This window comes from Acidimicrobiales bacterium, assembly GCA_035316325.1.
In the GTDB taxonomy this organism is placed as follows: domain Bacteria; phylum Actinomycetota; class Acidimicrobiia; order Acidimicrobiales; family VFJN01; genus DASXTK01.
This window is the reverse complement of the sequence record DATHJB010000185.1, coordinates 1-50919: the sequence shown is the minus strand read 5'-3', so window position 1 is coordinate 50919 and position 50919 is coordinate 1. Positions and strand designations below refer to the sequence as shown.

General features: G+C 69.1%; 87 protein-coding genes and 1 tRNA gene. 75 read left to right on the top strand and 13 right to left on the bottom strand.

Annotated elements, in window-relative coordinates:
• Window positions 1-52: 52 nt before the first annotated feature.
• The 26 genes from VK611_25255 to VK611_25130 all read left to right on the top strand — a co-directional run bounded on the left by VK611_25255 (window position 53) and on the right by VK611_25130 (window position 21964).
• Window positions 53-466, top strand: coding sequence for a hypothetical protein (locus tag VK611_25255; GenBank protein HMG44666.1), 414 nt, complete (start codon window positions 53-55; stop codon window positions 464-466).
• Window positions 467-527: 61 nt separating this feature from the next.
• Window positions 528-2204, top strand: a complete 1677-nt coding sequence (locus VK611_25250) for a hypothetical protein (protein ID HMG44665.1) — start codon at window positions 528-530, stop codon at window positions 2202-2204.
• 16 nt (window positions 2205-2220) lie between these two features.
• Window positions 2221-3738, top strand: a complete 1518-nt coding sequence (locus VK611_25245; GenBank protein HMG44664.1) for a phage portal protein — start codon at window positions 2221-2223, stop codon at window positions 3736-3738.
• Window positions 3738-4526, top strand: a complete 789-nt coding sequence (locus tag VK611_25240) for a hypothetical protein (protein HMG44663.1) — start codon at window positions 3738-3740, stop codon at window positions 4524-4526. The genes VK611_25245 and VK611_25240 overlap by 1 nt, the downstream gene beginning before the upstream one ends.
• The gene (locus tag VK611_25235; GenBank protein ID HMG44662.1) at window positions 4519-5115 is read left to right on the top strand and encodes a hypothetical protein; all 597 of its coding nucleotides are present in this window, start codon (window positions 4519-4521) and stop codon (window positions 5113-5115) included. Before VK611_25240 ends, VK611_25235 begins: the two co-directional genes overlap by 8 nt.
• Window positions 5116-5165: 50 nt before the next feature.
• Complete coding sequence (locus VK611_25230; GenBank protein HMG44661.1) at window positions 5166-6044, top strand: P22 phage major capsid protein family protein; 879 nt, start codon at window positions 5166-5168, stop codon at window positions 6042-6044.
• Between the two features lie 7 nt (window positions 6045-6051).
• Window positions 6052-6717 carry a hypothetical protein gene (locus tag VK611_25225; protein ID HMG44660.1) on the top strand — a complete coding sequence of 222 codons (666 nt, stop codon included), beginning with the start codon at window positions 6052-6054 and terminating at the stop codon, window positions 6715-6717.
• Window positions 6714-7340 carry a hypothetical protein gene (locus VK611_25220; protein ID HMG44659.1) on the top strand — a complete coding sequence of 209 codons (627 nt, stop codon included), beginning with the start codon at window positions 6714-6716 and terminating at the stop codon, window positions 7338-7340. Before VK611_25225 ends, VK611_25220 begins: the two co-directional genes overlap by 4 nt.
• 20 nt (window positions 7341-7360) lie before the next feature.
• Entirely contained in the window at window positions 7361-8431 is a 1071-nt protein-coding gene (locus VK611_25215; GenBank protein HMG44658.1) for a hypothetical protein, read from the top strand.
• Window positions 8432-8435: 4 nt separating this feature from the next.
• Window positions 8436-8861, top strand: a complete 426-nt coding sequence (locus VK611_25210) for a hypothetical protein (GenBank protein HMG44657.1) — start codon at window positions 8436-8438, stop codon at window positions 8859-8861.
• Window positions 8858-9208 (top strand): head-tail adaptor protein, encoded by a 351-nt coding sequence (locus VK611_25205; GenBank protein ID HMG44656.1) that lies wholly within the window; start codon window positions 8858-8860, stop codon window positions 9206-9208. Before VK611_25210 ends, VK611_25205 begins: the two co-directional genes overlap by 4 nt.
• A 41-nt stretch (window positions 9209-9249) precedes the next feature.
• Window positions 9250-9576, top strand: coding sequence for an HK97-gp10 family putative phage morphogenesis protein (locus VK611_25200; GenBank protein ID HMG44655.1), 327 nt, complete (start codon window positions 9250-9252; stop codon window positions 9574-9576).
• Window positions 9573-9995: a DUF3168 domain-containing protein gene (locus tag VK611_25195; protein HMG44654.1), complete on the top strand. Its 423-nt coding sequence runs from the start codon at window positions 9573-9575 to the stop codon at window positions 9993-9995. The genes VK611_25200 and VK611_25195 overlap by 4 nt, the downstream gene beginning before the upstream one ends.
• 15 nt (window positions 9996-10010) lie before the next feature.
• Window positions 10011-10436, top strand: a complete 426-nt coding sequence (locus tag VK611_25190) for a phage tail tube protein (protein HMG44653.1) — start codon at window positions 10011-10013, stop codon at window positions 10434-10436.
• Entirely contained in the window at window positions 10433-10807 is a 375-nt protein-coding gene (locus VK611_25185) for a hypothetical protein (GenBank protein ID HMG44652.1), read from the top strand. The genes VK611_25190 and VK611_25185 overlap by 4 nt, the downstream gene beginning before the upstream one ends.
• A gap of 279 nt (window positions 10808-11086) precedes the next feature.
• Window positions 11087-11518, top strand: a complete 432-nt coding sequence (locus VK611_25180) for a hypothetical protein (protein HMG44651.1) — start codon at window positions 11087-11089, stop codon at window positions 11516-11518.
• Entirely contained in the window at window positions 11499-14132 is a 2634-nt protein-coding gene (locus VK611_25175; GenBank protein HMG44650.1) for a phage tail tape measure protein, read from the top strand. The genes VK611_25180 and VK611_25175 overlap by 20 nt, the downstream gene beginning before the upstream one ends.
• Window positions 14129-15034: a phage tail protein gene (locus VK611_25170; protein HMG44649.1), complete on the top strand. Its 906-nt coding sequence runs from the start codon at window positions 14129-14131 to the stop codon at window positions 15032-15034. The genes VK611_25175 and VK611_25170 overlap by 4 nt, the downstream gene beginning before the upstream one ends.
• A complete protein-coding gene (locus VK611_25165; GenBank protein HMG44648.1) occupies window positions 15031-17499 on the top strand; it encodes a hypothetical protein in 2469 nt (822 codons plus the stop codon). Before VK611_25170 ends, VK611_25165 begins: the two co-directional genes overlap by 4 nt.
• A gap of 27 nt (window positions 17500-17526) precedes the next feature.
• Entirely contained in the window at window positions 17527-17928 is a 402-nt protein-coding gene (locus tag VK611_25160; protein HMG44647.1) for a hypothetical protein, read from the top strand.
• 4 nt (window positions 17929-17932) lie between these two features.
• On the top strand, window positions 17933-19345 hold the full coding sequence (locus VK611_25155; GenBank protein HMG44646.1) for a hypothetical protein: 1413 nt from the start codon (window positions 17933-17935) through the stop codon (window positions 19343-19345).
• A complete protein-coding gene (locus tag VK611_25150) occupies window positions 19342-19635 on the top strand; it encodes a hypothetical protein (GenBank protein HMG44645.1) in 294 nt (97 codons plus the stop codon). Before VK611_25155 ends, VK611_25150 begins: the two co-directional genes overlap by 4 nt.
• An 11-nt stretch (window positions 19636-19646) precedes the next feature.
• On the top strand, window positions 19647-20447 hold the full coding sequence (locus tag VK611_25145; protein HMG44644.1) for an N-acetylmuramoyl-L-alanine amidase: 801 nt from the start codon (window positions 19647-19649) through the stop codon (window positions 20445-20447).
• Window positions 20448-20785: 338 nt separating this feature from the next.
• A complete protein-coding gene (locus VK611_25140) occupies window positions 20786-21235 on the top strand; it encodes a hypothetical protein (GenBank protein HMG44643.1) in 450 nt (149 codons plus the stop codon).
• Between the two features lie 216 nt (window positions 21236-21451).
• Window positions 21452-21799, top strand: coding sequence for a hypothetical protein (locus VK611_25135; protein ID HMG44642.1), 348 nt, complete (start codon window positions 21452-21454; stop codon window positions 21797-21799).
• A gap of 90 nt (window positions 21800-21889) precedes the next feature.
• Window positions 21890-21964 (top strand) — tRNA-Met (locus VK611_25130).
• A 211-nt stretch (window positions 21965-22175) separates the two neighbouring features.
• Here VK611_25130 and VK611_25125 read toward each other — a convergent pair.
• The 6 genes from VK611_25125 to VK611_25100 all read right to left on the bottom strand — a co-directional run bounded on the left by VK611_25125 (window position 22176) and on the right by VK611_25100 (window position 24839).
• Entirely contained in the window at window positions 22176-22955 is a 780-nt protein-coding gene (locus tag VK611_25125) for a type II toxin-antitoxin system HicB family antitoxin (GenBank protein ID HMG44641.1), read from the bottom strand.
• A 268-nt stretch (window positions 22956-23223) separates the two neighbouring features.
• Complete coding sequence (locus tag VK611_25120) at window positions 23224-23568, bottom strand: hypothetical protein (GenBank protein ID HMG44640.1); 345 nt, start codon at window positions 23566-23568, stop codon at window positions 23224-23226.
• A gap of 11 nt (window positions 23569-23579) precedes the next feature.
• Window positions 23580-23783, bottom strand: a complete 204-nt coding sequence (locus tag VK611_25115) for a hypothetical protein (GenBank protein HMG44639.1) — start codon at window positions 23781-23783, stop codon at window positions 23580-23582.
• A 256-nt stretch (window positions 23784-24039) separates the two neighbouring features.
• On the bottom strand, window positions 24040-24183 hold the full coding sequence (locus tag VK611_25110) for a hypothetical protein (protein HMG44638.1): 144 nt from the start codon (window positions 24181-24183) through the stop codon (window positions 24040-24042).
• A gap of 228 nt (window positions 24184-24411) precedes the next feature.
• Complete coding sequence (locus VK611_25105; GenBank protein ID HMG44637.1) at window positions 24412-24639, bottom strand: hypothetical protein; 228 nt, start codon at window positions 24637-24639, stop codon at window positions 24412-24414.
• A complete protein-coding gene (locus VK611_25100) occupies window positions 24636-24839 on the bottom strand; it encodes a hypothetical protein (protein ID HMG44636.1) in 204 nt (67 codons plus the stop codon). The genes VK611_25105 and VK611_25100 overlap by 4 nt, the downstream gene beginning before the upstream one ends.
• A 132-nt stretch (window positions 24840-24971) precedes the next feature.
• Here VK611_25100 and VK611_25095 point away from each other — a divergent pair, with 132 nt between their 5' ends.
• Complete coding sequence (locus tag VK611_25095) at window positions 24972-26510, top strand: recombinase family protein (GenBank protein HMG44635.1); 1539 nt, start codon at window positions 24972-24974, stop codon at window positions 26508-26510.
• 11 nt (window positions 26511-26521) lie between these two features.
• Here VK611_25095 and VK611_25090 read toward each other — a convergent pair whose 3' ends face one another.
• From VK611_25090 to VK611_25075, 4 genes are all read right to left on the bottom strand, one after another.
• The gene (locus VK611_25090) at window positions 26522-27142 is read right to left on the bottom strand and encodes a tyrosine-type recombinase/integrase (GenBank protein HMG44634.1); all 621 of its coding nucleotides are present in this window, start codon (window positions 27140-27142) and stop codon (window positions 26522-26524) included.
• Between the two features lie 98 nt (window positions 27143-27240).
• Window positions 27241-27726 carry a hypothetical protein gene (locus VK611_25085; GenBank protein ID HMG44633.1) on the bottom strand — a complete coding sequence of 162 codons (486 nt, stop codon included), beginning with the start codon at window positions 27724-27726 and terminating at the stop codon, window positions 27241-27243.
• Window positions 27726-28139 (bottom strand): DUF6283 family protein, encoded by a 414-nt coding sequence (locus tag VK611_25080; protein HMG44632.1) that lies wholly within the window; start codon window positions 28137-28139, stop codon window positions 27726-27728. The genes VK611_25085 and VK611_25080 overlap by 1 nt, the downstream gene beginning before the upstream one ends.
• A complete protein-coding gene (locus VK611_25075) occupies window positions 28136-28288 on the bottom strand; it encodes a hypothetical protein (GenBank protein HMG44631.1) in 153 nt (50 codons plus the stop codon). The genes VK611_25080 and VK611_25075 overlap by 4 nt, the downstream gene beginning before the upstream one ends.
• A 134-nt stretch (window positions 28289-28422) precedes the next feature.
• On the opposite strand from VK611_25075, the gene VK611_25070 reads away from it, so the two are divergent.
• The 6 genes from VK611_25070 to VK611_25045 all read left to right on the top strand — a co-directional run bounded on the left by VK611_25070 (window position 28423) and on the right by VK611_25045 (window position 32360).
• Window positions 28423-28638: a hypothetical protein gene (locus tag VK611_25070; GenBank protein HMG44630.1), complete on the top strand. Its 216-nt coding sequence runs from the start codon at window positions 28423-28425 to the stop codon at window positions 28636-28638.
• Window positions 28638-28775 carry a hypothetical protein gene (locus VK611_25065; GenBank protein ID HMG44629.1) on the top strand — a complete coding sequence of 46 codons (138 nt, stop codon included), beginning with the start codon at window positions 28638-28640 and terminating at the stop codon, window positions 28773-28775. The genes VK611_25070 and VK611_25065 overlap by 1 nt, the downstream gene beginning before the upstream one ends.
• A complete protein-coding gene (locus VK611_25060; GenBank protein ID HMG44628.1) occupies window positions 28772-29608 on the top strand; it encodes a DUF2637 domain-containing protein in 837 nt (278 codons plus the stop codon). The genes VK611_25065 and VK611_25060 overlap by 4 nt, the downstream gene beginning before the upstream one ends.
• A gap of 32 nt (window positions 29609-29640) precedes the next feature.
• Window positions 29641-31833 carry an FtsK/SpoIIIE domain-containing protein gene (locus VK611_25055; protein HMG44627.1) on the top strand — a complete coding sequence of 731 codons (2193 nt, stop codon included), beginning with the start codon at window positions 29641-29643 and terminating at the stop codon, window positions 31831-31833.
• Between the two features lie 165 nt (window positions 31834-31998).
• Window positions 31999-32217, top strand: coding sequence for a hypothetical protein (locus tag VK611_25050; GenBank protein HMG44626.1), 219 nt, complete (start codon window positions 31999-32001; stop codon window positions 32215-32217).
• On the top strand, window positions 32217-32360 hold the full coding sequence (locus VK611_25045) for a hypothetical protein (protein HMG44625.1): 144 nt from the start codon (window positions 32217-32219) through the stop codon (window positions 32358-32360). The genes VK611_25050 and VK611_25045 overlap by 1 nt, the downstream gene beginning before the upstream one ends.
• Here the strand turns inward: VK611_25045 and VK611_25040 are convergent.
• Window positions 32357-32527 carry a hypothetical protein gene (locus VK611_25040; GenBank protein ID HMG44624.1) on the bottom strand — a complete coding sequence of 57 codons (171 nt, stop codon included), beginning with the start codon at window positions 32525-32527 and terminating at the stop codon, window positions 32357-32359. The two genes, VK611_25045 and VK611_25040, sit on opposite strands and share 4 nt — an antisense overlap.
• Before the next feature lie 215 nt (window positions 32528-32742).
• Here VK611_25040 and VK611_25035 point away from each other — a divergent pair, with 215 nt between their 5' ends.
• The 4 genes from VK611_25035 to VK611_25020 are packed head-to-tail and all read left to right on the top strand — an operon-like array spanning window position 32743 to window position 33525.
• Window positions 32743-32913, top strand: coding sequence for a hypothetical protein (locus VK611_25035; GenBank protein ID HMG44623.1), 171 nt, complete (start codon window positions 32743-32745; stop codon window positions 32911-32913).
• Window positions 32910-33056, top strand: coding sequence for a hypothetical protein (locus VK611_25030; GenBank protein ID HMG44622.1), 147 nt, complete (start codon window positions 32910-32912; stop codon window positions 33054-33056). Before VK611_25035 ends, VK611_25030 begins: the two co-directional genes overlap by 4 nt.
• On the top strand, window positions 33053-33286 hold the full coding sequence (locus VK611_25025) for a hypothetical protein (GenBank protein ID HMG44621.1): 234 nt from the start codon (window positions 33053-33055) through the stop codon (window positions 33284-33286). The genes VK611_25030 and VK611_25025 overlap by 4 nt, the downstream gene beginning before the upstream one ends.
• The gene (locus tag VK611_25020) at window positions 33283-33525 is read left to right on the top strand and encodes a hypothetical protein (GenBank protein HMG44620.1); all 243 of its coding nucleotides are present in this window, start codon (window positions 33283-33285) and stop codon (window positions 33523-33525) included. Before VK611_25025 ends, VK611_25020 begins: the two co-directional genes overlap by 4 nt.
• A gap of 336 nt (window positions 33526-33861) precedes the next feature.
• On the opposite strand, the gene VK611_25015 is transcribed toward VK611_25020, so the two are convergent.
• Window positions 33862-34215 (bottom strand): helix-turn-helix transcriptional regulator, encoded by a 354-nt coding sequence (locus tag VK611_25015; protein HMG44619.1) that lies wholly within the window; start codon window positions 34213-34215, stop codon window positions 33862-33864.
• A gap of 98 nt (window positions 34216-34313) precedes the next feature.
• Here VK611_25015 and VK611_25010 point away from each other — a divergent pair, with 98 nt between their 5' ends.
• The 31 genes from VK611_25010 to VK611_24860 all read left to right on the top strand — a co-directional run bounded on the left by VK611_25010 (window position 34314) and on the right by VK611_24860 (window position 46254).
• On the top strand, window positions 34314-34526 hold the full coding sequence (locus VK611_25010) for a helix-turn-helix transcriptional regulator (GenBank protein ID HMG44618.1): 213 nt from the start codon (window positions 34314-34316) through the stop codon (window positions 34524-34526).
• Window positions 34523-34927 (top strand): hypothetical protein, encoded by a 405-nt coding sequence (locus VK611_25005; GenBank protein HMG44617.1) that lies wholly within the window; start codon window positions 34523-34525, stop codon window positions 34925-34927. The genes VK611_25010 and VK611_25005 overlap by 4 nt, the downstream gene beginning before the upstream one ends.
• Window positions 34927-35076, top strand: a complete 150-nt coding sequence (locus tag VK611_25000) for a hypothetical protein (GenBank protein ID HMG44616.1) — start codon at window positions 34927-34929, stop codon at window positions 35074-35076. Before VK611_25005 ends, VK611_25000 begins: the two co-directional genes overlap by 1 nt.
• On the top strand, window positions 35076-35279 hold the full coding sequence (locus VK611_24995; GenBank protein ID HMG44615.1) for a DUF397 domain-containing protein: 204 nt from the start codon (window positions 35076-35078) through the stop codon (window positions 35277-35279). Before VK611_25000 ends, VK611_24995 begins: the two co-directional genes overlap by 1 nt.
• Complete coding sequence (locus VK611_24990; GenBank protein HMG44614.1) at window positions 35266-35418, top strand: hypothetical protein; 153 nt, start codon at window positions 35266-35268, stop codon at window positions 35416-35418. The genes VK611_24995 and VK611_24990 overlap by 14 nt, the downstream gene beginning before the upstream one ends.
• Window positions 35415-35696, top strand: a complete 282-nt coding sequence (locus tag VK611_24985; protein HMG44613.1) for a hypothetical protein — start codon at window positions 35415-35417, stop codon at window positions 35694-35696. The genes VK611_24990 and VK611_24985 overlap by 4 nt, the downstream gene beginning before the upstream one ends.
• Window positions 35693-36067 (top strand): hypothetical protein, encoded by a 375-nt coding sequence (locus tag VK611_24980; GenBank protein ID HMG44612.1) that lies wholly within the window; start codon window positions 35693-35695, stop codon window positions 36065-36067. The genes VK611_24985 and VK611_24980 overlap by 4 nt, the downstream gene beginning before the upstream one ends.
• Window positions 36068-36852: 785 nt before the next feature.
• A complete protein-coding gene (locus VK611_24975; protein HMG44611.1) occupies window positions 36853-37179 on the top strand; it encodes a hypothetical protein in 327 nt (108 codons plus the stop codon).
• 106 nt (window positions 37180-37285) lie between these two features.
• Window positions 37286-37594, top strand: a complete 309-nt coding sequence (locus VK611_24970) for a hypothetical protein (GenBank protein ID HMG44610.1) — start codon at window positions 37286-37288, stop codon at window positions 37592-37594.
• Window positions 37591-37977, top strand: a complete 387-nt coding sequence (locus tag VK611_24965; protein ID HMG44609.1) for a hypothetical protein — start codon at window positions 37591-37593, stop codon at window positions 37975-37977. The genes VK611_24970 and VK611_24965 overlap by 4 nt, the downstream gene beginning before the upstream one ends.
• Entirely contained in the window at window positions 37974-38231 is a 258-nt protein-coding gene (locus VK611_24960; protein ID HMG44608.1) for a hypothetical protein, read from the top strand. Before VK611_24965 ends, VK611_24960 begins: the two co-directional genes overlap by 4 nt.
• Window positions 38228-38449, top strand: a complete 222-nt coding sequence (locus tag VK611_24955) for a hypothetical protein (GenBank protein HMG44607.1) — start codon at window positions 38228-38230, stop codon at window positions 38447-38449. The genes VK611_24960 and VK611_24955 overlap by 4 nt, the downstream gene beginning before the upstream one ends.
• Before the next feature lie 160 nt (window positions 38450-38609).
• On the top strand, window positions 38610-39368 hold the full coding sequence (locus VK611_24950; GenBank protein HMG44606.1) for an ERF family protein: 759 nt from the start codon (window positions 38610-38612) through the stop codon (window positions 39366-39368).
• Window positions 39365-39586 (top strand): hypothetical protein, encoded by a 222-nt coding sequence (locus VK611_24945; protein ID HMG44605.1) that lies wholly within the window; start codon window positions 39365-39367, stop codon window positions 39584-39586. The genes VK611_24950 and VK611_24945 overlap by 4 nt, the downstream gene beginning before the upstream one ends.
• Window positions 39583-39831: a hypothetical protein gene (locus VK611_24940; protein ID HMG44604.1), complete on the top strand. Its 249-nt coding sequence runs from the start codon at window positions 39583-39585 to the stop codon at window positions 39829-39831. The genes VK611_24945 and VK611_24940 overlap by 4 nt, the downstream gene beginning before the upstream one ends.
• A 20-nt stretch (window positions 39832-39851) precedes the next feature.
• The gene (locus VK611_24935) at window positions 39852-40337 is read left to right on the top strand and encodes a hypothetical protein (protein HMG44603.1); all 486 of its coding nucleotides are present in this window, start codon (window positions 39852-39854) and stop codon (window positions 40335-40337) included.
• Window positions 40334-40876, top strand: coding sequence for a VUT family protein (locus VK611_24930; protein ID HMG44602.1), 543 nt, complete (start codon window positions 40334-40336; stop codon window positions 40874-40876). The genes VK611_24935 and VK611_24930 overlap by 4 nt, the downstream gene beginning before the upstream one ends.
• A gap of 4 nt (window positions 40877-40880) precedes the next feature.
• The gene (locus tag VK611_24925; GenBank protein ID HMG44601.1) at window positions 40881-41444 is read left to right on the top strand and encodes a hypothetical protein; all 564 of its coding nucleotides are present in this window, start codon (window positions 40881-40883) and stop codon (window positions 41442-41444) included.
• The gene (locus VK611_24920; GenBank protein HMG44600.1) at window positions 41441-41716 is read left to right on the top strand and encodes a hypothetical protein; all 276 of its coding nucleotides are present in this window, start codon (window positions 41441-41443) and stop codon (window positions 41714-41716) included. The genes VK611_24925 and VK611_24920 overlap by 4 nt, the downstream gene beginning before the upstream one ends.
• On the top strand, window positions 41716-41886 hold the full coding sequence (locus VK611_24915; protein HMG44599.1) for a hypothetical protein: 171 nt from the start codon (window positions 41716-41718) through the stop codon (window positions 41884-41886). Before VK611_24920 ends, VK611_24915 begins: the two co-directional genes overlap by 1 nt.
• 41 nt (window positions 41887-41927) lie before the next feature.
• Entirely contained in the window at window positions 41928-42266 is a 339-nt protein-coding gene (locus VK611_24910; protein HMG44598.1) for a hypothetical protein, read from the top strand.
• Window positions 42267-42327: 61 nt separating this feature from the next.
• Window positions 42328-42693: a hypothetical protein gene (locus VK611_24905; protein HMG44597.1), complete on the top strand. Its 366-nt coding sequence runs from the start codon at window positions 42328-42330 to the stop codon at window positions 42691-42693.
• Window positions 42690-43145: a hypothetical protein gene (locus tag VK611_24900; GenBank protein HMG44596.1), complete on the top strand. Its 456-nt coding sequence runs from the start codon at window positions 42690-42692 to the stop codon at window positions 43143-43145. Before VK611_24905 ends, VK611_24900 begins: the two co-directional genes overlap by 4 nt.
• Before the next feature lie 187 nt (window positions 43146-43332).
• The gene (locus VK611_24895; protein ID HMG44595.1) at window positions 43333-43725 is read left to right on the top strand and encodes a hypothetical protein; all 393 of its coding nucleotides are present in this window, start codon (window positions 43333-43335) and stop codon (window positions 43723-43725) included.
• Window positions 43722-43958, top strand: coding sequence for a helix-turn-helix transcriptional regulator (locus tag VK611_24890; GenBank protein ID HMG44594.1), 237 nt, complete (start codon window positions 43722-43724; stop codon window positions 43956-43958). Before VK611_24895 ends, VK611_24890 begins: the two co-directional genes overlap by 4 nt.
• Window positions 43955-44227 carry a hypothetical protein gene (locus VK611_24885; GenBank protein HMG44593.1) on the top strand — a complete coding sequence of 91 codons (273 nt, stop codon included), beginning with the start codon at window positions 43955-43957 and terminating at the stop codon, window positions 44225-44227. The genes VK611_24890 and VK611_24885 overlap by 4 nt, the downstream gene beginning before the upstream one ends.
• Window positions 44220-44573: a hypothetical protein gene (locus VK611_24880; protein HMG44592.1), complete on the top strand. Its 354-nt coding sequence runs from the start codon at window positions 44220-44222 to the stop codon at window positions 44571-44573. The genes VK611_24885 and VK611_24880 overlap by 8 nt, the downstream gene beginning before the upstream one ends.
• A 399-nt stretch (window positions 44574-44972) precedes the next feature.
• Window positions 44973-45197 carry a hypothetical protein gene (locus tag VK611_24875; protein ID HMG44591.1) on the top strand — a complete coding sequence of 75 codons (225 nt, stop codon included), beginning with the start codon at window positions 44973-44975 and terminating at the stop codon, window positions 45195-45197.
• A complete protein-coding gene (locus VK611_24870) occupies window positions 45194-45658 on the top strand; it encodes a hypothetical protein (protein ID HMG44590.1) in 465 nt (154 codons plus the stop codon). The genes VK611_24875 and VK611_24870 overlap by 4 nt, the downstream gene beginning before the upstream one ends.
• A gap of 34 nt (window positions 45659-45692) precedes the next feature.
• Window positions 45693-45962, top strand: a complete 270-nt coding sequence (locus VK611_24865) for a hypothetical protein (protein HMG44589.1) — start codon at window positions 45693-45695, stop codon at window positions 45960-45962.
• Entirely contained in the window at window positions 45955-46254 is a 300-nt protein-coding gene (locus VK611_24860) for a hypothetical protein (GenBank protein HMG44588.1), read from the top strand. The genes VK611_24865 and VK611_24860 overlap by 8 nt, the downstream gene beginning before the upstream one ends.
• 2 nt (window positions 46255-46256) lie before the next feature.
• Here VK611_24860 and VK611_24855 read toward each other — a convergent pair whose 3' ends face one another.
• Window positions 46257-46550 carry a hypothetical protein gene (locus VK611_24855; protein HMG44587.1) on the bottom strand — a complete coding sequence of 98 codons (294 nt, stop codon included), beginning with the start codon at window positions 46548-46550 and terminating at the stop codon, window positions 46257-46259.
• Window positions 46551-46588: 38 nt separating this feature from the next.
• On the opposite strand from VK611_24855, the gene VK611_24850 reads away from it, so the two are divergent.
• The 7 genes from VK611_24850 (at window position 46589) to VK611_24820 (ending at window position 50798) form a co-directional block, all read left to right on the top strand.
• Window positions 46589-48061 carry a DNA methyltransferase gene (locus VK611_24850; GenBank protein ID HMG44586.1) on the top strand — a complete coding sequence of 491 codons (1473 nt, stop codon included), beginning with the start codon at window positions 46589-46591 and terminating at the stop codon, window positions 48059-48061.
• The gene (locus VK611_24845; protein ID HMG44585.1) at window positions 48058-48351 is read left to right on the top strand and encodes a hypothetical protein; all 294 of its coding nucleotides are present in this window, start codon (window positions 48058-48060) and stop codon (window positions 48349-48351) included. Before VK611_24850 ends, VK611_24845 begins: the two co-directional genes overlap by 4 nt.
• Window positions 48344-48523 (top strand): hypothetical protein, encoded by a 180-nt coding sequence (locus VK611_24840; GenBank protein HMG44584.1) that lies wholly within the window; start codon window positions 48344-48346, stop codon window positions 48521-48523. Before VK611_24845 ends, VK611_24840 begins: the two co-directional genes overlap by 8 nt.
• A gap of 168 nt (window positions 48524-48691) precedes the next feature.
• Window positions 48692-48982: a WhiB family transcriptional regulator gene (locus tag VK611_24835; protein HMG44583.1), complete on the top strand. Its 291-nt coding sequence runs from the start codon at window positions 48692-48694 to the stop codon at window positions 48980-48982.
• A complete protein-coding gene (locus tag VK611_24830) occupies window positions 48972-49163 on the top strand; it encodes a hypothetical protein (GenBank protein HMG44582.1) in 192 nt (63 codons plus the stop codon). The genes VK611_24835 and VK611_24830 overlap by 11 nt, the downstream gene beginning before the upstream one ends.
• A complete protein-coding gene (locus tag VK611_24825; protein ID HMG44581.1) occupies window positions 49160-49498 on the top strand; it encodes a hypothetical protein in 339 nt (112 codons plus the stop codon). Before VK611_24830 ends, VK611_24825 begins: the two co-directional genes overlap by 4 nt.
• A gap of 163 nt (window positions 49499-49661) precedes the next feature.
• Complete coding sequence (locus VK611_24820; protein ID HMG44580.1) at window positions 49662-50798, top strand: DNA methyltransferase; 1137 nt, start codon at window positions 49662-49664, stop codon at window positions 50796-50798.
• Window positions 50799-50919: the final 121 nt, after the last annotated feature.

The window sequence follows — 50919 nt, the reverse complement described above, 5'->3', positions numbered from 1 at the left end:
AGCGAGTCAGCCACTGTAGGAAACGGGAACGGTTCTCAAGAGGTGATGTGCCATGCCGGTGACTGGCCGGAAGCCGAAGCCTCAGGGTCACGCCCGGAACCGCAACAAGCCGACGTACGACTGGATCGAGGTCCCGAACGTCCCGTTCGAGGCCGGCCCGAAGCTTCCCCGCCGCAAGGGCGGTTGGCCGGCGTTCACGAAGCGGTGGTGGGAGACCGTGTCGGCGATGCCGCACTGTGCGCTGTGGGCTCCGGCGGACTGGCAGTTCGCTCTGGACACTGCGCTGATCGCTGCCGAGTTCCATGAGGGCGGCGTACGGGCGGCGACGGAGCTGCGGCAGCGGGAGAAGGTGCTGGGCACCACGATGGACGCCCGCCGTGACCTGCGTATCCGCTACGTCGAGGCACCGGGGGAGGTGGACGACGGCTCGGGGGTGACCCGCCTTGACGACTACCGCGATCTCTGACGCCGATCTTGAGCTGCCGCCTGGGTACCGGCTGGACCCGTGGTTCGGTACCGCAGCGTGGGTGACGTTGCCGTGGCCGGACGACCCGGCGGAGAAGCGGCGCCTGTTGGAGAACTCGCTGGGCCCGCAAGTGATCGACTGGGCGGAGTGGCGGACCGACGAGCCGGGCCTCACCCACTACCTGACCGGCGCTCAGTGGCGCTTCACCCCTGGTCAGAAGCGGTTCCTGATCCTCTGGTACGCCTTCGATCCGATGACGGGGCGGTGGCTGTTCCGGTCAGGTGTGCGGCGAGGAGCGAAGGGGACGGGCAAGGACCCGTTCGGTGCAGCGCTGTGCGACATCGAGCTGGTCGGCCCGGCGCATCTGGTGCACAGGGGCGGGCGTTGGGTCGGCGAGCGGCACCGGATGCCGCTGGTCCAGGTGGCCAGCAACTCCGAAGCCCAGTCGAAAGACGTCCTGCGCATCGCGAACGCCCTGCTGGGGGCCGAGGCACGGGACTACTACGGGATCGACTGCGGGGAGACCCGCACGATCTTGAAGGACACCGGCGGCCGGTCGGAGATTCTGACGGCTTCGGAGAAGACGGTCGAGGGTGACCCGGCGACGTTCATCCTGCTGAACGAGTCGCACCACATGACCGAGTCGTCGGGCGGTCACAAGGTCGCCGCGGTGGCCCGCCGCAACGTGGGCAAGTCGCCGGCCGAGCTCCAAGCCCGCCTGTGCGAGATGACGAACGCTCACCGCCAGGGCGACGACTCGACCGGCGAGCAGTCCTACGAGGCGTGGCAGTTGCAGGTCGCCGGCAAAGCGAAGCGGCACGACATCCTCTACGACAGCATCGAAGCCCCGCCGGACACCGACCTGTACGACGAGGAGTCCCTGCGGGTCGGCCTCGAGGCGGCGTACGCGGATGCCGATTGGGCCGATCTGGAGCGCCTGGCCGACGAGGTGCTCGACCCTCGCACCAGCGTCGCCGACAGCATCCGCTACTACCTCAACGGGCTCGCGACGGCCGAGGACGCGTGGGTTGACCCGAGACGGTTCGATGATTGCGCCCGGGCCGCCATGGTGGTGGCGGACCGTGAGCAGATCGCGATGTTCCTGGACTGCTCGAAGTCGTCGGACTCGACGGGCCTGGTGGCGTCAAGGATCAGCGACGGCCACGTGTTCGTGCTTGGTTTCTGGCAGAAGCCGCATGGGGAGCGGGGCAAGGGCTGGTTGGCGCCGAGGCACGAGGTGGACGCGACCGGCCGGGCGGCGTTCGACCGGTACCAGGTGGTGTGGTGCGGGATCGATCCGTCGCCGGCACGGGATGACGAGGACGAGCACCTGTACTGGCGGGGCATCTGCGACGGCTGGCATCGCGATTTCGGTAAGAAGCTCCCCATCTGGGCGACGCCGGGTGCGAAGGGGCATTCGGTGCTGTTCGACATGCGAATCAAGACCTTGGGGTCGACGGAACGGAACCGTCTGTTCACCGAGGCGGCGATGCAGTGCGCCCAGGAGATCGACGAGGACGGCACCCTCACCCACGACGGGAACCCGGCGCTGCGGATGCATGTGCACAACGCCCGGCGGCGCCCGAACCCGTGGGGGACGTCGTTGGGGAAGATCAGTCGGGGTTCCGGGAAGCTCGTGGACTTGGCGGTGTGCATGGTCGGGGCCCGGATGGGCCGCCGTCTGGCGCTGAACTCCGGGAAGTTGCCGCGCAAGAAGACCGGCCGGGCCGTGTTCTGAACGGGAGGAGGTGACGATGCCGCTGTCGCGCAAGGCAACCGAGGCTTTGGCCCGGGAACTGATGGAGATCCGCCAAGGCGAGAAGCCGCGACTCGACCTCATCCACGACTACCTGATCGATGACCCGGACAAGAAACGCCCGCTGGGCGGTCTCCCTTCGGGGACGCCGGATGAGGTCACCCGCCTGGCCCGGATCTCCCGGGTCAATGTGTTGAAGTACCTCGTCAACGCGCGGGTGCAGGCCATGTACGTGGACGGGTTCCAGACCCCGACGAGCGGGGACAACCTGGCCCAGTGGGATGTGTGGCAGCGGAACCGGTTCGATGCCCGTCAGATCGGTGTGCATCGGGCTGCGATGTCCTACGGCGCTGGCTACGTGGTCGTGCTGCCCGGTGATCCGGTGCCGGTGCTGCGTGGTGCGAGTCCCCGCCAGTTGACTGCCGCGTACGGCGCGGATGACGAGTGGCCGACCGCGGTGCTGTGGCAGCGCCGGGACGGCCGCTGGTGGCTACTCGACCGGGAAGCCATCTACGTCCTCGCCGGCGCCGAAGGCGACACCCTGACCCTGACCGGCGATGGGGAGCCGCACGGGGCGACCTACAACGGCGATCCGGTCTGCCCGGCGGTCCGTTACCGCGACACCGATGACCTCGATGACCCGGTGCGCGGGATCGTGCAGCCACACATCCCGCTCCAGGACCAGATCAACGTCACCTCGTTCGGACTGCAGGTCGCCCAGCACTACGGAGCGTTCCGGAAGCGGGCGATCATCGGATGGCTGGCCAAAGACGAAGAGGAGAAGCTCAAGGCTGGGGCGTCGAGCCTGTGGACGTTCGAGGACTCGCCCGGCGAGATCCAGATCTGGGAGAGCCAGCAGACCGACCTGCGGGGCTACATCGAGTCCCGGGAGGCCTCGGTCCGCCACATGGCGGTGGTGTCGCAGACAGCGGTGCATGAGCTGTCCGGTCAATTCGTCAACCTCTCCGCTGAGGCTCTGGAGGCTGCGAAGGCGAGCCACTACGCCGCCATCGAGGAGAACCGCACTGTGTGCGGCGAGTCCCACGAGCAGACCCTCAACCTGTCCGGCGAGTACATGGGCATCAAGCCGGACCCGGCTGCGTCGGTGATGTGGCGGGACACGCGAGTCCGGTCCCTGAACGACGCGGCGCAGGCGTTGGGCACGCTGGTGGAGAAGCTCGGGGTGCCGCCCCGCGCTTTGTGGCAGCGCATCCCCGGTGTCCCGCAGCATGAGACCGACCAGTGGGAGGCGCTCGCCGACGAGGCCGACCCGTTCATGGATCTGACCGCGGCACTCGACCGTGCCACAACCCCGGCCGCGGGCGGCAGCGGCACGCCGGGTGATGCCGCCGACCTGAAGCAGCGCTTCGATGCTCTCGGTGTGGCGATCCGTTCCGGCGTCGACCCCGACGACGCTGCCCGCCGTCTGGGGCTCGAAGGCGTGAAGTTCACCGGGGCGATCCCGGTGTCGCTGCGACCCGCTGCGGCTGACGCCCGGGAGCTGGAGCAGGCGTAGTGGCCCGCACTGAGGAGGGTGCGGAACTCACACAGGAGCACCGGCTGCTGCAGGTGGCGATCGGCGCCGCGACGGTCAGCGACCTGCTCGGCCTGTGGGACACGGTCGATCCGCTCAACCTGGCCGGCACCATCGGTGCGTTCGCCACCACCGCCGCGGTGGTCGTGCGGGCCCGGAACCGGGACTCGGCCACAGCAGCCACCCGCTACTTCGGGGACTTCCGTCAGGCCGAGGGTGTACGCGGTGCGGCGACGATCGTGGCCGGTGAACCACCGGTAGCGGCTGTGGTGTCGGGGCTGGTGCGAGGCGCCGGCCTCTCCGGCATCATCCGGGCCCGGCAGCGAGGGTTCTCACCGCAGGCGGCAGCCCGGAACGGGTTCACCCGGGTGGCGGGGTCAGCGATGAACCTCACCCTCGACGGCGGCCGACAGGTCGTTATCGAAGCCACCCTGTCCGATCGGGCATCGACGGGGAAGTACCAGCGGGTCGCATCTTCCGGCGCCTGCGCCTGGTGCGCCATGCAGGCCAGCCGGGGCCCGGTGTTCGACGAGCGGGCGTTCAAGAAGCACGTGGGCTGCAACTGCGACGCCGAGCCGGTCTACGAGGGCTCCCGTCTGCCCGCTACGTCGCAGCAGTTCCGCGACGAATGGGCACGAGCCCAGCGCGAGGTGCTGCCCGGAGTCGAGGGCACCAAGAACGACGCTCTCAACGCCTTCCGAAGGCTGCGAGAGGACCGAGTAACCCCTGCCGCGACGGCAGGCCTGAGAGAAGGAAGCCGCGATGGCTGACGAGAAGGACAAGCCCGCGAAGGGCGACGACGACACCAAGGAGAAGGGTGACGACAAGCCGCTGGGAGACGGCGGTGAACGTGCCCTGAAGGCCGAGCGCGACGCCCGGCGCAAGGCGGAGACCGACCTGCGGACAGCCCGCGAGGAGCTGGCCAAGGTCCAGGCCGCCGAGGACGCCTCGAAGTCCGACATCGAGAAGCTGCTGGCCAAGGTCGACGGCTTGGAGAGCCGGGCAGTCGAGGCCGAGCGCAAGGCGCTCATCGCCGACATTGCCGCCGAGAAGGATCTCACCCCGGCGCAGGCCCGTCGGCTGCAGGGCACCACTCGCGACGAGCTGGTGGCCGACGCCGAGGAGCTGGTCGAGACGTTCGGCGTGAAGACCAAGCCCAAGCCGAAGCCTGACGGTGACGAGCCCGCGACGGGTGACGCCGACGAGTCCGGCGACAAGCCCAACGGCACCGACGGCGCCAAGCCGCCGTCGGTCGGCCGACCCAAGGAGAAGCTCCGCGGCGGAGCGTCCCCCCCAGACACAGAGACCCCGGTCGACCCCGCCAAGTTGGCGAAGTCGATCCTCGACTCGCCGTTCTGACCCCGCACTGCCATTCGGGCTGCTGCGGTTGAACCAAAGGAGAAACAACCATGGCGGTCCTTACCGCACAGGGGATCAGCAGCGTCGCCATCGAGCTGCTGACCCGCACCCTGGTCCTGCCGATGACGATCACCCGCATCCCCGGCGAAGAGTTCGCCGGCAGCAACGGTGACACGATCACCGTCCGGGTCCCCCAGCCGGGCACTGCCCGCGAGCAGACCACCCCCGGTGCCACGATCACCTTCGATGACGTCAACGAGATCCCCGTCGACGTCACGCTGGCGCACCTCTACAACGGCAAGCTGATCACCGACGAAGAGGCCAGCATGCAGCTGGAGGACTTCGCCCGCCAGATCACCCGCGTGCAGGTCGCCGCGGTGGCCACCGCTGCCGAGGAGCAGATCTCCGACGTGATGAACGCCCTCGCGGCCGACATCACCGACGTCGACCAGACCAGCGTCGCCGCCGACATCCTGACGGCCCGCACGATGCTCGGCAACGCCAACGCCCCGGCGTCGGACCGGTTCCTCGCCGGGTCCCCGGACTTCATCGAGCTGCTGCTCGGCCTGGAGAACCTGAGCTTCGCTGACGCCGCCGCGTCGGACAGCGCGCTGCGCGAGGCGATCGTGGGCCGCTACCGCGGGTTCACGGTCGTGGAGTCCAACGGCCTCGAGGCCGGCTCGGCGATCGCCTACCACCGGTCGGGGTTCGTGTGGGGCAACCGTGTCCCCGTCGCTCCCCGTGGCGCCACCGACTCGGCGTCGACCACCGCCGGCGGCGTCGGGATGCGCAGCATCCTGGACTACATCCCCGAGCGCCTCAGCGAGGCCAGCGTCCTGTCGACCTTCGCCGGCGCCGCCGCGGTGTACGAGGACGACTCCGGCCTCGACAACCAGCGGTTCGTGAAGCTCGCCCTCGAGACGAGCTGACACTCTGGTGAGGACGGTGGTCCTGGTCCCGCGCCGCTCCGACGGCGGGCAACGGGACCGCGTGTGGAACTGGCTGCGCCCCTCGTGGGAACCCTTCGGCGATGTCGTCGAGGGTCACCACGAGGGCGGCCCGTTCAACCGGTCGGCCGCCCTCAACCAGGCCGCTGCAGCGGCCGGTGACTGGGATGTGGCGGTGGTGATCGACGGGGACGTGGTCTGTGACCGCGGGCTGGTCGATGTCGCTGTCGCTCACGCCACTGCGACGGGTGGCCCGGCGATCGCCTACACGGTGCGGGTCCACCTCGGTGAGGAGATGACCGACCGGGTCCTCGACGGCTACCGGGGCGACTGGTCTCGGGGCCAGGAGTCGGTGAAGCGTGACGCCTGCTCGTCGGCCAACGTCGTCCGGCGGGATGTGTGGGACCTGGCCGGAGGGTTCGATGAGCGGTTCGTCGGGTGGGGGTGGGAGGACGTGGCGTTCAAGCACGCGACCGAGACCCTCTCCGGGCAACGCACCCGCCGCATCCCCGGCACGTTGTGGCATCTGTGGCATCCGGTGGCCCGCGACTCTCATCGCGGTTCCCGGACGCTGCGGGCCAACCAGCTGCGTCACCGGATGTACCGGGCGGCGAACGGCAGCCCGGACGCCATGCGCCAGCTCGTCGCCCGATGATCCCGAGACGGCTGGTGCGCACCGTGCCGGCTGCCACCACCCCTGAGGTCGAACGCTGGTGGGTGCGGTTCCGGGCCCTGCACCCCGACTGGGAACTGGTCACCCACCGCGACCCGATCGACCCTGGCCTGTTCCCGTTCACCTCCCCGTACTGGTCGCGGTGCAGTTCAGGTGCGCAACGTGCCGGGCTGATCCGACTCGAAGACATCTCGCTGCGCGGCGGCGTCTACGTCGATTCCGACATGGAGCCGTTCCGGGCGTTCGACCCGCTGCTGACGGTGCCGATGTTCGCTGCGTGGGAGGACGAGCACACCATCCCCGACGCCTGCTTCGGCGCCCACCCCGGCCATCCGGCGGTCGAAGCCATGATGCAGCGGGCCGTGCGTGAGATCCGACGCGGCCCGTGGGAGTCCGGGCCCGGCGTGTTCACCGGCATCCTCCCGGGCCGCGACGACGTGCTCGTGCTCCCACCGGGGGCGTTCTACCCCGACCACTACCTGCGTCTCGACGGGCTCTACGACCAGCCGGGCCCGTGGGTGTTCGTCCGCCACCACTACCGGGGGTCGTGGCTCAACGACACCCAACGCCAAGCCCTGAACCGGCAGCGGTCCGACCACCGGTGACCTCCGTCTCGTTTGCTGTGATGGCGCATCCGGCCCGAGCGCAGATGGTCGACGACCTACAGGCCCGCCTCGACCTACCGGCAGCTCTGGTCTGGGACGAGAAGGGCATCGAGTGGGACACCGGTCGTCGTGCCTGGCTTGCCCACGACCCCGCCTGCACACACCACCTCGTTCTCCAAGACGACGCCGTCATCCCCGCCGACCTCATCGCCGGGGTCGAGAAGGCGCTCACCCACGTCTCCGACCAAGCCGCCGTCTCCCTGTACTTCGGGCGCTGGACCCCGATGCGCAACAACACCACCCTCCTCGCCGCCGACGCCGACCGTGAGTCGGCCTCCTGGCTCGCTGTCCGTGGTCTGCATTGGGGTGTCGGCGTCGTCCTGCCGGTCCCGGTGATCCCGGCGATGGTGGCGTGGGGCGACCGCAACGGCGGCCTCAAGTACGACAGACGCATCAGCGCCTGGCTCGCCGCCCGCCACATGACGACCTGGTACAGCTGGCCGTCGCTCGTCGACCACCGCGACGCCCCGTCGCTGCTCCCCGGTCACGGCAAGACCCTCGGCCGTGTAGCGCACCGGTTCCTCGGCGCCGACCGGTCGGCCCTCGACTTCGACGGGTCCGGCCGCGTGCTGCACGTCGACTCCCTACGCGGCTACGGGACCCCACGTCAGCCGTCACCTCGAAGGAGAGACCCCATGCCCCCTGGCCCTGTAGTCACCGTGAGCGGAGAGGTGCTGGTCGCCCGAGACAACGGCTCCGTCACTGTCGACGGACGCCGGGTGCGGATCATCCGTGGCCGCACGCTCGCCCACGCCGACAGCTGGATCGCCAAGAGCCGCCCGCAGCTGTGGCGCCCCGTACGCCTCGACTTCACCGCCGCCGACGCCGCTCCGCCTGCCCCCGCGGAGCCCGACCCGGAGCCACCTGCCCCGGTCGTGGAAGCCGACCTCGAGCCGTCCGCCCCGAAGCCGCCGGCGAAGGACGTGCGGGCGTGGGCGAAGGACGCCGGCGTCGACGTCCCGGCGAGCGGCCCGATCCCTGCAGCGGTGGTCGAGCAGTACCAGGCCGCTCACCAGGTGACCGAGTGGTGACCCGATGGCTGGCCTGATCACGGTCGCTGACCTGGCCGCGCGGCCAGGGTTCGAGAACCTCGACTCCGTTCAGGCGCAGTCCCTGATCGACGACGCCTCCGCGCTCGCCCGCCTCGCCGCTGATCCGCTGCTCGATGCCGTCGAGTCGCCGGACACACATCCGGCGATCGTCGCCGTCGTGGTCGCCATGATCCGCCGCGGGTTCTCCAACCCGATGGGCCACCAGTCCGAGAACCTCGGCGACTACGCCTACACCGCTGGGACGACGGGTGGCGTCGCCTCCCTCTACCTGACGGCCCGGGAGCGGAAGATCGTCCGCCGTGCCGCCGGTGCGCCCTCCGTCGGGAGTCTCGACCTGACCGTCGATCTGCCCGAGCAGCCCTCCGACGCCTACTACGGCACCTCGAGCGAAGACCTCACCGGCTCATGACGATCGGGCACTTGTGCGTCACCGCGCTGACGGTGCACCGTCCGTCGACCGTCGCTGACGGCATCGGTGGCACGACCGTCACCTACAGCCAGGTCGGTCAGATCCGGGCGCAGGTGAACCAGCCGACGCCGGAGGAACGGATGCTGGCGCAGCAGGCCGAGGCGAACCTCACTCACATCCTCCACACCGTCGCCGGGGCTGACGTCCGGAAGGGCGACGAGCTCGGCGGCGACCTCCCGACCGATGTCCCCGCCGGCCGCCGGCTGCGTGTCATCTCGGCGGTCTCCAACAGCCGCACCACCTATCTACGCATCGAAGCCGAGACGACCCAAGCGGAGGGCGCTTGATGGGTGTGAAGGTCAGCTTCGACGGCGATCTTCGTGGCGCCATGGCAGCCACCGTGGCGGCGGCCCGACGTGGCGCCACGAAGGCTGTGGCCGACGAGACGAAAGCGGTCGCGAAGGACATGCGCCACCGTGCCCCGGTCGGCGACTCCAGTAGGGGGAAGCGGGGGAAGCCGCCGCTCGGCGACTCGATCGAAGCCACACACAGCGGGCTCAACGGGACCGCGAAGGCGAAGGCCCGTCACGCCGGGATTGTGGAGCACGGCACCAAGTCCCATCCGGCGCAACCGTTCGCCGGCCCCGCGGCCGAGACGGCCCGCCGCCGGTTCCCGAAACGGCTCGCCGACGACGTCCGGGAGGCCATCGAGTGAGCCTGTCACCGGCGGTGCCGCTGCAGGCCGGCATCTACACCCGGCTCACCAGCGACTCCACGCTGATGGCCCTCATCGTCGGTGTGTTCGACGGTGTCCCGGAGGACGCCGACGGCGACTACGTCACGATCGACGAGTCGGCGGAGACCCCGGACAACACGCATGGTGGGTTCGGGTCCGTCACCTTGTGGACGCTGCGGGTGTGGACGAAGGCCCGCGGGCACCTCACCGGCCTCCAGATCGAAGCCCGTATCCGGGAGCTGCTCGACCACCAGCACGTCGCCCTCGACGCCTTGGTCACGGGGCACACCGTCGTCATGGCGAAGTTCGAGTCGCGGCTGTCCCTCATCGACCCGGAACCGCCGGGTGACACCCGACATACCGCGGTCACGTACCGCTTCAGCACCGAACAGGACTAACCAGGAGGTACAGAAATGGCCGGATATTCGGCTTTCGGAGCCCAGTTCCAGAGAGGCGACGGTGGTACGCCCACCGAGGTCTTCACCACGATCGGGGAAGCCACCAACATCACCGGTCCCGGCCTCGACCGGGACGTCATCGACGTGTCGTCGCACGACTCCGTGGACCGGTTCCGCGAGTACGTCGGCGGGCTCATCGACCCCGGCGAGGTGACGTTCGAGGTCAACTGGGACCCGGCGATCCACGTCGGGCTGGTCGACGACTTCCAGGACCCGGCGCCCCGCAACTACATGATCGTGCTCCCGGACCCGCCCGGCGGCGACTGGGCGTTCTCGGCGTTCATCACCGGGATGGGCCACGAGTACCCCCACGACGACAAGATGAGCGCCGACTTCACGTTCAAGATCAGCGGCGCTCCGGTGTTCACGGAGGGCTCGTGACCGACCTCAGGGGACTGATCCTCGCCGCCGACGACCTCCCGTTCGAGGACCTCGACGTCCCCGAGTGGGGTGTCAAGGTCCGGGTGCGCGGGTTGACCGGCACTGACCGGGACGCCTACGAGGCCAAGTCTGTCGCCCTCAGGAGGGGCGGCCAGGACATCGAGTTGCGTCTCGCGAACTTCCGGTCCCGGCTGGTCGTCAAGTGCCTCTACGACCCGGAGACCGGTGAACGGATCTTCGGTGACAACGAGACGGCGCAGCTCGGAGCGAAGGCCGCACGGGTGATCGAGCGGCTGTTCGACATCGCCAACCGGCTGTCAGCCCTCGTCGACGACGAATCGGACACGGACGACGAGGCCGAGGATGGTTGAGCCGGTGACGGCGGCCGAGAACAACCGGCGCAAGGACGAGGCCCGAGCACTGGGGGTCTAGTGCCCCGCCACACAACCGTCGATGTGCCCGAATGGTCGACCCAGGTGCGTGTCCGAGGCCTGTCGGGCCTCGACTGCGACGAACTCCGAAGCGTTGGCGCCGATCCAAGCACTGCGTGGATCGTGGTTCGTTGCGTCGTCGACGACCACGGCGAGCGGGTCTTCTCGGATGACGATCAGGACCAGGTAGGCGAGAAGTCGACGGTTGCACTGAGGCGGGTGAGCGACGCCATCCTCGACCTGAGTGGCCTCACTGAGGCGTCGAGGAAGCGGATCACCGAAGGGCTTGACCCGCAGCGAAAGTTCCTGTTTCGGCTAGCTGGCCATCTCCACATGACCGTCGAGGAGCTGCTGGCGCGCACCAGCTCCCGGGAGCTGACCGAGTGGGCGGTGTACGAGGAAGAGGTCGGCCCGCTCGACGCCGGCTACCGGGCCGATGTCCTCGCCGGGATCGTGTCGGCGACGATCGCCAACGCGATGAAGGGCAAGAAGGGCAAGCGGCTCAAGCCCTCGGACTTCATGCCCGAGTGGGGCCGCCCCCGGACCCATAGCCCCAACCAGATGGCGACGATGCTCAAGTCGTTGACCCGCCGTTTCGGCGGGTCGATCCACAAGCGCGAGGAGGTCAGCCGTGGGGACGACGATCGCTGACCTCATGGTCAAGGTGGGAGCGGACCTCGACGCACTGGACTCCGGCATGGACGCCGGCGTGAAGACGGTCGAGAAGTCGCTCGACAAGATCGAGGGTGACGCCGACAAGGCGAGCGCGTCCATCGACAAGGCCGGGGCGAAGGCGGCCAAGTCGTTCGACGGGCTCGACGGCGCAGCGTCGAAGGCCGGCACTGCGCTGAAGGGCATCGGCACCGACGCCGACAAGGCCGCCTCCCAGGTCGAGGGCGCCGGGAAGCAGACGGGCGACGGGTTCGTCCGTGGCGTGACGTCCGGGCTGTCCGGCCTCGACTCCAAGGTGTCGTCGGCGGCCGGGAGCGCGTTCGACAAGCTGAAGGGCCCAGCCCTGGCGGGCGGGGCGGCGGCTGGGGCCACGTTCATGATGGGCCTCAACGAGGTGTTCGAACGTGAGGCCGGCACCGACGCCGTCGCGGCCCGGCTGGGTCTCAGCCCCGACGCCTCGGCCCGGGTCGGTCGGGTCTCCGGCAAGCTGTTCGCCGGCGCCTACGGCGAATCCATGGAGGAGGTCGGCTCCGCGGTCGACGCCGTCATGTCGACCCTGCCAGGGATGCTCGGTGCCGGCGACTCCGCGATCGAGGCGACGACCGCGAAGGCCCTCGACCTCGCGACCGGCTTCGGGTTCGACGTCGTCCAAGGCGTCGGATTGGCGGGCGTGTCGATCCGTCACGGGCTCGCCAAGGATGCCGACCAGGCCTTCGATCTGATCATCGCGTCGATGCAGAAGATGCCCGCCGGCATGCGCGAGGAGCTGTTCCCCGCCATCGAGGAGTACGGCGGGTTCCTGCACAACATGGGCTTCACCGGCGAAGAGGCCTTCGGGCTCCTGGCTGCGGCGTCGCACGACGGCATGTTCGCCATCGACAAGACCGGTGACGCCATCAAGGAGCTGAGCATCAGGGCGACGGACATGTCGACCCTGTCGGTCGACTCGTTCAAGGCTGCCGGGCTCAACGCCGAGGAGATGGCCGCCAAGTTCCTCACCGGCGGCGACCAGGCACGGGGCGCGTTGTCCGAGCTCGTCGACGGCCTGCTCGGCATCGAGGACCCGACCAAGCGGGCGAACGCCGCGATCGGTCTGTTCGGTACCCCGCTCGAGGATCTGTCGGTGACGGAGATCCCGGCGTTCCTGCAGTCGCTGGTCTCCATGGACACCGGGCTCGGCGACGTCTCCGGTACGGCCGAGGATTTCGGCGCGACCCTGAACACCAACGCGGCGGCGAACATCGAGTCGTTCAAGCGCAAGGCGCTCGGTGGGCTGGTCGAGTTCATCGGCGGCTCGGTGATCCCGGCCGCGGTGCAGCTCGCCGCGACCTACGGCGACGACCTGGGGCGCGGGTTCAAGACGGCGTCGGGCCACGTCAAGAGCGTCGTCGGTGTCCTCAAGGGCAACGAGACGGCGCTCAAGGCGTTGAAGGTCACCGCGGTCGCAGTGCTGGGTGCCATCGTGCTGCACTACGCCGCCATGGCTGTCGGCGCCACCGTCACCGCGGTCGTGCACGGGGCGAAGGTCGCCTACATGGTCGGACGCTGGGTGTTCCTCGGCGCGAAGGCAGCCGTGGAGGCGGCTCGGGTGGTGGCGAGCTGGGCGCTCACCGGCGCGAAGGCGGTCTGGGCCGGGGCGCAGCACACGATCGCCGCCGCGAAGGTCGTTGCGGGCTGGGTGGTGTCGGGAGCTGCGGCGCTGGTTGGCGGAGCGAAGCACGTCGCCGGCTGGGTGATGGCGGCCGCGGGCGCGGTGGCTACCGGCATCTCCTACGCGGTCACGTTCGCCATCGTGGTCGCGGGCTGGATCGCCTCCGGGGTCGCTGCGATGGCCGGCGCCGCCGTGATCGCCGCTGCGTGGCTGATCTCGATCTGGCCGATCGCCCTGGTGATCGCCGGGATTGCGCTGGTGGCGGCGATGGTCGTCATCCACTTCGACACGATCAAGCGGTGGATCAGCAACGTCTTCAACTGGGTGAAGGACAACTGGCCGCTCCTCCTCGCGATCCTGACGGGACCGTTCGGGCTGGCGGTGCTGGCGATCGTGAAGAACTGGGACACGATCAAGGCCGGGGCCACCGCCGTGAAGGACTGGATCTTCGGCCGCTTCGAGGATCTGGTCGGGTTCATCACCGGGTTGCCGGGCCGCATCGGCTCGGCGGCGTCGGGACTGTGGGACGGGATCATGGGCAACCTGTCCCGGATCGTCGACGCGGTGTGGGAGCAGATCCGTCGGCTGATCCGCGCCTACAACTCCATCCCCGCCGTACCGAACGTCGCCGTCCCCGGCGGCTCCTCCGGGGGTGCGAAGGGCATCGGCAAGGCCCACAGCGGCGAGATGATCCCCGGCGGCAGTGGCACCGAGGTCCTCCGCATCCTCCAGGGCGGCGAGGAAGTCCTTTCCCGCAACAGCCCCCGCAACATGCGGAACATGGCCGACATCCCCAACCCCACCGGCGTGCGCTCGGCCGGCGAGGGCGGTGGCGGCACCACCGTGATCATGAACAACGCCGGCAGCCTCTACTCGGAGCGTGACCTGATCCGGCTCATGCAGGACGCCATCGACCGCGGCGAGATCAGGGGGTCGGCGTGAGCCTGATCGTGGTGGACGCGGGCGAGGAGGCGTTCCTCGACCTGATCCTCGCCGCCAACTACACGCTGCGCCTGTTCCGCAACGACGCCACGACAGGGCTCACACCCCCCCAGGTGGATGCTCTGACCGCGGCGGCGTTCACCGAAGCGAACTTCGCCGGGTACACGTCGAAGGCGCTCACAGGCGGGTCGTGGGTGACGACGCAGGCCAACCCGTCGACCGGCGTGTATGCGCAGCAGACGTTCACCCGGTCCAGCACAGGGACAGCGCAGCTGGTCTACGGCTACTACGTGACGCTCACCAGCGGGGGGGCGTTGCGCTGGTTCGAGCAGTTCCCTGCCCCGGTCAGCGTCGAGTTCAACGGCGACGCGATCCGTGTCACACCCCGGATCACCCTCGACGATGAGGAGGGCAACGGCTTGGAAGTCGGCGACATCATCCCCACGGCCCGCGCCACGGCTGCGCCCGGGCGACTGCTGTGCCAGGGTCAGGCGGTCTCGCGCTCCACGTTCGCGGCGCTGTTCGCGGCGATCGGCACCGCGTACGGGGTCGGTAACGGGTCGACGACGTTCAACGTCCCCAACCTGCAGCAGCGCTTCCCGTTGGGCAAGGCGACCTCGGGCACCGGCGCGACGTTGGGCGGTACCGGTGGCAACGTCGACCACGTCCACCCGCTCGACTCGGCCACGTCGCACGCCAGGGTCAACGACGGCGCCGGGTCGTCGAACAACCACTGGATCCAGCGCAAGACCGTCACCTCCTGGAACTCGACACACGAAGGCGACATCGCCGGAGTCGGTGGCGCGGTCGTCGCCAACACCCTGGGCACCGCGCTCGGCGGCAGCTCCGACACCGGCAACCCACCCTTCCAAGTCGTCAACTTCGAAATTGTGGCTTCGTGACCGTCGTCGACGCGCACATCGCCGGCGGCGTCCAGGTCGGCGGCGAAGCGACGCTGTCGGTCGTCCAGGGCTCGGACCCGCAGCTGTCCGAGATCGTCTTGGAGGTGGACCTCGACAACGACGGCGACTTCGATGAGCCGGAGGAGAACTTCACTCGGTTCCTGCTCTCCGGCGAGTCGCTGTCGGGCCGCGACCGGCCGTCGCCGGTGTCCGGGGTCGCGGTGCCTGGCATGCTCCGTGCGCAGCTCCGCAACGACGGCGACCAGTTCTCCCGCTACAACACGGCCTCGCCGTTCAACACGGCGCCGTTCTCGTTGCAGCCGGGCCGCAAGATCCGGGTACGGACCGTCGAATCGGTGCCCAATGACCCGGTGCTGTTGGCCCGCGACCGGTTCGACCGGCCAGACGGCCCGCTCGGCACCACCGAAACCGGCCAGGCGTGGACCAACCGCCAGGGCAGCTTCTCGGTTGTGGGCAACGTCGCTCAGGCCGGCCAGCTCTTCGAGGCTGACATCGTGTCGACGATCGACGTCGGAGTCGACGACTACTACGCGCAGTGCACGATCCGGCAGGTACAGGCCTCCGACCGCATCCACACCGCCGGACTGGTGGTGTCCTGGACCGATCCGAACAACTACGTGTTCGTGCACTTCCAGTCCGTCGACAGGGAGGTGCGGATCTGGCAGGTCGTCGGCGGGGTGCTCACGGTGATGGCCACCGACTATCCGCTGGAGGCGTGGGAGGGCATGACCATCGGCGCCGATGTCCTGGGCGGCACGATCACCGCGTACGTGGGAGGTGTCGCGGTCACGTCCGGCGTGACATCGGCGCCGTCGTCCAGCCTCGTCGGTCTATTCGGCTACCACAACGAGTTCTCCGGCCGACCGCCGGAGATTGGCGACTTCCACGTCTGGGACCACATCGCCGGAGAGGTCGAAGGCATCCTGTGGACCGGGAAGGTGATCGACGTCCGCTCCGACACACCGGTCGACGGGGCGAAGGTCGCGACGATCGTCGGTGAGGGCAGCCTGACCGACGCGGCCAAGGCCGGCATCGCGTCGCCACGACTCGCAGTCGCCGGGGCGCCGACCGGGCTCGTCGTCGGTGACATCCTCAGCCGGGCCGGGCTCCTCAACCCCCCGGCACGCATCGACGAAGGCACGATCACCACCGGCCCGGTCGGGGCCGAGGACGGCCAGGCCCTCGACCTGGCCCGCCTCGTCGAAGAGACCGAGCGCGGGTTCCTGTACGAGACCAACGAGGGCCCGATCGCGTACGCTGACGCCGCGGCCCGGGCCGCGACCACCCCGTCAGCCTGGTTCTCCGACATCGGCGGCCAGTTCGGCTACCACGACATCACCCCGCTCGACGAGCGGTCCAACGTCGTCAACCAGGTGACCGCCGGTGTCGCCGCCGACGCCCCCTCGGGGGTCACCGTCACAGAGGTTGTCGGGTCCGGGAACGTCGACATCACGCTCCCCACCGTCAGCAACGGCGACATACTCGTCATCTTCATCGCCTCCTCGGCGAACACCGCCGGGGAACGTTGGCTCAACCCCCTGTGGTGGACCGCACACCGCGACGGTGGCGTCGCGCTCGGCATGAGGGTCTACAGCCATTGGTGCAACGGCACCGAAGGCGGCACGACCGTCGAGTTCTACGACAACGCTGGGGTGGCTCCCGGGTTGTTCGCAGCCGCGATATTCCGCATCGAGGACTGGTACCAGTCGACCCGGGGGATCGCCATGGGCGACCCCGTGTCCGGGTTCGATCCCGGAGCGCTCGTGCACGGCTGGGGTCGGGTCCCAACGTTGTTCATCGTTGCCTCTACGGCGATCGCCAGCGTCGCCGGCATCTCGTTTTCGGACGACTTTGATCCACCTGATGGCTACGGGTTCATCAGCGGGATCGTCGCCGGTGGGACCGCCGCCTTCCAAGCCGGTGTCGCTCACGCCTACAAGGTCGACTGCACCGAGTCCGAAGACCCGACGATCTTCCATGGCTTCGACGGCGGGACCATCAACGAGTCCGTCGTCTTCGCGGTCCGGGGCTACAACGGCCCCCACACCAAAGCCACCCTCCAGAACCCCAACACCACCGGCGGCGACGGCCGGTTCGTGACCGTCGACGACATCGCCTCTCAAGACGACCACAACGCCATCCTCCCGCACCGCAGCCCCTCCAACCTCCACGCCACCGAAGCCGACGCCGAAGCGTACGGCGACGCCCTCCTCGCCGCCTCCGGCGACCAACGACCGCCCGTGTCGATCTCGTTCTACGCGTCGAAGTCCGCCGCCTACCGTGCCCAGGCGATCCGCCGCCGGGTCGGGCACATGATCCACCTCACCGCCAACGGCAGCACCGGGCTCGGCATCGACGACAACGAGTTCATCGAGTCCATCGGCCACAAGTGGTCAGAGGGTGGCTGCCTGTGGGAAACCACCTGGCAATTATCGCCGGCCTGACCACCACCTGACCTCGCAAGGAGACCCATGACCACCCTCGGTTTCTCGCAGTCGATCGCCGACAGCATCCTGAACGGCTTCGGCAACGCCGCCAACTGGACCGCCCCCACTGCGGTGTGGATCCAGCTCCACGACGGCGACCCCGGCTCGGCCGGCACGGCGAACATCGCCGACAACACGACCCGCACGCAGGCCTCGTTCGGCTCTCCAGCGACGAACGCCGCGACCCGCCGGATCCTCAACGACACCGACATCACGTGGGTCGACGTCGCCGCCGCCGAGGACTACACGCACTGGTCGGCGTGGACGCTCGTGACGGCCGGGACGTTCCTCGGCGACGGGTTGATGACCGCCAACGCGTTGCTGGTCGGCGACGACTTCGTGATCCCGGCCGGGGACATCGAGGTCAACCTCCTCCTGGCGACCTGAACCCATGGCCGCTCCGGTCGTCGAAGCGGTCCAGACCAGCTTCCGTGACACGCTGGCGACGTCCCATGTCGTGACGATGCCGTCAGGCACGGTCATCGGCAGCCGGGTCTTGATCGAGATGGCGACCGGCAAGAACAACCTCTCGCCGGGCACGACGTTCCCCGCCGGGTGGACCGAGCTCGCCGACAGCACCGCGACCGAAGGCACCGGCGTCACCGCGTCGTACGCCTACATCGACTTCGCCGCCACGCCACCGGCGTCGATCACGGTCACGACCGTCAACACCTGCCGGTTCAGTGCCGTCGCCCGACGCCTGTCCGGCCACGACCCGGCGACACCCCCAGCCGTCGCGTTCACCTCCAACTCGCCGGACCCACCCAACCTCAACTTCCCGTGGGGCAGCGAAGAGACACTGGTCGGCACCACCTACGCCTCCAACGAGGACCCCTTCCCGAGCCCAACCGACCCGCTGCCCAACAGCCAGCAGTCGATCTCTTCGACCGCCACCCGGCTCGACTCGTGTACCAACACCGTGACGGCGTCGAGCATCAACCCGGCCGCATGGCAGGCCGGCGGGGCGGAGGCGTCCGGCCGCACAGTGATCACGTGGGCGGTGCGCGGAGCGGTCGCCGGCGGGGAGACCGTCGAAGGCTCCGGCGTCCTGGAGGGTGGCGGCGCACTCGTCGCCTCGGGGCACCGGGTCGTCGACGGCGCTGGCTCACTGACGGGCGGCGGCACCCTCGCAGGAACCGGGCGACGGACCGTCTACGGGGCCGGTGCGCTCACCGGGGCGGGCGTGCTGTCGGCCATCGGTACCCGCCGAGTGCACGGCGCCGCAGCCCTGGCTGGCGGGGGCGTGCTCCTGGCGTCCGGCGAGGCGTCGCCCACGGTCACGGGTGCTGGTGTTCTCGCCGGCGGAGGCGTTCTCTCTGCAGTCGGTGAGCGCATCGTCCACGGGGTGGCTGCCCTCACGGGAGGCGGGACGCTCGCGGCCTCCGGCCATCGAGTGGTTGCCGGTATCGCAGCACTCGGTGGGGGAGGACAGCTCACTGCCGCCGGTGCCCGGCGAGTCAACGGGCAGGGCTCACTCGATGGCGGCGGCACGCTCGCCGCTGTGGGGTCTCGCACCGTGCACGGTGCTGGGCTCCTGGCCGGCGGCGGTCAGCTCACTGCAGCCGGCGTCGTTGCCGGCACCATCACAGGCTCCGCCGTACTTGAGGGTGGAGGTGTGCTCCTGGCGTCCGGAACCCGTCGGGTCTCCGGCTCCGGCGTACTCGTCGGTGGTGGCGTGCTCAGCGCCAGCGGCGGCGTCACCGGGACCATCGCCCCGACCCCGCCCGAGCGCACCATGACCGTCGAAGCCGAGACCCGCACGCTCACCGTCCCCTCCGAGACAAGGACGCTGGTGGTCACATGACAGACATCGCGCCCCCACCCACGTATCCACACGACCCCGACGCCGTCCTCGACTACAAGTGGAAATGGGCATCGTGGCTGCCAGCGGGCGACACGATCGCGTCCGTCGATGTCACCAAGGCCGAGGGCGACACCGTGGAGATCGATGACGTCGAGCACGACGGTACGGAGGTCGTCGCCTGGGTGTCAGGCGGGACCGCCGACACCTTCGTCCAGCTCACCGCCCGGATCACCACTACGCAGGGCCGCGTCGACGACCGCACCATGCAGCTCTACGTCCAGCACCGCTGAGGAGATGTACCATGGCTTGGCTCGACACCCACCCGCCCGCGAGCTCGCAGTTCCGTCGCCCGAGGCGGGAAGCCCCGAGCGGCGTGGTCTGTGTTCACACTGCGGAGAACACTCCGGACTTCGTGGCATTCGACGGCGGGGCGGAGGCGGTCGCCAACTTCGTCCGCACCCGTAGCGACCCGGGTTCGTACCACGACCTCGTCGACTCCGACAGCTGCATCAACCTCGTGGCCTACGACTGCGAGGCGTACCACGACGGCACCGGCAGCAACCGGCACAGCTACGGCGTGTCCGTCGCGACTCGAGCGGACGTGTGGCCGCTGGCTCCGAAGGCGTGGCGTGACGGCGCCGTCCACCAAGCGGCAGCAGCAGCGGCCCGGTACGCCCGCTGGCTGCGTGACCGGCGGGGGATTCTCATTCCGGCGCGGCGCATCAACCGGGTGGAGTCCGAGATGCGTATCCCCGGGTTCATCTCGCACGCCGAACGCGACCCCGCCCGCCGTACGGACCCCGGCCGCTCGTTCCCGTGGCCGCAGTTCCTCGCCCACTACGAGCACCTGACCGCCGACCTGCGCCCGCAGGCCCCCGTCCCCGAGCCCACCCCTGAACCCTTGGAGGAAGACCCGATGTGGTTCGCACGCCAGAAGGACACCGGAGCGGTGCTGCACCTGCTCCCCACCCACGACCCGGAACGGCCGCTCGTCACGATGAAGGTCGACGGCGAGAGCTGGGGCCCGCCTGAGGGCGCGCTGGTGTGGGGTGTCAGCAAGGCCAAGTTCGACTACCTCAACACCCTGCGCGTCGACGGCTGACGTGACCTACCCGAGGGTGAGGTAGCGCGTGTGGAGGCGCCTCGTCTCCGAGCAGTTCGAGCGGTCAGCGAAGTTCGTGGTGGCCCTCGGGTGGGGGACCTGCGAGCTGGCGTTCTGGGGGGCACGGCCGGCGGCGTTGGCGTTCATTGGCGCGGCGCTTGGCAGCACGGAGGCGGCGCGTCTGTATGGGAAGGTGCGCACCGGGCCTCCTCCTCCGCCGCTGGTCCCGGACCCGGGAGCCGAGGTGTGATGCGGCTGCTGTTCATCTACCGGGATCGGCTCGCCCTCATCGCCCTCGCCGTGGGTGCGGTCGTGGCCTGGTGGCTGGACGCAGCCCAGTGAAAGCCACCGACGACACGGTCGGTGACGGCCGGGCCGTGTCGGTCCGCCAGTCGCTCGCCGGGGTCCTCCTCGGCTTCGTCGTCCTCGGCGGCGCATCGGTGTGGGGGTTCATCCGCCAGGAGACGTTCAACGACCGGCAGGAACGCCAGGACGCCACCATCGAAGCCACCCGCCTCGCAGCCGCCGAGCGGTCATGCGACGACGCCGCCGAGACCCGCCGCATCCTCCGCGACATGGTCCTCGATGGCGGCGTCGCGTCAGGGACCGCGGGCGGGGAGGCTCTGATCCTCACCGTGACCGCCGCCTCCCCCGAAGACATCGCCGCCTACCGGGCGCATCTCACCGAGCAGCTGACCCCTGCCCTCGAGCAGATCGTGAACGAGCTACCCGACCGCCGCTGGGACCCGGGCGCCGGTGTCTGCGTCGACGTCGAGACCACGCCGTGATCATCACCTACCACGACCCCTCGGCGTGTGCGCGAGGTCCCAGACCGTCGCGCCCGAATCCAACAAGGAGGACAGAATGTGCTGCGTTCCCGTTAGCGATGGCTGCCCGACTCCATCGATCGAGGTGAAGATCCACTTCACGGGCAAAGCCCCGGAGGATCTGGCGGCTGAGATCCGCCGGGCCTTCAACCGTGCCGGCGGAGCCAGGAGTCTCCGGTGAGTGCCTACGCAAAGTCCATCACCGCAGTGATCGGCGCCGTCGTGATGGCGGTCGCCGCCGCGATGACCGACGACACCATCACGCACCCCGAGTGGGTGCAGGTCGCCACGGCCGGCGTCGCCGCGTTCGCCGTGTTCGTCACCGCCAACGTCGGCCTGCCGCTGTGGGACAAGGCCAAGGCCGTCACCGCGGGTGCGCTCGCCGGGCTCGGTCTGCTGGGCGGCTACCTCGCCAACGGGGAACACATGACCAACGCCCTGTGGCTGAACGTCGCCATCGCCGCCGCTGTGGCTGCCGGCGTCTGGGCCGTGCCAAACCGGCCCGAGGTCATCGACGTACGCTGAGGCCGGGTTACGAAGCTCTGCAACAACCAACTGCCCCCACTGGCTTTCGGCTGGTGGGGGCAGTGCCGCTTCCGGGCTACGCTGAGGGCCAGCAGCGTGGAGCAGTCCGGTCAGCTCGCAGGGCTCATAACCCTGAGGTCGTGGGTTCAAATCCCATCGCTGCCACGAGCTGCGGGGTACCCACGCCGCCCCCAAAGGCAGCTGTGCTCGGGTCGAACCGATGCGAGGGTGGCACTTCTCAACTCGGAGGTGGTCGCTGGCGCCCTTGGCTGCCGCCTCCCATTGCGGTGCGTCAAGCGTGAACCTGTCGGTTCGTAGCGGCACCACGTTGCAGCCCCCCTCGGCCTCCGGGTCGGGGGGCTGTTGCGCGTCCGGGTCAGTCGCGGTCGGCGGCTGCCAGCCATTCGTCGATGGCGTCATCCAGGTTCGCTCTGGCTTCGACTTCGGTGTCGCCTTGGCTGATGCAGCCGGGCAGGTCCACGCATTCGGCACCGAATCCGCCATCGAGTTCATCGGGCCAGACCTCGATGCGCCACTCCCGCTTGCCTCGGCGTCTCTCGGCTCGACGCCACGGCAGGTCCCACGGCTTGTGGCCCATCAGCCGTACCCGCGATCCCATCGTCTTGATGTTGGGCCACTGCCCCCGCTCATAACCGGGCCCGTAGTAGCGGCTGAGTGACCGGACCTCGATGGTCGGCACCCGCTCGTACTCGTCCCACAGCAGGTCCGGGTAGCGGTGGGACTCCTCCGGCATGTCGTCCGGGAACGTCTCATGGAATGCCTGACGCAACTCTCGATAGGCGTCCGACGAGATGACGGTGAACGGCCTGGCCTTGAACACGACATCGACGCCCATCACTTCTCGCCTCCGTCTTCGCTGTCCCGCCCGAAGCCGACTGTGTACTGGCGCCACGTCACCGCCGGCACCCAGTCGGCCGCGCATGACGCCTCCCCAGTCGCAGGGCTCCGCGTTTTCGTCAGGCTCGTCGCCGTAAGGTTCCGGCACGAGCAGATACCACCCGCAGGCCGCGCCTTCCCGGCGTCCCCCGGTGCACTGCTGGTCCGGACCGCAGGTGATGCCGGACGTGTCCTCGACGGGTGGGTCGCCGAGCAGGTTCATCTTGACGCACCACCATCGTCGCTGCGGCTCGCTCACCCCTCGCCTCCTTCTGTGTCCCGCCCCTGTCCGGTAGTACCGGGAGGCCGACCGGGGCTGACGGTTGCATCGACGACGTGGTCGGTGATGTCGACCCATTCGCCGGGTCCGACCCGTTCGGCAGGTCCATCTTGGGGGAACGGCGGCGGGTTGCAGGTCGGATGCCATGCCCAGCTGTCCGAGGTCTCGGCTCCGTCCCAGATGGCTCGCGTGTTGGCGACACCGGTGATCGGTTTGCCACACGTGTCGCAGAACAGGCCATCGCCCATTACTCGCCTCCATCTCCGGTAGTACCGGGAGGGGAGGGGCCAGAAGCGATCTTGAGGTCTGCGACCTGCGCCGTCAGGCGCTCTACCTCTGAGGCGAGCATCGCAGCGTCGCTTGGTGCATGCGTCAGCAGCTCGAAGGATCGGTAGACCTCATCGAGCTGCCCGGCGCCAGACTCAACGGCGACGCTGGTCACAATGAGCGTCACCTCACCGGTCGCCGAGCGAATCGACACCGACGCACCTTGCAACCCGTTGGTGCTGTGGGCCTCGGTGTCGATGCTGTGGATGTGGGGCTTCCGCCACCGGTTGAGCGCTTCTCTGACCGAGCCGGTGTACTTCGCCATCTCGCCTTCTCCTAGCTCCGGTCCGGCCGCCACAGCCGGGTGTCGCTCACGGTACTTGCGGGTTCGATGCGTTCGAGCAGCGCCTGCTTCCGGGTGTGGAAGTCCGCGAGCTCGCCGGCCGGGATGTCCTCGAAGCGCATCAGCCGCCGGGACAGGTCGCGCAGGTCGGCGGTGAAGTCGCCCACCTCGGTCAGCGTCGGGGTGTCGGGGGTCATGGCTAGTCCTCCTTGCCTCGCACCCACATAGCCACGTGCCACTCGCAGCCGGAGGTGAGTGCGACACCGTTGGCCATGCCAACGTGCGTGGCCCGCGGCCGCTGACCCTTCGGGCACCACGGGCAACGACGCCGGCTTCGACTGCCGACCTGCTTGGCGTACCGCTGGTGCTCGGTCGCGCTGCCGACCTGGCCCCAGCCTCCGGGACTGGAGAGCCGAGCCTTGGTCTCCCTCGCTCTCTCTGCGTCGCTCGCCACTACACCTTCACCCATCGTCGCAGCCGACGGTTGAACTCGCGGTTGGCGACACGTCGCACCTGCCTGCGTCCGAGCGCTGCCGGGCCACGCTTCGCGGCCTTCAACGTCCCGAGGATGGACAGCAGCTTGTAGAGGGTGCGCACGTCATGCCTCCTTGGCGGTGCGGTAGCGCTCGACACACCAGCGACAGGCGCAGGCAGGTGACGGGTGGCCGTTGATGACGCCACCCCGTCCCTTTCGGGCCGTGTGGCATTCCCCGTCGTGGGCGACCCCGTAGTAGCCCTCGCAGTCCTTGCACCAGAAGTGCTCGGAGTGCCAAGTGCATCGACGGTCCACAGTCTTGCGGCCCGGCTTACAGCGGTGCTCGCCCATCACGAGCCCTCGCCGTTCTGTCGGAGCAGCTCGAGGGTGAGCGCCACGGTGTCGTCGGGCGGCGGGTCGATGCCGACGTACTGGGCGGTGAAGGCCCAGCCCTCGGGTGGCAGCTCGCGGGCGACTGTGAGCGTCTCGCTTGGATAGACGGCGGTCAGGGTCGCTGCGAGCTGCTGCGCGCCGCGCAACTGGCGCACCACCTTCGGCACTTCGGTGGTGGAGGTCACGGCATGTCCCCCTCATGGGCCCGGCCCACGGTGGCCTCCAGCGCCTCGATACGCTGCCACTCGGCCTCGGTGAGCTTGGGTTGGAGCGCCCGGACCTGGTCGTAGCTCATGGGCTCGCTCCAACCGTCCCCGGTCTGCACGTGGTAGGCGGAGTTGGTGAAGTCCGGCGTGGTGTTGACGTCCTCGGTAGCGTCGTTCATTGGATGCGCCCTCCTTAGTGGGGGTGTGTCCGGCGTCCGGTGGTGCTCGACACACCCCGGATGCACACCCGAAGAGGTGCACCTAGGACAATGACAGGTTCTAGGGGTTGTGTCTAGTACCCTTCCGGGATTATGACGACGCTGGCTCCCTTGACCGAGCGCTACGTGGCCATCTACGTGCGGATATCCGTCGACAAGTCCGGCCGCGGCGAGGGCGTCGAACGCCAAGAGGAATGGGGCCGGGCCTACGCGGCCGAGCACTGGCCCGGCGTCGCGGTGCGGGTGTTCCCCGACAACAACCTGACGGCCTTCGACGAGAACGTCCAACGTCCCGGCTACGACGACCTCCGTGCCGCCATCCTCGCGGGTGAGGTGGGGCACATCTGGACGGTCGAGATGACCCGCCTCGAAGCCAACCGGCGGCGCTGGGTCGACCTGACCATCGACCTCGACGACGTCGGCATCACCGAAGTCCACACCAACCGGGAAGGCATCGTCACCCTCGACGAGGTCGCCGACGTCAAGAACGTGTTCGCCTACCGGGAACGTAAACGCCTGAGGGAGAGGCTCAAGGACACGATGCAGGACCTCGCCGACAAAGGCCGCCCTCGCTCCGGTGCCGTCTACGGCTACGACCACGGTGTCGATGAGGACGGCCGCAAGACGCTCGTCGTCAACCGGGTCGAAGCCGAGGTGGTCCGGTGGATGGCGACGGCGCTGCTCTCCGGTTGGGCCCGGGCGCAGATCGCCCGACGGCTGAACCAGTTCAACGCGATGCGTCTCGCGTTCGGGCTCCCCGCCTGCCTGCCGAAACGCGCCGGTCGACCGCGCCTCAAGAACGACGTGATCATCGGCTACGTCTCCCTGCTGTGGGTGCCGCAGAAGGTGACCGCGGTCGTCACCAAACCGGGGGTCGCCGGGCGCCGTGTCCACATGGGTGAGGACCACACGGACGGCACTTGGGAACCGATCCTCGACGAGGTCACCTGGCGCCGCGTGTGCGCCCTCCTGGAGAAGCCCCGCAAGGTCGTCGGCAACGACGGCAAGCCCTACATCACCGGCAAGCCCCGGGTCCCGTCGCGGGGCTACCCGCTCACCGGCTACCTCTACTGCGCGGCGTGCAAGTGGCGACTGAACGGCAAGGGCCGCCAGAACCCCAGCGGATGGCAGCGACGCTACGCCTGTATCGCCGTCAGCGACACGACGCCCACCGGATGCGGGCACACGACCATCGTCGCCCAGGCCCTCGAGGACCACGTCTACGACGAGCTGCTCACCTACCTGCAGTCCCCCGAGTTCCTCGCCGGCGCCGCTAGCGCCGACGGTGTCGCCGAACGGCGCGAGGAACTGGCGGCGGCCATCACCGACCTCGACGACAGTCGGGTGCAACGGGCCCGCCAGTGGGGAGCCGGCGAGCTGAACGACGACGAGTGGGACGCCGCCCGTGCCGGGCTCGACCACCGCAAGTCCACGCTCACCGCCGAGCTCGCGGCTCTCCCCACCCCACGAGCCGACATCGACCCGACAGCGATCGTCGCCGACTGGGCGCTCATGGACGACAACGAACGTCGGCACGTCATCGGCAACCACATCACCCGCATCGTCATCGGCCGTCCCACGCCCGGCATCCAACGGTTCGACCCAGGGCGCGTCGTGATCGAGTGGCGCTAGAGGGTCGGCTCCTAGCTCCAGTCCCGGTTGCGCATCATCGCGACGACGTCCATGGGTGCGAGGTGGGAGATGTACCGCTCCGTCCCCGACAGGGACTCGTGACCGAGTTGCGCTTGGATCTGGTGGATGGGGATGCCACGCTGGGCGAGGTCGAACGCGAACGAGTGCCGTAGGCCGTGCGGGTGGACGCGCTTCTCGATGCCGCCCCGCTCGGCGAGCCGGCTGAGGGCGGTGCGGATGTAGCGCTGACTGAGTGGAGTGCCCATGTTCCCCTCGGAGTACGTGGTGAAGATGGGGTGCCGGCCGTTCAGTCCTAGGTCGTTGCGACGGGTGAGCCAGCGGTCGACCAGTCCGCAAGCGAAGGGGTCGAGGCCGACGAACCGCCACTTCGAGTTCTTCCCACGGCGCACCCTCACGGTCCCGGCCTCTGTGTCGGCGTCCCGCGGGTAGAGGTCGATGGTCTCGGCGATGCGGAGACCGGCGCCGTACATGACTGCGATGAGCGCCCGGACCCGGATCCCGGACGACGATCGGTTCGATGCTGCTTTCAGCAGGCGGTGGACCTCGTCGGCGGTGAGTGGTTCGGGTGGGAACTTCTGGCCCTTGTTCGTCGGGGGCGCGGGCGCGGGCACTTTGGGGGTCCTTTCGCAGCGTTAGTGGTGATGCTTGAACGGAGCGGTACTCATCTGCACCCAAACCGAGGCGGAGGGTGGAAGCGGTACCAAACCGGTCACTCGCCGCCCTCGTAGCCGCGGTTCCACTCGGCGCGGCCGGGGTCGTCTTCACCACGGAACTTGGGTGTCGGGGTGTTGTGGTCGTAGCCGCGGCTGCTGCGCTTGTCGGCTGCCCTGGCCTGTCGGCCTTGCTCGTAGAGGGACGGCCCGCGGGACGGGACGGGGCGCACGGTCCCCGGCGCACGACGGGTCGGGCGCGGGGTGGATGGCGTGGCGCGGCGGAGGGCTACCCCGGTACCGAGCGCGGCGATGCCGATCGTGACGAGCGCGACCCCGACGCCGCGGCCGAGGACCCAGCCTCCGATCTCGGCCGCGGCCGCGCACCCGACGATCGCGGCGGCGCCGTACTGCTTGCGTCGTCCGTGGCGGGCTGCCCGGCGGATGTTGGCGCGGGCCCGGGCGGGCTGCAGCTTCCGGCTGTGCGCCTTGACCTTCTGGGTGCGGCCCTTCACTACGCGGGTGTGGGTGCGGACCTTGGCCATCACTCCACCCCCACGCCGCGGCGCTGCAGCTTGTCGATGGCTCGTGACGCTTGAGAGCTCACCCGTTCGACACCGGCCATGCCGGCGGCGCACGCCTCGGCGCCTGTCTCGTAGAGCTCCACATCGACCTCGGCGAACACCTGGTCGACCGTGACCTGCCCTGTGATGACGGCCATACGGATCGCGGGCGTGTGGGCGTGGACCGACAGCCAGCCACGGCACACGGTCGGCACGTTGGTGGCGGTCTGCTGGTGGCAGCGGAACACTGCGAGGTTGGGCAGCGACCCGTCGTGCTGGTCGTCGAAGGTGGCGAGCTTGGCGTACTCGTCCGGGTGCCAGACGCCCGGCGGGGTGTCGCGCCGGTACGGGCAGGTGTTGCACGGCCGCGGCGCTGCGAACAGCGGAGCGCTCACTGGCCGCTGGCCTGACGCTCGGCCTCCATGCGCTCCGCCTCGGTGGCTGCAGCCCTGATGATGATTTCTCGCAGGGTCTCCTCCGAGTCGACCGCCAGGCCCTTCAGCTTCTTGTGTAGGTCGCCTGGAAAGTTCTCGATCTTCAGCACACTCATCCCCTACGTCTAGCGCGTCCCGGTCATCCCGGATGGAACACCAAGCGTAACAGGCGGGAAGAGCGGGATGGGCGTTACGCCCGTGCTACCGTGCCGTTCATGTCCACTAAGACCAAGGCGCGGACGCCATGACGGTCTCGCTCGGCCTCCTCCTCCTGATCGTCGTACTGGCCGCCTGGAAGATGAAGGGCGTCCAGCTCCCCCACGTCCTGCTCGGGATGCTGCTGCTCAAGGCCTCCGAGCCGGGCAGCATGGTCGACACCCTCGCCGCCGAGAGCCTCGAGATCTTCACGTCGATCATCAACGCGGTCGCCTCCGGGCTGGGCCAGGGGAACATCGCGTGATGGTCGCACCGGTCCTCCTCGTGAGGTGCGTGTACGGCCTCACCCGTGCCGCCGTCGCGTTCGCCCGCCGTCACCGCGGGTTGACGATCACCCTGCTCCTGACGTGGGCGGTCGCGTCCGGGGGGAAGGGCTGGTGAACACCAACGAGTGGGAGCGCTACGCCACCCACGCGGTGGTGGGGCTCGTGGCCGCGCTCGGCCTGATCGGCGCCGTCAATAGCTTCACGCACGTCGCCGAAGCGGTCCGCCCCTCGTTCGGTGACCTGGCCCCCACGGTCCCGCTCGGCATCGACATCGGCATCGCCGCGTTCACCGGCCTGGACCTGCTCATGGCCCGGATGGGGATGCGGACCCGGTGGCTGCGCCTCGTCCCCTGGGCGCTGGTGGGGACGACCGTGTACCTCAACGTCGCCGGCGAGGTCACGTTGGTGGGCCAGCTCGCCCACGGTGTGCTCCCGTTGCTGTGGGTCGTCGCCGTCGAGGCCGGCGCCCACGTGGTCCGCACCCTCGCCGGCTTGTCGGGTAGGGGTGCGCCGAGGATGGACCGGATCCGGCCCTCCCGGTGGCTGCTCGCCCCGCTGCCCACGTTGCTGCTGTGGCGCCGCATGGTCCTGTGGGAGCTGCGCTCCTACCCGCAAGCCCTCGACCGCGAGCAGGACCGTCTCCTGGCCCGCAGCGACCTACAGGACGCACACGGCGCCGTCGCGTACCGGTGGAAGGCACCGCGCCGCCAGCGGGTCATGTACCGCCTCGGCCGCCTGGCCCCCGCCCAGCTCGACCGACCGGCCCTCACGGCCCCGCCCGCGAGCTCCAACGGGGACGCCGACACGACAGCAGCCGAGTTGATCGCCCAGCAGATGGCCAACAACGGGCAGCGTGTCACCCGCCGGTCCCTCACCGCGAAGGTTCGGGCCGAGGGCCACACGATCGGGACCACGAAGGCCACCGAGATCGCCGGCCGCTACCCATGAACCCGCTGTGGCGTCGCCTGTACCGCGGGGACGTGGCCCCCGGCTGGCTCCGACGTAGGGCCGGCCGGGACCAGCCCGAGACCAACGGGGACCACGACTGGACCCCCGGGTCCGGCGGGGCCAACTGGGACCACGACGACGACGGCCCCGAGGACCAGACGGTCCGCCTGGTCGGGGACCGGCCCACCCGGACCGTGGTCCCACCCCGGCCCTACGTCGCGGAGGACCACTGGACCGAACGGGACCGGAGGCCGCTGGTCCCCGAGGCCCTGCGCGAACCCGCCGACGCCATCCGGTTCGCCGCCAACCACGCCTACCACGTGTCCGCCTTTCACGTGATCCGCCTGCCGAAGTACGTGGGCCTCAACCTGCTGTGGTCGCCCCGTGGCCTCGGCCGCCTCGCCGTGAGTGTGGGCAGGTGGGCGAGGGTCCGCGAGTCGCGTGACGTCGAATGGTCCGCGGCGGAACACGCGATCACGACCCGGGACTACGGGCCCTACATGCGGGTGGCCCGCGAACGCCGGGACCAGGTCCGCTCCCGGGTCCCCGTCGCGGTCCTCGGGACCGCCGCGGCCGTGGCCCTCGTCGTCGTTGGTCTCACGCGGTGGGAGACTGTGGCCCCCACGGTCCTGACCGTGGTCTTCGGTCTCGGCTGGTGGGGCCGGCCGATGGACCGGCCCTACATCGAGTCCGCCGTCACGTCGTCCCCACAGGCCCGCAAGATCACTCCCGACATGATCGTCATGGCCCTCTACGGGGCCAAGCTGTGCAAGGAAGTCACCGGCCCTGACGCCCCGGACTTCGCGGCCCCCGGCGTCTACCGGGAGAAGGCCGGCTACGGGGCCATCGTGGACCTGCCGTTGGGCTTCACCGCCAAGCTGGCGATCAAGCGCAAGACCGACATCGCCGCCGGCCTCCGGATCAGCGAGCGACGCCTGTTCATCGAACAGGCCACCGGACCCCAAGGTCACGCCGGTCAGGTCAAGCTGTGGATCGCCGATGACGACCCGCTCTCCGGGCCCGCGGTCACCTCCCCGCTGGTCAAGGCAGCGAAGTTCGACGTGTGGCAGGAAGTCCCGTTCGGGCAGGACGAGAAGGACCAGCTGGTCGAGTTCCTCATGCTGTGGACCAATGTCCTGATCGGGGCCCTGCCGAGGATGGGCAAGACGTTCGTGCTGCGGCTCCTGATCGCTGCCGCCGCCATGGACCCGTACGTGAAGCTCCTGCTGTGGGACGGCAAGGGCGGCAAGGACCACGCCCCGTTCGAGCGGGTGTGCCACGCCTTCGGTGCCGGCGCCTCCGACGAGGTCGCGAAAGCCCTGCTCGCCACCGCGACGGACCTGGTCCGGGACATGGACGAGCGGTACAAGAAGATGAGCCGCCTCCCCGACGACCGCTGCCCCGAAGGCAAGCTGACCAGGGCACTCGCTAGGGACCGGAAGCTCAAGATGCCGGTCACGTTCCTGGCGATCGACGAGTTCCAGGTCTACCTGCAGAACAAGGCGTACGGCACCAAGATCCTCGAGGCCCTCACGATCCTCGCCCAACGAGGGTCAGGCGCCGGGATCATCCTGGCGCTGGCGACGCAACGGCCCAGCTCGAAGATCATGAACACCGACTTCCGGGACCTGTTCGGCACCCGCATCGCCCTGCGCATGATCACCGACGAAGCCTCCGAGATGATCCTCGGTTCGGGCAGCTCCCGGGCCGGGTTGAACACGTCGAAGTTCCGAGCCACCGACAAGGGCGTCTGCATCCTGCTCGGCGCCGATGACGGGGCTCTCGTCGACAAGGGCGGCCAGACCGTCCACGCCCACCTGATGGACCTCCCCGCCGCCACCAAGGTCGCCAACCGGGCCCGTGCCCTACGCGAAGGCGAAGGCACCCTGACCGGTGTCGCTGCGGGGGAGGAGGACGAGGCCCTCTCGGACCAGGTCCTGAACCACGTCGCCGCCGCGTTCGAGGGCGAGGACAAGGCCCACTCCGCGGTGCTGTGCGCCCGCCTGACTGGCACCTACCCGGGCCTCTACGAGACGTGGGATCAGAGCGACCTCGCCGCCGCCCTCGGCCGGTTCGGGATCGACGCCGGCAACCAGACGTGGGCCACCCCCGTCGAGGGCGGGGCGAAGTGCAACCGCAAGGGCTTCGAGCTGAAACAGGTCCTCGACGTGTTGGTCGAGAAGGCCGGCGAAGTGCCCGATTCACCCCCCGAAACCACCGACTGACGCCCTATCCCCCTATCCCCCTATCGCGCAGATCCTATCCCCCCCGATGAGACCCGACAGGGCCTCTGACCTGCACTCTATCCCCTGACCCTCCACCCCCGATGAGAGCCGAAACCGGCCGAAACAGGGGTTAGCGCCGCGCGCCACCCCAGATAGGAGCACCACATGCAGGCCGACTACGAGTTCACCCAGACCCGGGACGCCCAGGGCACGATCGACCTCGACGAGATGACGGTGAAGGAGTATCGCAACGCCACCTCCGACGAGGAACGCTACGAGATCGTCGCCGACGTCATCACCGCCGATGTCCTCTCCACGCCCGGTGCCGGGGCGCTCTCCCGCTCCGTCAGTTTCAGGCTCGCAGCCGAAACGAAGGAGGCGTGATGGGTGCCATCGCCCGCCTCCTCGGCTTGCAGGAACCATGCCCCGGCTGGACCCACGTGTGGTGGGGGACCGTGAACTGCGAGCTACCCGCCCGGCACCGCGGCGACCACCAGCACGGCAAGCGCCGCTGGCCCTACGGCTAACGGCTGCGCTTCTTGCGGTCCTCTTCGGCCCGTTCCGCCTCTTGGCGTTCGACGGCCTCGGCGATGGCGGCCTCGACCCACTCGGCCCAGGTGCCTGGCTTGCGGACCTGCAGTGCCCGTGCGCGGGCGTGGAGGTCGTCGTCGATCTTCACCACCACGTTTCCCACGGCGGGAGTTCTACCGATTGCGCCCATCGCGAGCGAGTCTTACATCGTCGCCAATGGTGAGACCGTGGACATCGCCGACAATGTCGCCTACCTTCGTGACCACGCGAAGTGGCCCGGGCGACGCCGTAACGACACCCGGGCCGTGGCAATCAACCCCGAGGAGGTTGACAACCATGGGTGAGCCTAGAAGGACCCAGCAGCCAAGTCCCACTGAGGTGGCACAGCTCGCCGGCCGGCTCCACGAGATGGCGGACCGCATCGACGTCGCCACGGTGGCAGAGTTCGCCACAGGTGACGTCTACGCCGCCGGGCAACGCTGCGCCGATGTGCTCGACGACATGCTCACCGCAGCCGGGCACCAGCGCCACCGGGAGATGACGAGGTGACCGACTCCCCGAAGGACTACCGGGCGCCGCTCACACCTGACCGGGTGCGTGAGATCCAGGACCAGGCCCGACACACCGCCGACCCCGACCGGCTGCGCGAGCTCGTCGACCAGCTCGTCTTCCACATCGAGACGTCGCCGTGAGTGACGACGACAGGCCCGTGCTCAACATCACGCCCGGCATGCGCCGCCATCTCAACGTCGTGAAGGGCCAGCGCATGTACCAGGACGAGGGACGCTGGTTCGTGTGGCGCCGCATCGAGCAGCCGCCCTACACGGACGGGGCCGACCGGTTCCGTTGGTGGAAGCCCTGTCACCTTGCAGCCGCGGTGGCGCAGTGGCGCTGGGCCCGTCGGTACTGGGGGCGGGCATGAGCGACCGCAAGCCGGTGATCGCCGTTCAATGGACTGGAGTCAACTTCCCGGCGGTCTGCGACTTCGCGGACCCCGACCGCATCCGGGTAGACGTCCCAGGCGAGCAGCTCAGCCTGTGGGTCGACAAGGCCAAGGCGTGGGCCACGGTGCGGGTCGGCGACTGGGTCGTCGCTGACGACGACGGCGCCGGCTTCTGCCCTTGCCCCGCCGCCGAGTTCGACGGCAAGGCAGTCGAGTAGATCGTGGTCCCCCGCCCGGATGTAACACCGCCCCTGGGCGGGGGGCCACCTGAGTTAACACCCGGTGATAGGTGGTGAACCCTTGTGTTTCCTACGTCACGTGTGGTGAGGTATTTGACTTAACGTGATGTGAACAACGCCGCAGACCTGACCCAGGGGTGGGGATGATCAGGGAGGCAAATCCGGATGGTACGACCGGCAGAAGGCGGTACCCGCAACGACGCGGGGGGAAGCAGCGACAGTGGGAGTGGCGATCTCGCGGTCAGGGTCGAGGCGTTGGAGCGACGGCTTGACGCCATGCTCCTGGTGCTAGAGGGAGCCGCTGGAGCGATCGGCTCAGCTGCCGCCGGAGCGCGACGCCAGTAGCTCCAGGAACCCGTCGTAGATCTTCACGAGGATCCCGCGCTGGTCCGGCTCTAGTCCCCGGTCGGTACGCAGCGTCGTGCGGGTGTCGGTCTCGGGGTCGACGAACCCGGCGAGTCTCAACACGTAGCCCAGGCGTTCACCCAGCAGGGTGTCGATGATCGGCAGGTGTTCCACCTGGACGCCGGCCTTGCCAGTGACGTACCGACTGAGCGTCGGTGCCTTCACGCCGAGTCGCTCGGCGATCTGCTCGCGGGTGTAACCCCGGTCCTCCAGCTCGGCGACGGCGCCAGCGAACGCCTCAGTGAGGTCCGCAGCGTCGGGCACGCTTGCGATTGTCGTACGGAACGTACGTCGTGCGCAAGATGCAATTGTCATTCAAGTACCACTTGTGCCGAACCAGTATTGCGGATACTGTACTGCTCGTGCCGAATCAGACCGCAGCCGAGGTGCAGGAGAAGTGGGCCGAGAAGCTCCGCATGGAGCGTGCCCGCCGTGACCTGAACCAGGCGACCGTCGCCGAGATGGCCAAGGTCACGGCGGCCACCATCAGCAGAGCAGAGAGCGGCATCGGGAGCCTCGACACGTTCCTCGCTATCGCCGCCGCCCTCGGCATCAACCTCCTGGGGGAGTCGTGAGCGGACTCACCGACCTCCTCCACGTGACCACAGGCATCGCCAACGACGCCGATATCCCCACCGACCACGATGGCGCCCACGACCTGATCGACGCGGTCGACGACACGACCGAAGCACTCGACGGACTGCGCGACCGCCTCGTCCGCGTGTGCATCGACGACCCGAATCGTTGGGGTATCTGCCCGACCTGCGGGCTCTCGCTGCAGCGGCCGTCGCAGATCGCCGGTCCCCACAACCCCGGCGAGCCGCTGTGCTTCAAGCCCGTCGTCCCCGCTCTGTGGGCCTACCGCCAGTACTGGCGGTGCCGCCGGCTGACCAGCCGCGTGTTCCACCGGGCCCGCTACAAGGCCGGGCTCGTCGCCTCCGATGACGCCGCGCTCCTGCGCCGGAAGGGTGCGTGATGGCCGACACCCAGGAGCGCGACATCCCGGCGAGCTTCCGCGACCCGGTCGTCCTCGCCGACACCGCCCGCGTCTTCCGCATGGCCCGGGCCCGCTGCCGTTGCCCGCAGGACTGTCCATGTGGACGCGGCAAGCAGGAGGCGAGCTGATGTGGCGCCGCTCCAGCCGTTGCGGTGCGGACCACGTCACCGAGCAGTGCGTCGAGGTGGCCTCGTGCCCCGGTCATTGCGCGACGGGCGTCGTCTTGCGCAACAGCCGCTTCCCCAACGGTGACCAGGTCCACGCCGACCATGACGAGTGGCAGGCGTTCGTAGCCGGGGTGAAGGCAGGAGAGTTCGATGACCTCGCCTGAGCCCACTGTCGGAGGGACGCCGGCGGAGCTGACTGCCGTCCCGTCCGCGCCCCTCCGACGCCCAACGTGGCGCCGCTTCCTGGCGGCGTGGGACCGGCAGCTCGACGAGGCCCGCGAGCTCGAGGCAGGTGTGTGGTGACCGCCCTCCTGGACTCGATGTCCTACGCCGACATGGCCGCCTACGTCGTCGCTGTCGCGGTGACCGCGACGGCGGGCACGGTGCTGTGGCTGCTGGGCCGCTGCACCCTGCGGGTCTGCGCCGTGTGGGCGCTGTGCCTCGCCACCGCCGGCGGCTTGAGCCTCACGCCGGCACCTGAGCTGACGTACACCCGGTCGTTCGACACGACCGGCATCGAGGAAGGCGCCGCGTGGGGTGGCTTCGTCCTGTTCTCGCAGTGGTGGGAGGAGACGCCGTGAGCTGGGACGCCTACCTCACCGACGACCGCGGCCACACCGAGGGCGACTGGAACTACACCCACAACTGCAACGGCATGATCGCTGAGGCTCTCACCGATCTCGGCTGCGTCAACGCCAAGGCGACCCCCGACGACCACCCGATCTGGAAGGCCATCGGCCCGCCCTGGTGGAAGCGCCTCGACGGCTGCGACGGACCCACCGGCGCCGCCTTCCTAGACGCTCTGATCCGACAACTTGAGTCGAATCCCGTGCGGTACAGCGCCATGAACCCGGCGAACGGGTGGGGTAGCTACGAGACGCTCGTGAAGGTGCTCACCGGGATGCGTGACGCTGTCCCCGAGTGGCCGACGACCTGGCGGGTCCACGGATGACGGCCTCCCTCGTGCGTCGCTTCTGGGCGCTCGTGTTCGCGGCGATGGCCCTACTGGCCGTGGGCTGCGATGACCCCGACCCTTGCGACCCCGATTGCCCGCCTACTCAGTGCGGGGAGGTCGGCTGTGACGGCTCCTGACCCACGCCAGGAGGAGTTCAACCGCCGGGCGGTGAACGTCATCAGCGTCGTCACGGTCGTGGTGGTGCTCGCGGTGCTCCTCGCCGCGGTCCTGTCGGGCGACAGCGAGTCGTCGTCCTGTCTCCTGCTCGTGGCCGGGGCGCAGAGTTGCCCGCCCTGTTCCCCGGCCACCTTCGCCCGGCGGCACCACTCCGCCGCCGGGGCAGCTGGGTCCGGCCTTGCCGCCATGGCCGGGCCCAGCGTCGATGTCCGACGACTGCAGGGTTCCCAACCCGCTGTGGTCGTCGGCTACCCGCTGGCCTGTAGCACGCACCCAGGGGACGCCACTCGGCTGGGACGTGACGAGACCCGGGGCGGTAACGGCGCCCTGAGGTCCGGGCCGGCGGGCTCTTCCTCATCGGGGCGTCGTGCCCCTCGACCCGGGGAGGCGTCCTGTCCGCCCGCCGCGCCCCTCGGGTCGGGGAGCAGGGCGTCCGGAGTCCATACGTGCCAGCCACACGGCGCCCCCTTTGGGGGACGGCACGTGCTGCAAGTCATGGACGCAGCCTCCGAACGCCCGCACCTGACCTGACCTGACAACAAGAAACCCCGACGACCGAGTGCGTGGAGCGCAGGTCGCCGGGGTCCCGGAACGAGGTACATCGTATGGCAACCGAGGAACGCATCGCTCGCATCGAGTCCACCCAGCTCGGTCCTGAGGACCACGGCATCTTCACCGCGATGGTCCATCTGGACTATGGCGGCAGCGCCCAGGGCGCCGGCGGCTACGACCTGCGCGGTGGCCGGTCCTGCTACCGGTTCATCGAAGGCGTCTTGCAGGCGTGCAACGTCGACTGCTGGGAGAAGGTGCAGGGCTGTACCGTGCTCGCCCTCATCGAGGACGAGAGGGTGTGCGGCCTCAAGTCGCTGCCGTTCGCCCGCTCCCCGCACACCTTCCGCTTCGAGGACATCTACGTCGGCGGTGAGTCGTGACCGCCCTGTTGTTCGCCGCTGCCGAGTCGGGCATCACATGGCCGGACGTCGCCCTGACCGCCGTGCTCGTCTTCGGCTTCGTCGCCTTCCTCTGGGTGATGGCGCGATGAGGCCCACCCTCTCCTTCGACACCACGCTGCTGTTCCCCGACAAGCCGTTCGTGCTCACCCTGCCCACGGACCACGAGCCCATGGTCGTCTACCTCGATCCGGTGCAGCTCGCCGAGTTGGTCGCTGAGGGCGACGCCGAAGGCCAGCTGTGGAAGCAGTCGAACTGCCGTCACCAGCTCAACCTCCGCTGGGCTGTGACCCTCGATACCGACCGGTTGACGGGGGACTGCATGTGGTGCGGGCTCGAGGTCGTCATCGAAGCCGATGGAACTGTCGTGCCGGTCGACCGGGGGAGTGCGACGTGAAGCGCTTCACCCTCACCCACGACCACTTGCGTCTGCTCCGTGCGGCCTACGTGGGGTGGAACGACTGCGAGTACGGCGCTCCCGAGATTGACCCGAAGCGCCCCTACGGCAACAGCGACGTCGAAGGCGACATCGCCCGCATCCTCGCGTGGGTCCTGTTCAAAGATGCCGACGGCGACCTGCACTTCACGAGAGAGCAGCAGGACCGGGCGAGCCAGCTGCACCGGGAGACGCAGGACGCCCTGAGCATCGTCATCGACCTCGGTGAGGTTCCGCTCGGCAACTACGCCCACGACCGCGACGTCGGCTGGTTCGTCGTCGACGACGAGTCAAGCGCCGCCGAGACGCTCCGCCAGTTGCACCGGCTGCGGGGTGACTCGTGACCGCCCACGACCAGTACCTGGCGAACCTGCGGGCCGAGCTCGCGGACGCCACGTGGATGACGGAGCGCGGCCCACGCCGGCCCACGGACGCGCAGTGCCGCGCGGATAAGGCCCGCTACGACGCGGAGGTCCCGTTGCATCCCGACACCGTCGCCGCAGGGGAGTGGCAGGACGACGAGTCCGAACGCGACCCGCTCATGGAGGACGACGTGCCCATCGGCTACGACCCGACGTGGTGGGGGGCGGGGCTGTGAGCACCGTCTCGAAGCGCACCGTTACCACGACCCGCCACGAGTACGTGGTCCCGGCCCCAGTCGACCGGGGAGCGTGCGTCTCCGATGTCCGGAAGGCCATCGACTGGGCCTTGCTGGACATGCCCGAGGGCCGGCGCAGCTACGACGACGCCTGCAGGGTCGAGGCCCGCGACGACGAAATCGTCGTGTGGTGGCCCGACGGTCAGGTGACGTCGTGATGGCCCTCCACGGAGTAGCCGAAGCCTGCCTGCGTCATCCCGACGGAGGGTTCGTGCGCTGCTACTGCAAGGCCTGGTTCTCGTCGCCGGTCCTTGACGAAGCCACCGAGGCGTACCGCAACCACATGGTTGAGGGCGTCCTGCCGCAAGGGGAGCAGTCGTGAGCGCCACCGAAGAGCCGAAGGCGGCGCATGTCATCGAGGCCCTGTGCCGGGTGATGCGTGACCTGCCGTCGATCGAGAAGGGCGGCCAGGCCGACCCGAAGCAGGGCGGCTACCGGTACCGGGGCATCGACCAGATCACCCCGCACACCCAGGAGCTGTTCGCCCGCCACGGCGTCCTGTTCACCCCCCGCGTCATCTCCTTCGATCTGCGCGAGTTGATGGTCAACGCCAAGCCGTGGACCGACGTCGTCGAGGAGATCGAGTACGACGTCTACGGCCCGGGCGGCATCGAGGACAAGATCGTCATCGGCCCCATCCTCGCTATCGGCCGGGACAACTCGGACAAGGGCGGCAACAAGTGCCTCACCCAGGCCATGAAGTACGCCCTGCTGCAGACGTTCCAGATCTCGGACCCGGTCGACGACGCCGACGGCACCACGCACGAGGCCGATGCCCGTAGCGCCGAACCCGCTGCAGCGAAGGCCCAGATCGTCGCGGTCAAGCAGGCCATCGCCGGTCTGACCGCCGAGCAGTGGCCACCGCTGCAGGAGTGGTCGAGGAAGCAGAACCTCCCGGAGCCTGACCGTCTCACCGCCAAGCAGGCCGAGGCCGCGCTCGCCTACCTCGCGGAGCTGACCGCCACCGATGACGGGTCAGGGCCGACCGTCGCCGGTCCTGGCCCCGACCCGGCGCCTACAGGGTTCGACGCTGAGGCCAAGTACATGGCCGACCACGCAGAGAAGGGGGCGAAGTGAGCGAGCCGAGGTGGATTGAAGACGGCGACGTCGAGTTCCCCGACTACGACACGTGCCCCTACTTCCGGCGGTCGTTCAAGCTGCCCGGCCACGACCCCGCCGGCATCTGCGCCTTCGGTTGCTACGAGGAGCCCATCTGTGTGACGGGCGTCGACAAGACCGAGGCCGAGTGGGAAGCGCTGAAAGCCGGTGTCGACGAGAGCCTGGACGGGTCGTGACTGCCCGCGAGATTCCGACGTGGGAGTTCGCGTGCGACCGCTGCGGCTACGTGGACTCGACGGACGACCGGTGGGAGCGGCGCCGCGGCCTCGACTTCTGCCCCGGCTGCGCCATCGACCTCTACCGGTTCCTGCTGAACCTGCCGGTCGACCCGATGCCAGCCGGTGAGCGCTACCGGTACACGCACCTCGGCGGCCGAAGCGACTACGGCGAGCAGCTGGCGGCGAAGGGGGTGGGGTGGTGACCGCCGTTCTCGAGGTTGGCATGTCGGTCGGTTCAGCCAACCGCATCGTCTCGCTGCGCTGGTTGAAGTCCCGTGGCTGGCGGGCGAAGGACTCCACCGGGGCGAGCTACTACCAGCGCGGCCCCGGCCACGGCACGACCGGCCCGTCGTTCGCTGACGGCCTCGTCACGGTCACCCCGGTGGGTAGCGAGCTGACCCCCTGGCCCCCACCGGAAGGCCAGGGACGCAAACGGATGCGGCCGACGTCCCCGACGAACAAGCGGTGGAACGCCCCCGGCCGCGCCCGACCCGACGAGCCGCTGGCCGACGTCTGCGAAGCCGCCATCCCCGGTGTGTGTAAGGGACGGCCGACCGACCGGCACCACATCATCCCCCGCGGGCCCGGGTCCAGCGACGAGGCGTGGAACACGCTCGATGTCTGCGGCACCGGCTGCCATCGCCACATCCACCGTCACGGTGCCTGGGCCCGTGAGCGCGGGTTCCTCCGTAGGGCCGGTGCGTCGTGACCCGCCTCATCCTGTTCGCCGCGTTTGTCGCCACGGTGGCCGGCGCCAACTGGGCGCTCGCCCGCTACGGCATCGTCCCCATCGGCTTCGGGCTGGAAGCCCCGGCTGGGGTGTACTTCGCCGGGCTGGCGTTCGGTCTCCGTGACGCCCTGCATGAGCGGGGTGGCCGACGCCTGGTGCTGGCCGGCATCGCCGCCGGGGCGCTGCTGTCGTACGTGATCGAGGACGCCGACCGCATCCCCGGCGGCCACGCCCCGATCGCTGTCGCCTCGGCCCTGGCGTTCGCTGACAGCGAACTGGCCGACCTTGCTGTGTACGAGCCTCTCCGACGCCGCCACTGGCCTTCAGCCGTTGCGCTGTCCAACACGGTCGGCGCGGTCGTCGATTCCGCCCTGTTCCTCACGCTGGCCTTCGGGAGCCTCGACCACCTGACCGGCAACGTCGTCGGCAAGGTGGTCATGGTCGCCGTCGCCTGGCCCCTCGTCTGGTGGGCACGTCGTGCTGTACCTCGCCACAGCCTCCGGCCCGCAGGTACGTGACGCCATGGCCACCGGACTTCTCGGCCAGATGGTTACCCCCGACGCCGGCAACCGGGTCGTCGACGGCACCCGGTGGGCGATCGACAACGGCTGCTTCGCCGCACGCTGGACCCCGGAACGCTGGCTCGCCACCCTCGACCGCCATCAGCACCTGGCCGCCGACTGCCTCTTCGTGGTCGTCCCCGACGTAGTGGCCGACGCCCAAGCCACGAACGAACGCTGGGCACGCTGGCACGGCGCCGCCCGCAACCGCGGCTACCGCACGGCCTACGTCCTCCAGAACGGCGCCACCTCCTTCCCCCCGTGCTCGGCCGTGTTCATCGGTGGCGACACCCCGTGGAAGCTCGGGGTTGAGGCACGCGCTCTCGTCGCTGAGGCCAAGGCCCGCGGACTGTGGGTGCACATGGGCCGCGTCAACTCGCTACGCCGCCTCCGCTACGCCGCTGCGCTCGGCTGCGACTCCGTCGACGGCACGTTCCTCGCCTTCGGCCCGGACCACAACCTCCCCCAACTCCTGCGCTGGCTCCGCTGGGCCCACGAACCCACCCTGTTCGAAGGTGCATCGTGACCGCCTCGACTGTGGTGCGCCGCCACTGGCCGACCGTCCGCGCTCTCGCCATCGAGTTCGTGACCGGCCGCCCACCGCGCCCATCCACCCGGCTGCAGCGTCTCGATACCCGCTGCCCGGGCTCGCTCGGCCGGGTGGCCCGGAAGGACGTCATCGCCGGCGTCGTCGGATGTGAGGTGTGCGGGCACATCGTCAACATCTGCCAGCACCCCGACGGCGGACCCGGCCCGTTCGTTGTTGAACACGACCTCGAAGGCAAGGAGCTGGCCTGATGGCCCAGTGCGTCGATTCGTTTACCTACGACGAGGACACCCTGTTGTACTGCGTCCAGAACAGCGACCACGAAGGCCCGCATCGAGCCGAGGACTGCGAGGGCTTCGGACAGATCGGCCCGGCGACGGTGCCCGTCCGGTTCACGGTGCTGTGGCAGGTCGAGACATGACCGCCATCCGCAGACCCCCACCGAGGGCAACGAAGACGCTCGTGGTCGCTGCCGCCTGCGCCACTGCCCTGTTGCTGGTCGCCGTGCTGTGGATGACGTTCATGACTTGGCCGTGGCCCACGACCGTGTGCGTGGGGCTCGTCGTTGGGTTCGTGTGCGGCCTCATCCTCGGTGACCGCCGCGCCGACCTGGAGCTGGTGTACCAGCGCAAGGACGCCGCCGTGGAGGGCGCGATGGACGTGGCGTTCTCGGCGCAGCAACTGGAGCAGCGCATCTCTGGTGAGCACCCGGAGGGCGACGTCGAGCAGTACGACTGGGCAGCCGAGGACGACATCCCCGAGCTGCCCCAGCCCCCGACCTACCTGCGGAGGTTGTGGTGAGCGGCGTCCCTGTGCTGTGGCACTTCACGTGCGACCACGGCCACGCCGGCATCGGCAAGCGATGAGTCGCACCCTGCCGACCGAGTGCCCGCATGGCCGCACCCTCGACTGGGGCGACTTCGGTCCTGACCCCGACGACGGGTCCGTAGGCGCCGAGCACTGCCCGTGGTGCAACCAGCCACAGGACCTGGTCGACCGCTACGGACCCGCTGTGGTGCTGTGGCTCGGCCGGCTGCTGATGGCCAGCGGCAGCGTCCTCGCTGCGCTGTCGACCATCGGCCTCGTCCGTGACCCGAACATCGGCTGGGTCGCGGTGCTCGCAGGCAACGGCGTCATCTGCGTCCTCGGCGTGTGGATGGCCAGCGATACCGATGCCACCTCCTACCCATCGCCCAGCGACGACCCCACCACTGGAACGGAACGATGAGCGACCCCATCGACTTCATCACCCACAACGACATCGAGACCCTCTACGCCTACACGGTCGCTGTCCTCGCCATCGGCGTCTGCGCCGCCCTCGCTGTCGCCAACAGCAGCTTGGGGTCGAAGTACCGGCAGGTCCGCATCGACCTCCAAGCCGAACAACGCAACGGACGGGCCCGCGACCGCGAGCTCATGCAGCTCCGCTGGGAGAACAGCGTGCTCGTCGGCACCCAGCTGACGGCGGAACAGCACCTCGGACTCGACACCCCGGCCAACTTCAACCCGGGACCGCCACCCGCTTGGGCGTGGGAGCCACTCCCCGACGACGTCCCCGACCTCGCCTACCCGACCCCCGGCGACATCGCCGCGATGGCGGACCAGACCGCCGAAGTCGACATGGCCGCGTACCTCGGGGAGTGGCGGGTACCCGCACTGGCTGAGGGGGTGCCGGCGTGACGGTGTCCAGTCACGGCTTCATGTGGATGGGCCAGCCGTTCAGCTCGTGCGATGAGTGTGGGCGCCCCGCCTGGGAGCACTCCGGGATGCACGAACCCGGAGCACTGTTCGACGTTAACGACCTCGGCACCATCCGTCCATGGCGTGACGGCGAAGCCGACGCAATCAAGGCGAAGTGGGCCGACCGATGACCCCGACCCGCGACCAGGTGCGAGCGGCCGTGGAGGCGTACGGCTCCCAGCTCGACATCGTCCCGACGCTCGACGGCATCACCGACGCCGTCATGGACGTCCTGTGCGATGCCGAGTTGGACGCCGAGGGCGAACTACGGGAGCAGCTGACCGCACGCTACGAACAACGACTGGCGCAGGCACAGGCCGAGGCCCCGCAACCGAAGGTGCTGTGGAAGGGCCGCACGATGCAGGCGACGCACCGCAACATGACGAACACGGGCGACGTCCCCATCGAGGGCTACTCGGTGCTGACGGCCCGGTTCAATGTGCCGCACCAGACCGCCGTGGTCGTTGTGGAGGACACCGCCCCACCAGACACCGAGGACCCGCCGGGAGGCACCCAGTGAGCCGCCACGAGCCGTTGATGGGCGTCTTCGCTCACCTCATCGGAGAGGAAATGGCCAGCCAGGATCTGTCGCAGGCCGAGTTCGCCCGCCGTACCGGCGCTTCGACCAAGCACGTCAACCAGTTTCTGGGCACTCGCACCGGGGTCAGTCTGCCGATGCTCGACTACTGGGCGCACGTCCTCGGCTGCCGATGGGAAGTCCGCCTACGACCGGTCGATGAGGTCCCCGAGTGACCGCCTACGAGGACGCTCTGTGGGTCGTGGGCGACGTGCTCGCCGGTCTCGACCCCACCCAGCCACACAGCACCCAAGCCGCCAAAGTGCTCGACGCCCTCACCGGGGACCTGCACGCCGAGCTCGCCATCGAGGCGGGCGGATTGGAGCGGGTCGGGTTCGTCTGGGACACCAGCCAGGGACGTCCCCAGTGGTCCGGTGTGGATGGCATCGGGCACGCGACCGAGCGGCCCGTGTACAGGCTCACCAAGGAGAGCACCGATGGCTGACGAGTACGGCATCACGCCGGTGGGCGACGACACCTCCTACGCAGCCGAGCGAGCAGAACAGGCTGCTGCTGGTCCCTCTGTCGGTCCTGCGGTGTCGCAATCGATTGAACATAGCGACACCGGGTTGTCGACCGCCTCGACGACGGTGAGCTACCGGTCACTCGCCGCAGCGCTCCTCGCCGCACCCCACCCGGTCACCGCGATCGCTCACGAACTCGGGGACCAGGCCGGTCGGCTCAACGCCATCGTCAGGCGACTCGACCACCTAGAGGCCCGACTCAACCAGCGCCAGGCCGCTGACCCTGCTGGGGGAGCCACCGCGCGCAAGGACGAGAACGATGGGTGACCGGAGCGGGCGCCGCCCGGTGCGCCAAGGCGGCCCGCTGTTCGATCCTGGCCCGGTCCTGGCGATGTTCCCCTCGGGCACGTCGTGCCGGGAGATGGCCGAGAAGATCGGTGCGACGGAGCCGGCGGTGAGTCAGTGGCGCCTCGGGAACCGCCGGATGAGCCCGGCCAGCGCCGACACGGCCGCCACTCGGCTCGGCATTCACCCGTCCCTGCTGTGGCCTGACTGGGATAGCGCCCAGGAGACCTGTGGCAACGGGCACCGGTGGGCGGACCAGGAGCGCCAGCGTCCATGTGACCGGTACCGGCGGTGCGCTGCGTGTCGTACCGACACCGAGCGTCGGCGCGGGACGCGCCGGGTTCGACGCAAGGAGACCACCACCACGCGGGATGGTGCGACGTGAGGGTCCAGCTAGCCACCCCCCGCCAGCGCCACCGGTCCCGCCCGCTGGGCCGATTCAGCTACAGACAGGACCGGTTCGGCCTGATGCCTGCCGGCCTGCACCTCAACCGTCTCGGTGACCGCCCCGGCCGATCGGGCCGGCACATCATCGGCTGCTGGCTCAAGGTCGGCAACCGCTACCTGTCGTGGGTGTGGCCTATCCGCTTCGAGGTCAACCGGTGACGGTCCTCGCCGCCGCTGTGGCAGCCGAGTGGACGAGCCTGCCCACCGACGAGTTGCGGACCAGGTCCGCCGACCTGGTGACGAACACCCCCGCTGACGCCGTCGCCCTACTGGCATGGCTGGTCGCCCAACACGGCATCGATGCCATCAAGGTGGAGTCCGAGGCCCGCCGCACCGCGGAGGCCGTCCGCGAAGCAGACCGGTACCGCACCCTGTGGAGCGCTGCCGCTTCCTGCCTTCACCACAACCTCAAGCGCCTCGGCCGGGCACGTGGGGCCGACGAACGCCGGGTCCTCGCCCACGCCGCCGGCGCCGGTGGTCCGTGCTGGTCGGGCGCCACCGACGGATGGCTCCCCGACGCAGTGACACCCGACACTTCCGCCCAACCCGCTGAGGTGGTCGCCGTCGAGCCGACCCTCTTCGACACCGCACCCGAGCTGACGGGTCAGGCCCCTACGTGACCGCCTGCTGGGGGAGAGCCGAGGTGTCGACATCGTGAGCGCGGTCGACCGTGAGCAGGTGCGGGCGCTGGTTGAGCGCATGACGCCCCCCGGGCTGCCCGACCAGGTGCGCCACCTGGTCGTGAACACCTGGGTGGTCGAGTGGATGACCCTGCTGGGCGAATCACCTACCTACGAGGTCGCCCGCGTTGGGCCGGTGACGTCCGCCAACGGCCGCCGGGTGATGTTCGTGCTGACCGAGTACGAGGTCGCCCAGGAGCCCAACCCTGCTGGGGGAGCCACCACGGAGACGACCGGTGAGTGAGCCGCATGAGAGCGCGTTCCTCGTTGAGCCCGGGTGGGGCCGCTCGATCTGTACCCGCCCCTGGCCCGGAGAATCGTCGGTCCGGGCGCTGTTCTACGACGACGGCACGTGCAGGATCGAGCACAAGTGCAAGGTCATCGGTGGCGTGCAGATCATCTGCGCCCCCGCGCTCCGCCTCGCCGATGGCCACACGATCGTTGCCGAGGATCCGCTGACGGTCACCCCTTCGATCCTGTGCCCTGACTGCGGGCTCCACGGCTTCATCACCGAGGGCCGGTGGGTGTCGTGCTGACCTCACTGCGGCCTCTTCGTGGCCCCAGGGTGCGGTACCCGGATGGGTGCGTTGGGCACCGGCCGCTTGTAGCGCTCCGGGGCTTTGTAGGGGACGGGCGGCGGGAGCAGAGCGTGCGCGGCCTCGGCCGCAGCTTTCGCCCCGTCGAGGGTCCCGTACGTGACGTCACCGATCCGGTCGTTGTGGACCACCGGCAGCCACCTGCCATCCGACGCCGGCACCACGTGGGCGGCAACCCAGCCGCCGTCGTGGCCCCGCCACGAGCCGCCCCAATGCTCCTCCTCCCACAGCAGCATGAGCCGAGGTTACGAACAACTGTTCGCAGGAGTCAACGGTGACGGTCCCGTACTACACCGACGACAAGGTGACCCTGTACCTGGGGGACATGCGCGAGGTGCTGCCCGAGCTCGGGCGGCCCGGGGTCGGTATCGAACCCGACTGTTGCGTCACCGACCCCCCTTACGGTGAGACGTCGCTGCTGTGGGATGTCTGGCCCGACGGCTGGCTCCCACTGGTCGCGGACGTCACCCGCTCCATGTGGTGCTTCGGCAGCATGCGCATGTATCTCCGCCACGGGTCGGAGTTCGACCGCTACTGGAACCTCTCCCAGGACGTGGTGTGGCGCAAGCAGAACGGCACCGGCTTCGCCGCCGACCGCTTCCGACGGGTGCATGAACATGTCCTGCACTGGTACCGGGGCGCCTGGAACCTCATCCACCACGACACCCCCCGGACCCACGTCGGCATCAAGGAACGCGACCGCTCGATCAAGCAGGGCGCCGGCCACGCCCGCCACATGGGCAAGATCGGCGACCAGGGCGCCTGGGTCGATGACGGCACCCGGCTCATACCCTCGGTGCTCGAGGTCCCCAACATGTGGCGCCGCGGGGCCATCGCCCCCACCGAAAAGCCGGTAGCGCTGCTCGACCCGCTCATCCGCTACGCCTGCCCACCTGTGGTGTCGGTCCTGGAGTGCATAGACTGTGGACGTGAGCGAGGACCGAGGGTGCCAGTGGTGCGGGCTACCGACAGCACTGGGCAAGCGGGGCCCCAGGAAGTTCTGCAACAACGCTTGCAAGAGCGCGTCCCAGCGAGCGACGCCGGAGACGACCTGCCCGATCTGTGGACGCCAGTTCCACGCCCGCAACCACACGGGGCGACCGTCCCAGCGGACATGCTCGCGGGAGTGCGCAGCGCAAGCGGCGCGTCTGAAGCCAAAGTCCTGCGAGGAGTGCGGGGCGACGTTTCAACCACTGGCGAACTCGACCAGGTTCTGCTCCCGTCGTTGCGCGATTCCGACGATCGGCCGCGGCAAGCGGAAGCCATCGCTGCGAACGCAAGCCGGCTACGTGATGCTCTACCGGCCGGGTCACCCGATGGCGACCAAGGCGGGCTACGTCTTCGAGCATCGACTGGTGATGGCCGAGGTGCTGGGACGTCCGCTCCGGACGGACGAGGTGGTGCATCACCTCAACGAGATCAAGGACGACAACCGGCCAGGGAACCTGAAGGTCTTACCGAAACGGGAGCACGATCGCATCCCCAAGCCGTCGCCGAAGCCGATCCAGTGCCCGCACTGCCACGGCATGATCGGCGTCTCGGGTCGTGTCCGAACTGTGGTGGCCCTCTAGCCCTCAGCGAACGGCCAGGCCTGGTCCTCGACCCGTTCGCTGGGTCCTGCTCCACGCTCGTCGCTGCCCGCGAGGCCGGCTACAAGGCCATCGGCATCGAAGCGGACGAGGCGATGGCCGAGAAGGCCGCCCTCAGGCTCGCCGCCGCACCGCTCGACCTGTGGAGCCCGGCGTGATGGTCCTGTACGACCCCGACGACAAAGCGACAGGCATCCGAGGCGACGACTGGGCGCCCTGCACCCGCTACGACTGCGTCGGCCTCCCGCTGCACGACCACGTGTGGGTGCCGTTCCCACCCGAGCTCGTCACCCACCCGTTCTCCGCCAGCCACGGCGAAGGCCGCGACATCGACCGCTTCTACGTCGACTGGCGTGCCGTCGCCTACGAGGCCACCACCGGACGCCGCTTGCTCCCACACGGCCAGCTCGCCCTCGACTACCTCGACACGGAGGCCACCCATGGCTGACATCAGCGTCATCGTCGACCTCACCATCACCGAGTACGCCGACGGCAAGGTCCGCAACCGCTGCGTGCTGCGCCGTGAAGGCGCCGGCAGCTACCTGAGCACCGCCGAGCGGGTCATGCGAGCGCTCGCCGCCGCAGAGGAACTCACAGCCGACACGGAGGCCACCCCATGACGGCCGAGACCCCGCGCCGCAAGCTGACCCTGCGCGAAGCATGGGAACTCTGCGACCGCTGGGACCAGGACTACGAGGCCACCATCGTGCGAGGCCGCGACGGTGAGCGCTGGGGCTTGAGCGAACGCGAGCGGCGTCGGCTCCGGCGCCTAGCAAGGAGCGCTGCGAGTGGCTGACCCGCGTGACCGTCGTCGGGCCGTCGTCGGTCTTCTGGACCTCGACGCGACCACGTGGATGCGCCGAGCGTCCTGTCGGACAGCTGAACCGGGCGCCCTGTTCCCCATCGAGTACGCCAAGCAACGCCAGGTAGTCGAGCACTGGTGCACCGGCTGCCCGGTCCGTACCGAGTGCCTCGAGTACGCCCTGGAGCGCAACATCGACCACGGCGTGTGGGGCGCCACCGAGAAGGAACGCCGCATGCTGCGCCGGGTCCGAAGGATGGCGCAACGTGCCGGGTGACACGGGTGACACGGGTGACACGACGCTCGCCCGGGAGCTGCTGGGCCTGTGGTCCGAGCTGCTCGACCACGGGGCGAAGGTCTCGCAGGTGCCGTTGGACTCGTCGCCGGAGGTGCTCCGGGCCCGCATCTTCCACGAGACCCGCCGGCTGCGAGCGATGGCCGAACGGGAAGCGTCGTGAGTTCCGACCTCGGTGCAGGCGTGTACGAGACGCCGGACGAACCACCGGTGAACGGCCGCGTCGGGCCGGGTGTGCCATCCCTGCTCACCTGCCCAGCATGCGGCCTGCACGACCAGGCCGAACGCTCACCGCACCCGGACTGGCCGTACATGTGCGGCCAGTGCTGGACGCTGTTCGCCGGCACCGAGTTGGAGTGGCAGCGGATGCGCAAGCACCGGGACGCGGCGACGAAACGCCGCGAGGACCCGCCGGCGCCGTTGCCGCCGATGCGCTCCCACAAGTCCGACCGCGTCGAACCGATCACCGAACGAGTGAAGGAGAACGACGACCAGTGACGGCCTTTCCCGTACCGGAACGGGTGTTCCCAGCAAGTATGCTGAGCAGGGAAAACGTAGTGCCGGCGGCGTCGCTGAGAACGACCCGCCGGCTGGCCAGCAACCTGCATAGAGGAGCTGACATGTTGGATGGTACGGCCTCGCTGATGTGCGAGGTGACTGGGTGAGCCTCGTCAACTCGGAGACGGGTGAAGTCCTGGCCCCTTCGGCAGGGTTGTTCAAGTACGCCAACCCACGGGGCCTCGACTTGCCGGAGGGCATCCCCTTTGAGGACTGGGCTGCTGTGGGTGAAGTGCTGCGCTCGATGGAGGGCAGCATCATGTGGTGGCTGGGGGACTGGTGGCGCTACGGCGAGCGGTCCTACGGCGAGGCCTCATCGCAGGCCGCTCCGACCGGCTATTCGGGTGAGACATGCAGGCAAGCCGCTTGGGTGGCCGACAAGTTCGCTGAAACCGTACGACGTCATACGGATCTCTCGTTCGGCCATCACTACGCAGTGGCAGCGCTGGAGCCGCCCGAGCAGGACGAGCTGCTGGAGTTGGCCGTAACGGGCGATGAAGACCGGCCGTCGCCGTGGTCTGTACAGGCGCTTCGCTCCGAAGTTCGGCGGCGCAACGGCGAGCGCAAGCGCCAGCAGTACCTCGCCGGCCGCGCAGCTGCCGGTGTCGTCTGGTACCTGGATGCCGTCGAGTGGCTGAAGGACCAGCCGGAGGGTGGAGCCGATCTGCTGCTCACCGATCCGCCGTACTCGACCGACGTGGATGACATCGACTCGTTCGCTGCGTGGTGGCTGCCAGTAGCGCTCAGCCGACTGAAGCCTGACGGCCGCGCCTACGTGTGCATCGGTGCCTACCCTCCCGAGCTCCGCGCCTACCTCAACGTGCTCAGCGGCGAGGATTGGCACTTCGAGAACGTCCTCGTGTGGACGTGGCGCAACACCATCGGCCCCGACGGCCACGGCTACTCACCGAACTGGCAGGCCGTCCTGCACATCGTTGGCCCCGATACCCCGCCCCCGACGTTCGACGGCCTCGTCGACCGGTTCTCAGTGCTCGACATCTCAGCACCAGACGGACGGCACGATGGCCGTCTGGACCCGTGGCAGAAGCCGGACGACCTGGCCGACAAGCTCATCACGCACGCCGGGGCATCCGGCGGCGTCCTCCTCGACCCCTTCGCCGGCACCGGGACGTTCATCGACGCCGGCTACCGAGCTGGCATGGAGGCCCTGGGTGCCGACATAGATGAGGGCAGGCTCGCTCTGTGTGCGGCCCGAGGGATCGAAGTGCGCCGTGGATGAGCGCACCCGCACCGACTTCGAGCGCCAGAGACAGGAGTTCGAGGAGCTAGTCCTACCGGTCGTCAGGCCGATGATCGTCGGCGACCCGAAGGATCTGATCATCTCGGTGGAGGGCACGCCA

Bases quoted from the DNA above. Each gene is read 5' to 3' on its own strand.
- VK611_25255 (HMG44666.1), top strand. From the start codon at position 53: ATGCCGGTGACTGGCCGGAAGCCGAAGCCTCAGGGTCACGCCCGGAAC.
- VK611_25245 (HMG44664.1), top strand. From the start codon at position 2,221: ATGCCGCTGTCGCGCAAGGCAACCGAGGCTTTGGCCCGGGAACTGATG.
- VK611_25235 (HMG44662.1), top strand. From the start codon at position 4,519: ATGGCTGACGAGAAGGACAAGCCCGCGAAGGGCGACGACGACACCAAG.
- VK611_25230 (HMG44661.1), top strand. From the start codon at position 5,166: ATGGCGGTCCTTACCGCACAGGGGATCAGCAGCGTCGCCATCGAGCTG.
- VK611_25220 (HMG44659.1), top strand. From the start codon at position 6,714: ATGATCCCGAGACGGCTGGTGCGCACCGTGCCGGCTGCCACCACCCCT.
- VK611_25215 (HMG44658.1), top strand. From the start codon at position 7,361: ATGGCGCATCCGGCCCGAGCGCAGATGGTCGACGACCTACAGGCCCGC.
- VK611_25210 (HMG44657.1), top strand. From the start codon at position 8,436: ATGGCTGGCCTGATCACGGTCGCTGACCTGGCCGCGCGGCCAGGGTTC.
- VK611_25205 (HMG44656.1), top strand. From the start codon at position 8,858: ATGACGATCGGGCACTTGTGCGTCACCGCGCTGACGGTGCACCGTCCG.
- VK611_25200 (HMG44655.1), top strand. From the start codon at position 9,250: ATGGCAGCCACCGTGGCGGCGGCCCGACGTGGCGCCACGAAGGCTGTG.
- VK611_25190 (HMG44653.1), top strand. From the start codon at position 10,011: ATGGCCGGATATTCGGCTTTCGGAGCCCAGTTCCAGAGAGGCGACGGT.
- VK611_25160 (HMG44647.1), top strand. From the start codon at position 17,527: ATGACCACCCTCGGTTTCTCGCAGTCGATCGCCGACAGCATCCTGAAC.
- VK611_25155 (HMG44646.1), top strand. From the start codon at position 17,933: ATGGCCGCTCCGGTCGTCGAAGCGGTCCAGACCAGCTTCCGTGACACG.
- VK611_25150 (HMG44645.1), top strand. From the start codon at position 19,342: ATGACAGACATCGCGCCCCCACCCACGTATCCACACGACCCCGACGCC.
- VK611_25145 (HMG44644.1), top strand. From the start codon at position 19,647: ATGGCTTGGCTCGACACCCACCCGCCCGCGAGCTCGCAGTTCCGTCGC.
- VK611_25120 (HMG44640.1), bottom strand. From the start codon at position 23,568: ATGGCGAAGTACACCGGCTCGGTCAGAGAAGCGCTCAACCGGTGGCGG.
- VK611_25115 (HMG44639.1), bottom strand. From the start codon at position 23,783: ATGACCCCCGACACCCCGACGCTGACCGAGGTGGGCGACTTCACCGCC.
- VK611_25100 (HMG44636.1), bottom strand. From the start codon at position 24,839: ATGAACGACGCTACCGAGGACGTCAACACCACGCCGGACTTCACCAAC.
- VK611_25095 (HMG44635.1), top strand. From the start codon at position 24,972: ATGACGACGCTGGCTCCCTTGACCGAGCGCTACGTGGCCATCTACGTG.
- VK611_25085 (HMG44633.1), bottom strand. From the start codon at position 27,726: ATGGCCAAGGTCCGCACCCACACCCGCGTAGTGAAGGGCCGCACCCAG.
- VK611_25070 (HMG44630.1), top strand. From the start codon at position 28,423: ATGACGGTCTCGCTCGGCCTCCTCCTCCTGATCGTCGTACTGGCCGCC.
- VK611_25065 (HMG44629.1), top strand. From the start codon at position 28,638: ATGGTCGCACCGGTCCTCCTCGTGAGGTGCGTGTACGGCCTCACCCGT.
- VK611_25050 (HMG44626.1), top strand. From the start codon at position 31,999: ATGCAGGCCGACTACGAGTTCACCCAGACCCGGGACGCCCAGGGCACG.
- VK611_25045 (HMG44625.1), top strand. From the start codon at position 32,217: ATGGGTGCCATCGCCCGCCTCCTCGGCTTGCAGGAACCATGCCCCGGC.
- VK611_25020 (HMG44620.1), top strand. From the start codon at position 33,283: ATGAGCGACCGCAAGCCGGTGATCGCCGTTCAATGGACTGGAGTCAAC.
- VK611_25000 (HMG44616.1), top strand. From the start codon at position 34,927: ATGGCCGACACCCAGGAGCGCGACATCCCGGCGAGCTTCCGCGACCCG.
- VK611_24995 (HMG44615.1), top strand. From the start codon at position 35,076: ATGTGGCGCCGCTCCAGCCGTTGCGGTGCGGACCACGTCACCGAGCAG.
- VK611_24990 (HMG44614.1), top strand. From the start codon at position 35,266: ATGACCTCGCCTGAGCCCACTGTCGGAGGGACGCCGGCGGAGCTGACT.
- VK611_24975 (HMG44611.1), top strand. From the start codon at position 36,853: ATGGCAACCGAGGAACGCATCGCTCGCATCGAGTCCACCCAGCTCGGT.
- VK611_24970 (HMG44610.1), top strand. From the start codon at position 37,286: ATGAGGCCCACCCTCTCCTTCGACACCACGCTGCTGTTCCCCGACAAG.
- VK611_24935 (HMG44603.1), top strand. From the start codon at position 39,852: ATGTCGGTCGGTTCAGCCAACCGCATCGTCTCGCTGCGCTGGTTGAAG.
- VK611_24925 (HMG44601.1), top strand. From the start codon at position 40,881: ATGGCCACCGGACTTCTCGGCCAGATGGTTACCCCCGACGCCGGCAAC.
- VK611_24915 (HMG44599.1), top strand. From the start codon at position 41,716: ATGGCCCAGTGCGTCGATTCGTTTACCTACGACGAGGACACCCTGTTG.
- VK611_24905 (HMG44597.1), top strand. From the start codon at position 42,328: ATGAGTCGCACCCTGCCGACCGAGTGCCCGCATGGCCGCACCCTCGAC.
- VK611_24900 (HMG44596.1), top strand. From the start codon at position 42,690: ATGAGCGACCCCATCGACTTCATCACCCACAACGACATCGAGACCCTC.
- VK611_24895 (HMG44595.1), top strand. From the start codon at position 43,333: ATGACCCCGACCCGCGACCAGGTGCGAGCGGCCGTGGAGGCGTACGGC.
- VK611_24880 (HMG44592.1), top strand. From the start codon at position 44,220: ATGGCTGACGAGTACGGCATCACGCCGGTGGGCGACGACACCTCCTAC.
- VK611_24855 (HMG44587.1), bottom strand. From the start codon at position 46,550: ATGCTGCTGTGGGAGGAGGAGCATTGGGGCGGCTCGTGGCGGGGCCAC.
- VK611_24840 (HMG44584.1), top strand. From the start codon at position 48,344: ATGGCTGACATCAGCGTCATCGTCGACCTCACCATCACCGAGTACGCC.